The sequence below is a fragment of the uncultured Alsobacter sp. genome, from assembly GCF_945952055.1.
Lineage (GTDB): Bacteria > Pseudomonadota > Alphaproteobacteria > Rhizobiales > Beijerinckiaceae > Alsobacter.
Map to the genome: position 1 here is coordinate 1 of NZ_CAMFHB010000039.1, position 56,227 is coordinate 56,227.

Here is a 56,227-nt window from a genome sequence, read left to right on the forward strand (position 1 = left end):
AACAGGTGTCCACCATCTCCCCGGTCTAAACACTTGGCCCGGCCACCCACGACTGTCGCATGGCCCCGGCAAAGTCGTGGATGCCCGGGCCAAGCCCGGGCAAGACGAGCGGAGAGAATGGTGGAGGGTTGAAGGACCGCGAGAGGCCTCCTCACCCCTGCTCGGCCATGATCTCCCGCAGGGCGGCGATGACCAGCCGGTGGTCCTCCACGGCCGGGAGACCGCTCACCGTGGCCGTGCCGACGAAGCCCGAGCCGCGCACGAAGATCGGTACGCCCCCGCCGCTGGCCGCGTAGTCCTCCGCCGGAAGCGCATAGCGGGCGTTGAAGTCCGTGCCCTGCTGCTCGGCGCGCAACTGCGCGTGCAGGGACGAGCGCTGGAACATCTGCACCGTCGCGCGCTTGCGGCGGGCCCAGCGGGCGTTGTTGGCCGAGGCCCCGGGCAGCATGGCGAAGAAGACGACGTCCGGGCCCTTGGTGATCTCGACGGCGATCGGCAGGCTCTCCGCCAGGCCCCGGCGCTGGATGCGGCCGCCGAGATCGACTGCGACGGCGTTGTCGAAGCGGGCGAGCTGGACCTCGGTTTCCTCGGCGATCAGGTCGTCGAGCGAGGGCATCGGAGTGGCAGGAGAAGACATCGGCATTCCCGGGTTGGTTGCGCCGGCAAGGTCGGCCATGGCGCGTCGGGCGTCAATCAGGCGGCATGCCCGGCAACCCACTCCGACAGTCCGTCCGCCAGCGCGTCGAACACCGCCCGGACCGGGGGCGCGTTGCGCTGGTCCTCGTGCATGGCCAGCCAGCAATCGAGCGCGACCGCCACCTCCTCAGCGAGGACGGGCACGAGCATCGGGTCCTGCCGGGCCAGCGCCTTCTGGATCATGCCGATGCCCAGCCCGGCACGCACGGCCATCACCTGGGCCACGTCGTTGTCGACCCGGACCGAGAACAGCGTGCGGTCGATCGGCAGTGTCCCGGCCACCACCGCCCGGGCGGAGTGATCGTCGCGGTCGAACCCGACGACGTGGTGCTCGCGCAAGGCGGCGACCGTGCCGGGCAGGCCGAAACGCTGCACGTAGTCACGGTGCGCGTAGAGGCCGAGCGGCACGGTGCCGATCCAGCGGGCCACGAGGCTGTCCTGCTTCGGCCGCGCCATCCGCACGGCGATGTCGGCATCGCGCCGGAGCAGGTCGTCGGTCCGGTTGCTGAGCGCCAGCTCCAGGACGATGCCGGGGTGCCGGTGGCGTAGCGGGGCCAGGACGTCGGGAAGCACGAAGGTCCCCACGATCTCGCTGGCGGTGATCCGGACGGTGCCGCGCGGCCCCGCCGCGTCGCCGCCCGCCGAGGCCGCGCGGACCAGGGCCGCGAAGGCCGCCTCCATCGCCTCGGCATGAGTCACGAGGCCGCGCGCCGCCTCGGTCGGGACGAGCCCGCCGGGAGACCGCGTGAACAAGGCGAGCCCCAGCCCCTGCTCCAGCTCGTCGATGTGGCGACCGAGGGTCGGCTGGGTCAGCCCCGTGGCGCGGGCCGCCGCCGACAGGCTCCCGCGCCGCCAGACGGCGAGAAAGGAGCGCAGCAGGGTCCAGTCGTTGATCTCGGCCATACGGAAAAGAATAGCGACTCTACAGAGAACCGCAATTTTCGTTTGCTCTCCGTGTCCCCATTCTCCGTCCAGACAGACGGAGGACTTCCCCATGACCAACGCATCGACCCCCGCCCCCGGCACTGCACTGGTGCTCGGCATCACGGGCGGCATCGGGGCGGCGATCGCCTCGCGGCTCGCGGCCCGCGGCTGGACAATCCGAGCGCTGACGCGGCGGCCGCCCGACCAGCGCCCTCGGATGGACTACCCGGTCGAGTGGCGCCTCGGGGACTCGCTGGATCAACGCTCGGTTCGCGAAGCCGCCCGCGGTGCCGGCCTCATCGTGCACGGGGTCAATCCGCCCGGCTACGCCCGCTGGCGTGAGGACGGCCTGCCCATGCTGGCCAACACCATTGCGGCGGCTCGGGACGCCGGTGCCACGATCCTGTTTCCGGCCAATGTCTACGTCTTCTCCGCAACGTCGCCCGCAACGGTGGATGAGACGACACCGCGCCACCCGACGACCCGGAAGGGCAAGGTCCGCCTCGAGATGGAAACGATGCTGGCCCTGGCCGCGCAGGAGCACGGGGTCAGGGTCATCGCGGTCCGGGCCGGCGACTTCTTCGGTCCGGGAGTGGCGAGTTCCTGGTTTTCCCAGGCCCTGGCCAAGGGCGGGTTGGCGGCAAGGTCCGCCGCGACGCTGGCCAGGCCCGGGACCGGGCATGCCTGGGCCTTCGTGCCGGACCTCGCCGAGACGTTTGCCCGCCTCGTCGACCGCCGGTCCGCGCTGCCGGCGTTCACCCTGGTCCACTTCGCCGGGCACCACGACGCATCGGGGCGCGACCTGGCTGAGGCCGTGCGCCGGGTGATCGGCCGCAAGGACCTGCCGATCCGGCCGTTCCCCTGGATCGTCGTCTGGCTCGGCGCGCCCTTCGTGCGCTTCCTGCGCGAAGCCCTCGAGATGCGCTGGCTCTGGACGACAAGCCTCGCGCTCGACAACGGCCGGCTGCGCAGCCTGATCGGCGAGGAGCCTCACACGCCTCTCGACGATGCGGTCCGCACCGCGCTCGCCGGCTGAACCACGCCTCTCCCTCACCCTCAAATCGGAAGACAAGCCATGACACCGTCGACCGCGGCGCCGCAGGAGCGCGCGCATACCCTCCCGCTCGTCCTGCTCGTCCTCGCGCAGGTCGTCCTGTTCATGATCCCGCTCATCGTGCTGGGATCGGCCATCGGCTGGCCCGCCAGCCTCCGCCTGCCGGCCGCCGAGGCCCTGCCCCTGATCGCGGCGAAGGCCGAAGCCGTCCAACTCGGCTACTGGGGCTACCTGGTCACGGCCGTCGCCATGGTGCCGCTGGCGGTGGCGCTGCGGCGTCACTTCGCCAGCCGCGGCGCCAACGGGATGATCAACGACACGATGGTCGCTTTCGGCGTCGCGGCGGCCATCCTCAAGACGCTCGGGATCGTTCGCTGGCTGACCGCCATGCCGATGCTGGCCCTGGCCCACGGCAACGCGGCAGACCCGGGCCGGCGCGCAGCGGTGGAGACGGCCTACGCTGCCCTCAATGGCTATGCCGGCAGCGTCGGCGAACTCCTGGGCGTGCAGCTGGTCTCGGGCCTGTGGATGATCCTGGTCGGCGTCCTGCTGGCCCGGACGGACCGGCGGGCCGTCGGGATCGCAGGCGCGGTCGTCGGCGCCGGCTTCGCGGCGAATGCCCTGCGCAGCGCGGTGCCGGCCCTCGAGGTGCTCTCGGCCGTCATGCCGCCGGTCGGGCTTGCCTGGCTGCTCTGGCTGGCGGTGGCCCTGTGGCGGTCGCGCTGAGCGCGCGACCGCGTCCTGCCCGAGGGCTTACTTGCCCCGGTACTTGTTCGTGGGCGTGAACCCCGACGGCGTGGCCGGCCGGGGCTCGCGCACCCAGACCTCGCGGTTGGGATGCAGGCCGCCGCCCCGCGTCGCGGGAACCGCCGTGTGGCGGGCGCGGTGCAGGAGCCGGGTGTCGGCGATGCCGCAGTTCGGGTGCACGCCGCCATGGGAGGCCACGACCTTGTCCCACGCCGCCTTGCGGGCGGAGAAGACGGCCGGGTCGGAGAGCGCGGTGCAATCGAGGGTGTTGCTGTTGAGGTCGACGACGATTTCGTCGCCCATCTCGATCAGCGCGATGGGCCCGCCGAGCGCGGCTTCCGGCCCCACATGACCGATGACGAGGCCGACCGAGCCGCCCGAGAAACGGGCGTCGGTCATCAGGGCCACCACGATGCCGCGCTCGCGGCACAGCGTCGTGATGCGCGAGGTCGGATCGAGCATCTCCGGCATGCCGGGGGCGCCGCTCGGGCCCTCGTAGCGCACGATGATCATGTCGTGGTGCTGGAACTGGTCCGGATCGCTGTCGAGCGCGGACAGGAGATCCTGCTCGCCCTCGAACACCCGGGCCCGGCCCTTGAACACGTTGTTCTCGAGGCCGCCCTCGACGCCGGCGAGCTTGAGGATCGCCGAGAAGTCGGGCGACAGGTTGCCGCCGAGCACCCGCAGGCCGCCCGTCGGCTTGTAGGGCTTGGACACCGGATAGATGACGACGCCGTCCGCCTTCGGCGGATTGAGCCGCGCGATCTGCTGCGAGAGCGTCTCGCCCGTGCAGGTCATGACGTCGCCGTTGAGCAGGCCCGCGTCGAGCAGCTCCTTCACGATGACCTGGATGCCGCCCACGCGGTCGATGTCCACCATCGAGTACTTGCCGTAGGGTCGTGCGTCGGTGAGCACCGGCACGACGTTCTTGGAGAGATGGTTGAACTCCTCCGGCGTCATGACCTCTTTCCAGAAGTCGGCGTAGCCGGCGGCGCGCGCGATCTCGGGCGCGTGCAGCGTGACGTTGGTGGAGCCGCCGACCGCCATGGCGACGATCATGGCGTTGCGCAGGCTGTCGCGCACGACGATGTCGCGCGGCTTCAGGTTGCGCTCGATCTGCATGGCGAGCAGCTCGACGAGCTCGTCGGCGAAGACTCCCGTGCGACGTGGGTCGTCGGACGCCGGCGCCACCATGTGGAGCGGCTGCAGGCCCACCACGCCGATGAAGGTCTGCATGGTGTTGTAGGTGAACATGCCGCCGCAGCTGCCGATGCCCGGGCAGGCGTGGCAGGCGATGTGGTGGCGATGCGCCTCGTCAGGATGGCCAGCCACCTGGTAGGCGCTGACGATGTCGAGCGCCTCGCCCGTCTGCGGGTCCTTGCCGGGATGGATCGGCCCATCCGACATGATGATGGCCGGCTGATTGTGCTCCAGGAACGCCGCGAGCGTGCCGACCGGCGGCTTGTCGCAGGCCACCACGGCGATGGTGCCGGCGAGGCCGGTCGCCTCGAGATGCTCGCACAACGCGTCGTGCGTCACTTCGCGACCGATGAGCGAGTAACGCATCTCCCGCGTGCCGTTGCGGATGCCGTCCGAGGTGGCGATCGTGTATTCGGGCTGCACCAGGCGCAGCCGGAGCTTGCCGGGCTCGTTGCCGATCCGGGCCTTCAGGCGCGCGTGGATGGCATCGACCTTGTCCAGCACGCCCAGATAGCACTGGCTGTCGCCCTTGGTGCCCACCACGCCGACCGAGGGCTCGTGGATGAGCGCGGGATCGGTCCCGATCACGCGGGCCATGCCGATCGTCTGGCTGTTGCGGCCAGGGTGGTGGTCGATCAAGACGATCTTGGAATTGCTCACGGACGTCTTACTCCCTCAGGCGGTTTTCGGCCAGGCGCTGCTCGGGGCGGACTATGCCCCAGGAGGCCCTGCCGCGCCAACGGGCAATCAGGCCGCGGCGGGAATGACACCGATCCGGGCCAGTTCCGCAAGTGTCTTCTCGTCCACCCCCCAGCTTCGCAGGGCCCCGTACGTATCCGTCCGGGGGTCCAGCGGCCCGTGGCGAACCGCGCCCGGGGTCCGCGTGAAGCGCGGCGCGGGCGCCGGCCCGACGACATCGTCGGTCTCCGCGGCCATGGCCCGGGCGCGCGCCATGGGGCTCGCCAGGCTTTCCTCCATGGTGAGCACCGGCGATACGCAGGCGTCCCGCCCCTCGAAATGGGCGGCCCAGTCGTCCCGCGTGCGCGTGGCGAACGTTGCTGCGAAAACCTGCCGCAGGTCCGCCCAGCGCGAGCGGTCGTCCTGCGCCGGCAGTGCGGCGGCCTCCAGCCCCAGGCCCTCCAGCAGGGCGGCGTAGAAGCGCTTCTCGATGGCCCCGACCGCCACGTATCGGCCGTCGCTGGTGCGGTAGGTCGCATAGTAGGGCGCGCCGCCATCCAGCACGTTGGCCCCGCGCCCGGCCTGCCAGAGTCCCGCCTGGCGAAAGCCGTGGAACATCGCCATCAGGCTCGCCGCGCCGTCCACCATGGCCGCGTCGACGACCTGCCCCTGCCCGGAGCCGCGCGCCTCGATGATCCCTGCCAGCAGCCCCATCGCGAGATAGAGGGCGCCACCGCCGAAATCGCCCACGAGGTTCAGCGGCGGCAGCGGCCCGCCCTCGGCCGGTCCGATCGCGTCCAGGGCCCCCGCCATGGCAATGTAGTTGATGTCGTGGCCGACCCGCTGGCTGAGCGGTCCCTCCTGGCCCCAGCCCGTCATCCGGCCGTAGACGAGGCGCGGGTTGGCCGCGAGGCAGGGCTCCGGTCCGAGCCCCAGGCGCTCCATGACGCCGGGACGGAAGCCTTCGATCAGCGCGTCGGCCGATCCGACGAGCCTGCTGACGAGCGCCACGCCCTCGGGCCGCTTCAGATCGACCGCGATGGCCCGCTTGCTGCGGTTGGGAAGGTCGAAGCGCCGCTCCACGTCGATGCCGAGGTCAGCAGCGGCCGTCAGCCGGTCGACGCGCAGCACCTCGGCGCCGAGTTCGGCCAGCAGCATGCCGCAGAACGGCGCCGGCCCGATCCCCGCCATCTCGACGATCCGCACGCCTGCCAACGGCCCCATGAACGCCCCCGTTCCCTCGCTGGACGGGACACTCGCACGGGCCGAACCGCGCCGGAAGCCCGTGCGGCCGGTCAGGGCGCGACCCTGATCTGGAGCTTGATGTCCTCAGGCCGCCCCTGCGCGGCGCGCTGGAAGGCGGCCACGCTGTCCTCGAAGGCAAAGGTCGCCGACACCAGCGGCTTCAGGTCGACCTTGCCCGACGCGATCAACGCGAGCGCACGATCGAAGACGTTGGCATAGCGGAACACGGTCTCGACGCGGGCCTCCCGTGAAATGGCGGCGTTCACGTCGAACTGGATGGGCTCCACGGGCAGTCCGACCAGCACGACGGCCCCGCCCGGCCTGAGCACCGGGAACAGGTCGGCATAGGCCCGCGGACTGCCGCTGGCCTCGAAGACGATGTCGGCACCCCACCCGGTCGTCTCGGCGGCCACGCGGTCGCGAAGGCTCTCGCGCGTCACGTCGATGGGCACCAGCCCGTCGTAGCCGGCGGCGACGGCGAGCTTCGGGGCGCTGACGTCGCTGATCAGCACGCGCGAGCAGCCGCCCGCCAGCGCAGCCAGCGCCACCATGATCCCGATGGGCCCGCAGCCGATCACCACCGCCACGTCGCCCGGCGTGATGCGGGCGCGGGCGGCGGCCTGCATGCCGACGGCGAAGGGCTCGACCATGGCGGCCTCCGCGAAGCTCACCGCGTCGGGCAGCTTGAAGGTGAAGGATGCCGGATGCACCGTCTCGGCCGTCAGCACGCCATGCACCGGCGGCGTGGCCCAGAAGCGGACGGCGGGATCGACGTTGTAGAGCCCGAGCTTGGAGGCCCGCGAAGCGAGGTCGGGAATGCCCGGCTCCATGCACACGCGGTCGCCCACGGCCAGGTGCCGGACGCGCGAGCCGACCGCGATCACCGTTCCGGAGGCTTCATGGCCCAGCACCATCGGCGCCTCGACCACGAAGGAGCCGATGCGCCCGTGCGTGTAGTAGTGCACGTCGCTGCCGCAGATGCCCACGGTGTGGAGCGCGATCCGGACGTCGTCGGCCCCCATCTCCGATGGCAAGTCGATGTCACGAAGCGCGAGTTCGCCCCGCCGTTCCAGCACCAGCGCACGCATGTTCCCGATCCACTCCGCAGACAAACCCGATCCGTCGAAGCTAGCACAGGACACGGCCGCAGTTCGGCCGTCTGGCGTCAGCGGGATTGCAGGGTCGGGTCCAGGCGGTCGCGCAGCCAGTCGCCGAGAATGGAGATCGACATCGTCGTCAGGAAGATGGCGGTGCCAGGGAGCACGGCGATCCACCAGGCCGTCGTGAGGTAGGCGCGTCCCGCGCCCAGCATCTGGCCGAGGCTGGTGAGCGGCGGACGGATGCCCAGGCCCAGGAAGCTGAGCGACGTCTCGAGCAGGATCACCTGCGGAAAGTTCAGGGTGAACTGCACGATCAGCACGCTGAGGATGTTGGGCAGCACGTGGCGCCAGTAGACGTGGCGCGCCGGGGCGCCCAGCGCGACCACCGCCGTCGCGTAGCCCTGGGTGTTGGCCGCGATGACGACGCCGCGCGTGAGGCGCGCGAAGACCTCCCAGCCGTAGAAGCCCATCAGCGCCACGAAGAGCATGAAGCCGCCGCCGAACATGGCGATCATGGCGAGCGCGATGACCATGAACGGCAAGGACGCCTGCACGTCCGCCATCATCATGATCACCTCCTCGACCATGCCGCGGAAATGCGCGGCGAGGAAGCCGAGAGCCGTCCCGATGAGCGCCCCGATGAGCGTGCCGCCGAGCGCGACCAGGACGCTGAAGCGGATGGCGTAGATCAGCCGGCTGAGGACGTCGCGGCCGAGTTCGTCCGTGCCGAACAGGTGCTCGGGTGGCCCGCCGAGGAAGGACGGGGGCTTGAGCCGCTTGAGCAGCGACTGGGCGCGGTAGTCGTAGGGCGCGAGCCAGTCGGCGAACAGGAAGATCGCGACGATGACCGCGAGGATGGCGAGGGCGACGAGGACGAGCACGGGATAGCGCGCCTCGGCCCGCACCGGGGCGTCGTCCGCGCGACGAATGGGCCAGCCGATCCCCATGTCAGCGCTCCGCCGCCCTGGCGCGCATGCGCGGGTCGATCAGGACGTAGACGGCGTCCACCGCGAGGTTGGCGCCGACCATGGTGATCGACACCATGATCAGGATCGCCTGCACCAGGGCGAAGTCGCGCGAGGTCACGGCGTTGACCAGGAGGCGCCCGACCCCGGGCACGGCGAAGACCGTCTCGACGATGATCGAACCCGCCACCAGGTCGCCGAGCTTCAGGCCGACGATGGTGATCAGCGGGATGGAGGCGTTGGGCAAGGCGTGCCACAGCACCCGGCGCGGGCGCGGCACCCCCTTGGCGCGGGCCGCCACGACATACTGCTTGTTCAGCACGTCGAGCATCGTCGAGCGGGTGAAGCGGGCGAAGGTGCCAGCGAAATGCGTGCCCAGCGTCACCGCGGGCAGGATCAGGTGCCAGGCCGTCGCGTCGCCCGAACTGGGCAGCAGGCGCCAGTGCAGCGCGAAGAGCAGGATGAGGAGAATGCCGAGGAAGAAGTTGGGCAGGCTGAACCCCAGCACCGCGAAGCTCATGACCAGCCGATCGACCGCCTTGTTGCGGTTCAGCGCCGCGACGATCCCGAGCGACACGCCGAGCAGCAGCCCGACGACGAAGGCGGTGAGCCCCAGACGCAGCGTGTGGGGCAAGGCGCCGGCGATGAGTTCGACCGCCGGCCGCTGGTCGGACAGCGAGAGGCCGAAGTCGCCCTGTGCGATGCCGGCAAGATAGGACAGGTATTGCTGCCAGAGGGGTCGGTCGAGACCGAACTTCTCGCGGTAGTGCGCGATCACCTCGGGCGAGGCCTGGTCGCCCACGAGGGCATCGATCGAATCGCCGGACAGGTTGAGGGCGACGAAGGTGAAGGTGACGATCAGCCAGACCGTCAGCACGCCCCGCCCGAGCTTGGTGAGGATCCGCCGCATCAGGAGGCCTTCGTGCCGGTGAGGCCGACCATCAGGTCGGGATCGTTGAGCAGGACGGCCCCGGGACCCCTGGCGAGAATCCCGCGCAGTTCGCTGGCCCCGACGTCACCGACCTTGCGGCCCGTCCCCTTGCCTCCCGTCGTGACCCACACCGGGCGGCTGGCGAAGAGGTGGCCGGCGGCGGGACCGTCGAGCGCGCCCTCCCAGATCCGGAAGGCCGCCGCGCCTGCGTCCGCGAAGCGCTGGGGATCCTCGCCGTCGGGCAGGAAGGCCAGCACGCGCACGGTCGGCAGGTGGCCGCGGGCATGGGCGGCCTGCCCTGCGTCGCGCACGCCGAGCCACACCCGATCCGTCACGTCGAGGCGCCGCAGCACCGCCACGATGGCATCGATGATGGCGAGATCGGCCGTCTTGACGTCGATCAGCGCGTCCCGTGCCGGGCAGATCGCGGACAGGGCTTCCTCGAGCGTCGGAACCTCGACGCCCCGCGCCCGGGCCATCGCCTTGAGGTCGGCACAGGCGGTGCCCGCGACGGTGGCCTGCGTGCCGGCGACGCGAACGAGGTCCGCGTCGTGGACCGCGACCGGGATGCCATCCGCGGTCAGGCGCGCGTCGGTCTCGACGAGGTCCGCGCCGGCGGCGATCGCGCCGCGATAGGCCACGACGGTGTTTTCGGGAAAGCGGGCGGAGTGTCCGCGATGGGCGACGACGAGTGGCCGGCTCATGCCTGGGCTCCGAGATCTTCGGCGAAATGGCAGCGCACCGTGCGGCCCGGGCCCAACGCCCGCAGCGCCGGCTTCTCTGCGGCGCAGCGCGGCCGGGCATACGGGCAGCGGGTGTGGAAATGACAACCGGGCGGGGGCGCCGCCGGGGACGGCGGGTCGCCGGTCAGGCGCGACCGGCGCGCGCCCCGCGGCGCCGCGATGTCGGGGATCGCGGCCAGGAGCGCCATCGTGTAGGGGTGCAGGGGCGACCCGTAGACGGGCTCGGTCGGCCCCTCCTCCACGATCTCGCCGAGATACATCACCGCGATGCGGTGCGAGAGCTTCTTCACCACGCGCAGGTCGTGGGAGATGAAGAGATAGGCGATGTCGAACCGCTCCTGCAGGTCCTGCAGGAGGTCCGTGACGGTCGCCTGGACCGACACGTCGAGGGCCGAGACCGGCTCGTCGCAGACGATGAGGCTGGGCCGCAGCGCGAGCGCCCGGGCGATGACCACGCGTTGCGCCTGCCCGCCGCTGATCTGGTGCGGGTAGCGCCCGGAAAGCTCCGCGGACAGGGCCACCGCCGCCATCAGGCGCGCCACCTCGGCGTCGCGGCCGGAGGCCTCGCCGATCCCGTGCAGGTCCAGCGGCTCCCGGATCTGGCGGGCGATGGGCAGGCGCGGATCGAGCGCGGCCTGCGGGTTCTGGAAGATAATCTGGATGTCGCGGCGCTGCCGCTGCCAGCCGGCCGGCGTGAGCGCGGTGAGATCCTGGCCCTTGAACAGGATGGCACCGCTCGTCGGCGTTTCCAGGCCGACGACCATGCGGCCCGTGGTCGACTTGCCGCAGCCCGACTCGCCAACGAGGCCCAGGGTCTCGCCGACGCGCACCGTCAGCGAGACGTCCTCGACCGCGCGGATCGTACGGCTCGTGCGCAAGAACGAACGGCCACCGCCGAAATGACGGCGCAGGCTCGTGACGCTGAGGAGCGGCGTTTCGCTCACGAAAGCACCCTTTCGCGGTAAACGGGAGCGGGAACGTCGAGGCGCGGCATGGCGGCGAGGAGCTCCCGCGTGTAGGGCGCCTGCGGGCTCGCCAGGATGCGGTCGGCAGGCCCAGCCTCCACGACGCGGCCGTGCCGCATGACCACGATGTCGTCGGCCATTTCGGCCACCACGCCGAGGTCGTGCGTGACGAACAGGATCGCCATGCCGGTCTCGGCCTTGAGACGGTTCAGGAGGTCGAGGATCTGGGCCTGGATGGTCACGTCGAGCGCGGTGGTCGGCTCGTCGGCGATGAGCAGCGCGGGCTCGCAGGCCAGGGCCATGGCGATCATCACGCGCTGCGCCATGCCGCCGGAGAATTCATGAACGTGGGAGGCGAGCCTCTGCTCCGGCTCGGGGATGCCGACCATGCGCATCAGGTCGACGGCCCTCGTCCGCCGCTGCGCCTCGGCCATGGACGTGTGCAGGCGCAGCGTCTCGCGGATCTGCGCGCCGACCGTGTGGAGAGGATTGAGGGAGCCGAGCGGATCCTGGAACACCATGCCGATGCGCCGCCCGCGGATCCCTTCGAGCTCCCGCTCGCTCGCGGCGGCGAGATCGGTGCCCTCGAACAGGATGCGCCCGCCCGTGCGCCGCCCGTTGCCCGGCAAGAGGCCCAGCACGGCCTGGCAGGACACGCTCTTGCCGCTGCCGCTCTCGCCCACGATGCAGGTGGTGGCGCCGCGGCGCACGGCGAAGGAGACGCCATGCACCGTGTCCGCATAGCCCGACGCCGTGCGGAAGCCGACGGTCAGCCCCTCGACGGCGAGGAGCGCGCCGTTGCCGGGGCCGCCCGGCCCGGAACCGTCCGCCCTCACTTCCCGGCCAGGGAGAAGTTCGAGGGGCGGAAGTCCATGTAGTACTGGCTGTAGGGCGTCCAGTTCACGCCCTTCCGCAGGGCGTAGCCGGTGACCGGGTTGTAGAGCATGGTCATCGGCATGTCGTCCTCGAAGGCCGCCAGCAGCCGTGCGAACGCCTCGCGGCGGACCGCAGTGTCGGCGCTCGCCTGCAGGTCGGCTGCCGCCGTGTTGAAGGCTTCGCTGGCGCCGTAGAACTTGTAGGTCTTCTGGTTGTCGGTGTCGGGGCCCCAGAGCACCAGGATCGAGCCCACCGGATCGGGGACGCGGTAGGTGTTGGACCAGGCGAACACCTGGGCGCCGGGCTTGCGCACCTCCTTGAAGCTGTCGACGTAGTCGATGCGGGCGTTGATGCCCACCGCGCGCCACATCTCCTGGATCACCTGCGCCGCCTCGACGTTGTAGAGATAGTAGTTCGGGATCAGGCGATAGGAGATCTCCTGTCCCTTGTACTTGCTCTCGGCGAGCAGCTTCTTGGCCAGTGCCGGGTCGTACGGGTAGCCCTTGTCGTCCTTGATGTAGAGCGGACCGAAGCTCGGCAGCTGGTGGCCGTTGGGCGCGTAGGTCTGGCCTTTCCACAGCGCGTCGATCAGCGCCTTGCGATCGATCGCCAGGCTCATGGCATGGCGCAGCTTCTTGTCGGACAGGACGGGGTCGTTGGTGTTGAACTGCAGGACGTGGCTGTTCTCGATCGGCTCGGTCTTGAGCACGACGTCCTTGTACCGCTTCAGCGCATCCCACTGGTCCGGCGGAATGTCGACGGCGATGTCGAAGTCGCCGGCGACGAGGCCTGCCACGCGCGCCGCCACCTCGGGCACGGAGCGGAACGTCACCGTCTGGGCGGCCGGCGCACCCTCGTAGTACTTGTCGAACGCGGCCAGCGCGATGCGTTCGTTCTTCTGGTAGTCCACGAACTTGTACGGGCCAGTCCCGACGGGCTTCCAGCGCAGGGCCTTGGCGGCCTGGTCCATCCAGGTCGCGGCCGGCACGCCCTCCTTGCGAAAGGCCGTCCAGGCCTCGTCGCAGACGATGAAGGACATATAGCTCGACAGCCGGTGCTCCATGATGGGATCGGGCTGGGCCGTGGTGATCCGCACCGTGAAGTCGTCCACCTTCTCGACGTTGGTGAAACTGCCGAAATAGAGGCGCCCGTCCGGGTAGTACGCCTTCGGTCCCCAGAGACGGTCGGGAGAGAAGGTCGCCATCACGTCGTTGGCGTCGAACGGAGAACCGTCGTGGCACACGACGTTGCGCCGCAGCTTGAGCTCGAAGGTGGTGGGGCTGGTCCATGACCAGCTCTCGGCGAGCCCGGGGACGAGATTGGCGCCGCCGCCCTCCTTGGGATGGGCGAAATCGCGCCGGATGAGGGTGTCGAAGATCGAGTAGTACACGCGCACGTCGACGTTGCCGGTGTTCTCACCGGGGTCGAGCGAGCGGGCGAGTTCGTTCACGGCGACGGTGACGGCGGGGCGATCGGCCGCGACGGCACCGGTCGCGAGACAGGCGGCCAGGCCCGTTCCAGCCAAGGCCGCCAAAGCTGCTGCGTGCGTCATCGACTTCATGGCGTTCTCCCGTGGATTGAGCCCCTGCGCGGGGTCTTCTTGGGTGATTTCGACTTCAGTTTTGCGACAGGGGCTCACCCGGCGCGGGCGCGGAACATGCGCTGCAGGGTCTCCACCTTGGCCAGCGTCTTGAGCGAGCGGCCGCGATCGGAGCGCGACAGCTCGAGGATGAGCGTGTTGCACACCGCCATCGGCACGGTGAGCGAATGGAACTCGCCCTTCTCCCCGCGCTCGGCGACGAGGGCGACGTCGCAGGCGGGCACGCCCGCGTGCCGGTCGGTGATCAGGAGGGTTCCCGCGCCAACCGAGCGCGCATAGGCGACCACCTTGTCCACCGGCGGGCTCTCGTGGCGGAAGATGAGCGCCACGACCACGTCGCCGGCGGCGAGCCCCAGCAGCTGGTCGGCGGCCTGCCAGTCCGCATGCGCGACGACGGCCGCGCGGTATCCGGACCGGACGAGGCGGCGCACGAAGATGTCGGCGAGACTGCTGGCATGCCCTTCGCCGACCACGAGGATGCGGCCGGCTTCGCGCAGCAATCCCGCGGCAGTCACGATGTCCTCGTCGGAAATCTGCCCGGCCAGCGCGTTGAGCGCGCGGATCTCACCCTCCACGACGGAGCCCAGGAGGGAGCTTCCCTTGACGCGGCTGAGCCGCCTGCGCACCCGCACGGACGCGTCGAGCTCCGCGACGACGCTGTCCTGCAAGGCACCACGCATGTCGCGGTAGGTTGCGAAGCCGAGCTTGCGGGCCAGGCGGCCGGCGGTGGAGGCGTGCACGCCGGCCTGGTGCGCGACCTTGTGGGCGGGCAGGAAGCTGCCGGCCGCGCGATCGGCGAGCAGGATGTCGACGAGCCGGCGGTCGGCGTCGGTGAGTTCGTCGCGCCGCGCCGCGACCATGTCCGCGAGAGTGATGCGATCGGCCATGGCGGCACGGTAGAGGACGGCCCGCGCTCCGTGCAAGAAAAATTGCAAATCCTCAACTTGGCAATTTATGTTGCATGCCGTCGAACACGCCGGGAGGACGCGCCATGACCGACATTGCCTCGCACCGCGGAGGCGCCATGCTGTGGCCCGAGAACAGCCGCCTCGCCTTCCGCAACTCGACCGCCCTGCCCGTGGAGTTCATCGAGTTCGACGTCCACCGCAGCCGCGACGGCGTTCTCCTCGTCCATCACGATTCGCAGTTGGGCCGCACCGCGCGCGGCAGCGGCGCCATCGCCGAGATGGACTGGGAGCAGCTCTCGGCCGTCCCGTTGCTCGGCACCGACGGCGAGACCATTCCGACCTTCGAGGAGGTCCTGGACATCATCGGACCCAGCGGTATCGGACTGCGCATCGAGATCAAGACCCGCCACGACGGCGGGCGCTATGCGGGGATCGAGCAGGCGGTGGTCGACGTGCTGGCGCGCCGAGGCCTCCTGGCGCGGACGACCTTCACGTCCTTCGACCTGCCGACGCTCGCGACGCTCGCCGGAATCGCGCCCGGCGCGCCCGCGATCTGGCTCGTCGCGGACCGTCACCTCGCACCGGCGCGGGACATCGCCTCCCTGTGCCGCAAGGCCAAGGACGCCGGCGCGGGCGAGATCGCCCTGCGCGCCTCGAAGGTCGAGGACGCAGACGCGGCGGCCTGCCATGCGGCGGGCATTCGCTTCGGCGTCTACGGCGCGCACGACGAGGCCACGATCCGCTGGGCCTTCGCGACCGGCGTGACCGTCTTCACCACGGACCGGCCGGACCTGGCGATCGCCCTGCGGCCGACTGCGGGGTGAGGAACGGCCACCGGACGCGCAGCGCGACGGGCGTCTTGCGCCCCGTGCCGCGATCGGCGCAGATTGCCCCCGGCCTGCGGGACGGCCCGCAGCCGACAAGGACACTCCCCATGAAGGGCAGCCAGGATTTCGCGCCGGACGGCCGGAACGCCGACGTACTCGTCTACCTCAACGGCGCCCTGGTCCCCCGCTCGCAGGCCGTGGTCTCGGTCTTCGACGCCGGTTTCGTGCTGGGGGACGGCGTCTGGGAGGGACTGCGCCTGCACCGCGGCGCACTGATGTTCCTCGACCAGCATCTCGACCGGCTCTTCGACGGCGCGCGGGCCATCGACCTGGACATCGGGCTCGACCGCGCGGCGCTCGTCGAGGCGCTTCACCGGACGCTGGCGGCGAACGGGATGCAGGACGGCGTCCACATCCGCCTGATGGTCACCCGCGGCCTGAAGAAGACGCCGAACCAGGATCCGCGGCAGACGGTCGGTCCCGCCACCGTCGTGATCGTCGCGGAGTACAAGGTGCCCAGTCCCGCGATCATGACGCGCGGCCTCAACCTCTTCACGTCGTCGATCCGCTGCACGCCGGCGGACATGTTCGACATGCGCCTGAACTCCCACAGCCGCCTGAATCTCATCACCGCGCTGCTCCAGGCCATCAAGGCCGGTGCCGACGAGGCCCTGATGCTGGATCCCCACGGCTTCGTGTCGAGCTGCAACGCCACGAACTTCTTCTTCGTGCGCAACGGCGAGGTATGCACGTCCACCGGGGACTACTGCTTCCACGGCGTGACGCGGGCCAACGTGATCGCGCTGTGCCGCGCCAACGCCATTCCGGTGAGGCTCGCGAACTTCGCGCTGATGGACGTCTATGGCGCGCAAGAGGCCTTCGTGACCGGAACCTTCGGCGGCGTCACGCCGGTGGCCTCGATCGACGGCCGACCGCTGCCCAGCGCGCTTCCGGGTCCCGTCACCCGGCGCCTGAGCGAGCTGTACATCGCGTGGAAAGACGAACTGGCCCGGACCGGCAGCGCGCCGGCCGGCACGGAGGACTGATGCCATGGAGGAAACGAGGCTGGCCGATGTCGTGCCGGTGATGCGGCAGGAGGGCCTGGATGCCGTGGCTTTGGTGCCGGGCGCGAATTTCAGGCGCATCTTCGGCAAGGACTTTCACCAGAACGAGCGTCCGCTGGTCGTCCTGGTGACGAAGGCCGGCAAAGCGGTGGCCGTCGTGCCCCACCTGGAGTTTGCCTCCTTCGCCAAGCTCGATTTCAAGGGCGAGGTCTTTCCCTGGCGTGACGAACAGGGTTTCGACGCGGCGTTCATGGCCGCGGGCCAGGCGATCGGTCCGCTCGATCGCCTGGGTGTCGAAGGCCAGCGGATGAGGGTGTTCGAGTATCTCGCGCTCGCCCGGGCCTTTCCCGGCGCGAACCTGTGCGACATGCACCGCCCGATCTCTCAGTTGCGGGTCGTCAAGAGGCCGGGCGAGGTCGAACTCCTGCGCCGCGCCATCCGGGTCTCGGAAGCCGCGCTGGAGGCGACCCTCGCCCAGGTGCGGGTGGGGCAGACCGAGACGCAGATCGAGGGCATCCTCCTGAACGAGCTCTTCGCGGCCGGCGCGGAGGGCCTCTCCTTCGCCCCGATCGTGGCGGCGGGATCGAATTGCGCGCAGCCGCACGCCAAGGCACGGCCCGACTACAAGGTCCAGCCGGGCGACGCCCTGCTGTTCGACTTCGGAGGCACCGTCCAGGGCTACTGCGCCGACATCACGCGCACCGTCTTCATCGAGCGGGTCAGCGACGAGGACAGGGCCTTCTACGAGACCGTGCTCGCGGCCAACGAGCGGGGGCGCAACGCGGCCCGGCCGGGCCTGGCGGCCGGCGACCTCGACGACCTCGTGCTGAAGGTCCTGGAAACCTCCCCCTATGGCGCCTTCACCCGGCACAAGACGGGGCACGGGCTCGGGCTCGACGTCCACGAGGATCCCTACATCATGCGCGGCAACACGACGCCGCTGCAGCCGGGCATGGTCTTCACCATCGAGCCGGGGCTCTACCAGCTGGGCAAGGTCGGCGTCCGGATCGAGGACGACGTCGTCGTCACGCAGGACGGCGTGGACGTACTGACCACGTTCCCCAGGGACCTGCGGATCGTCGCCGCAGCGCCGCGTTGACGCGGTTCGCCCTGGGGCTCCATAGTTAGACAATTAGTCAATCGCGGTCTGTGGGGAGACGAAGCATGCGCATGATGTCGGGTTGGACGAAGGCGGTCGCACTCGGGTGCACGACGGCCCTGGCGACGCTGTTGGCATCCGCGGCATCGGCCCAGACGCTCCGGTGGTCGGCCCCCACCGACATCGCCACGCTCGACCCGTACGCGCACACGGAGAGCTTCACCACGAGCATGCTGCACCACGTGTTCGATCCGCTGGTGCGCCGCAGCCGGAAGCTCGAGCTCGAGCCCGCGCTGGCCACGAGCTGGAAGCTGACCGCGCCGGACACCTGGCGCTTCGAACTGCGCAAGGGTGTGAAGTTCCACAACGGCAACGCCTTCACGGCCGACGACGTGGTGGCCTCGATCACCCGCCTGCTCGATCCCGGCGCACGCGCCCGCGGCAACCTCTCCACGGTGGAATCCGCCACGAAGGTCGACGACTTCACGGTCGACATCAAGACGAAGGGGCCCTACCCGCTCCTCCTGAACGACCTTGCCGGCATCTACATCATGGACAAGGAGTGGATGGAGCAAACCGGCTCGCTCAAGCCCGGCAACATCGCCACGGGCGTGACGACGGCGGCCTCCACCAACGCGATCGGCACCGGGCCGTTCAAGGTCGAATCCTACAAGCCGGACATCGGCACCAATCTCGTGGTCAATCCGGACTGGTGGGACAAGCCCGAGCACAACCTGAAGCGCATCGAGTTCAAGCCGGTGAAGTCGGACGCGACCCGCGTGGCCGCGCTGCTGTCGGGCGAACTCGACATGATCGCGCCGGCGCCCCTGCAGGACCTCGCGCGCATCGGCTCGGCCTCGGGTTTCAAGGTGATCGAGGAGCCCTCGCTGCGCCTGATCTTCCTGGGGCTGAACCACCGGCCCGAGCTCAAGGCCACGCCGGGTCAGAAGAACCCGATGCTGGACGTGAAGGTTCGCCAGGCGATGTGGCACGCCATCGATCTCGACACGATCCAGAAGCGCGTCATGCGCGGCAAGTCGCGCAACACCGCCACGCTGGTGGCGCCGCCGGTGCCCGGCTTCTCGGCGGAGAACGACAAGCTCGTCGCCTACGACCCCGAACTGTCGAAGAAGCTGCTCACCGAGGCGGGCTTCCCCAACGGCTTCAAGACGAACTTCAACTGCTCCAACGACCGCTACATCAACGACGAGCAGATCTGCGTCGCCATCGCCGCCATGTGGAGCAAGGTGGGCATCCAGGCCGACCTGAAGACGGAGTCCCGCGCCACCTATTTCCCGCGCATGGATAAGGGCGAGTTCGACGTCTACATCATCGGCTGGGCGACGCTGCCGCCGATGGACGGCTTCAGCGTGCTGTCGGCGCTCCTGACCGAGCCGAAGGACGCCTTCGGCGGGTCGAACCCGATGGGCTACGTCAATGCCCAGATCGAGAAGCTGACGCGCGACAGCGCGGTCGAGCTCGACGAACCCAAGCGCCGGGCGATGCTCGCCGAGGCGATGAAGATCGCCAAGGACACGGTCGCCTACATCCCGCTGCACACCCAGCCGGTGGCGTGGGCGGTGCGCTCCGGCGTCGAGGTTCCGCAGTTCCCGGACGAGTACGTCCGCCTGTGGTTCGCGCAGGTGAAGTGATGAAAGACGCCTGCCCCCGCGCCGGATCGCTCGGCCCGGGGGCAGCGGCCATCGTCCCATGATCCGCGTCGTTCTCGAACGGCTGGCGCAGGCCGTGCTCGTCCTGCTCGCCGTCTCGGCCGTCTCCTTCGCCATGTTCCGCTACGTCGGCGATCCGGTCGCCGCCATGTCGCGCGAGGGCGCCTCCCTGCAGGAGAAGGCCGAGCTGCGCCAATCGCTCGGCCTCGACCGCCCCGTGCTCGTGCAGTATGGCGCGTTCCTGCAGCGCACCCTCAAGGGCGACTGGGGCATCAGCTACCGCAACCAGCAGCCCGTGACGAAGCTTCTGGCCGACCGCCTTCCGGCGACGCTCGAACTCGTCCTCATGGCGACGCTGCTGTCACTCTCGCTCGGAATCCCGCTCGGCGTCGTCTGCGCCCTGCGGCCCGACGGGATCGTCGCGCGGCTGATCCAGGCCGTGTCGCTGATCGGGATCTCGACGCCCACCTTCGTCACCGGGATCGTGCTCATCCTGGTCTTCGCCGTGACGCTCGGCTGGCTGCCCTCCTTCGGCCGTGGTCCCACCGTCGACCTCGGCTGGTGGACGACGGGCCTGCTGACGCTCGGCGGGCTGAAGGCGCTGGTGCTGCCGGCCATCACGCTCGCGCTCTACCAGCTCACCCTGATCATGCGGCTGGTCCGCTCCGAACTGATCGACGTGCTGTCGACCGACTACATCCGCTTCGCCAAGGCGCGCGGGCTGCCGTCGCGCTACATCCACTACCGCCTGGCCCTGCGCAACGCGCTGATGCCGGTCATCACCGTCACGGGCCTGCAGGTCGGGTCGCTCATCGCCTTCGCGATCGTGACGGAGACGGTGTTCCAGTGGCCGGGGATGGGCCTGCTCTTCATCCAGGCAGTCAGCTTCGCGGACGTGCCCGTGATGGCCGCCTACCTGCTGTTCGTGGGGCTGATCTTCGTCATCATCAACAGCGTCGTCGACCTGCTCTATGCCGTGGTCGACCCGCGCCTGCGCGTGAGGGCGGGATGAAGCGCCCCGGACGCATGCCCGTCTCCGTCGCCCTGGCCTGCCTCGCGGCACTGGTCATCATCGGCGTCGCGGCCTTCGCGCCGCTGCTGGCGCCCTACGACCCGACCAACCTCAAGAGCTTCAACCTGATCGACGCCGAGCTGCCGCCGCGGTTTTCAGCAGACGGCGACCCACGGTTCATCCTCGGCACGGACAACCAGGGCCGCGACCTGTTCTCGACCATGCTCTACGGCGCGCGGGTCTCCATCGCCATCGGGGGCGGCGCCGTGCTGGTGGCCTCGACCATCGGCGTCCTGCTGGGCCTGCTCGCCGGCTATCTCGGCGGCTGGGTCGACGCCCTCATCATGCGCGTCGGTGACGTGATCCTGAGCCTGCCGACGATCCTGCTCGCCCTGCTCGTCGCGGGCATCGCGCGGGTGCTCTTCCCCGCGGCAAGCGGCGCGGAGTGGGCGCCCGTCATCCTCATCGCGGCGATCGCCATTCACGAGTGGGTGCAGTATGCCCGCACCGTGCGAGCCGCGACGATGGTGGAGAGCGAGCGCGACTATGTCCGCGCCGTCAAGGTGATCGGCCTGCCGGCCCACCGCATCATGCTGCGCCACATCCTGCCGAACGTGATGGGGCCGGTGCTCGTCATCGCCACCATCAACCTGGCGGCCGCCGTGCTCACCGAGGCGACGCTGTCCTTCCTCGGCGTGGGGATGCCGCCCACCTACCCCTCGCTGGGCACGCTGATCCGGATCGGCAACGAGTTCGTGTTCTCCGGCATCTGGTGGATCGCGCTGTTCCCGGCCCTGCTGCTCGTGGTGCTGGTGCTCGCCGTAAACGTGGTGGGCGATTGGCTGCGCGACCGCTTCAATCCGAAGCTGCGGGGCCGGTGATGGGCGACGCCGCTCCCGTTCTCGCCATCCGCGACCTGCGCATCGAGTACCCGCTCGCCGACGGCGGCGCCTTCGTCGCGGTCGAGGGCGCCTCGCTGGCCATCCAGCCAGGCGAGATCCACGCGCTGGTGGGCGAGTCCGGCGCGGGAAAGACCACCATCGGCAACGCGGTGCTGGGCCTCATCGAGAAGCCGGGCCGGATCGCGGCCGGATCGATCCTCATCGACGGCAAGCCCTTCGTGTCGGGCGATCCGAATGGCGAGGTCCGGCTCGGCAGGGACATCGGGGCGGTGTTCCAGGATCCGATGACGAGCCTCAACCCGCTGTTCACGGTGGAAAGCCAGCTCGTCGAGACCATCCTGGCCCACAGGCCCATGGGCCGCCGCGCGGCGCGCGACAGGGCGCTGGAGCTGCTGCGGTCGGTCGGCATCCCCGAGCCGGAGCGCCGCCTCGGCGCCTACCCGCACCAGCTCTCGGGCGGCCAGCGCCAGCGCGTCGTCATCGCCGCGGCGCTCGCCTGCCAGCCGCGCCTGCTGGTCGCCGACGAGCCGACGACGGCGCTCGACGTCTCCATCCAGGCCCAGATCCTCGATCTGCTGCGAGACCTCGCCGACACGCAGGGCATCGGCATCCTGCTGGTCACCCACAACATGGGCGTCGTGGCGCAGATCGCCGACCGCGTCACGATCATGCACCGCGGCGCCATCGTGGAGAGCGGGCCCACCGCGCAGGTCCTGCGCCAGCCCCAGGCCGACTATGCCCGGGCGCTCATCGCGGCCGTGCCGCGCATCGACGTGCGCCTGGACCGCTTTCCGATGCTGGACGGCGTGAACCACCAGAAGGCGGCACGGGCCCGCGGGGCATTCCGCGGCAAGCTCCCGGGCACCGTCGGGGAGAGCGCACCGGCGGGAGAGCCCGGCGCGCCGTTGCTGGAGGTCCGCAACCTGACCGTCGACTACCAGGCGGCGGGCTGGCTGCCGGGGGTCGCGCGCAAGGGCTTCCGGGCCGTGGACGACGTGAGCTTCTCGATCATGCCCGGCGAGGTCTTCGGGCTGGTGGGCGAGTCGGGTTGCGGCAAGACGACGATCGCCAACGTGGTGGCGGGCCTGCGCCGCCCCACCGGCGGAACGGTGCGGTTCCGGGGCGCGGCCATCGCTGGCGAGGGCTCGGCCGGCTGGACCGTGCGGTCGCGCCGGGCGATCCAGATGATCTTCCAGGATCCCTACTCGTCGCTCAACGCGCGCATGCGCGTGGGCTCGATCCTGTCGGAGCCGATCCTCTTCTACCGGCTCGCCGCCACGCGCGACGAGGCCCGGCGTGACGTGGAGACGCTGATCGAGGCCGTGGGCATGGATGCCGATGCGGCCGGGCGCTTCCCCCACGCCTTCTCGGGAGGCCAGCGGCAGCGCCTGTCGATCGCCCGGGCGCTCGGTGCCCGTCCCACCCTGATCGTCTGCGACGAGCCGACCTCCTCGCTCGACGTGTCGATCCAGGCCCAGATCCTGAACCTGCTGAAGGACCTGCGGGACGCGACCGGCCTCACCCTGCTCCTGATCAGCCACGACCTCGCGGTCGTGCGCCAGATGTGCGACCGCGTGGCCGTGATGAAGAGCGGCAAGCTCGTGGAGACCGCGGCTGCCGAGACGCTCTTCACCGCGCCGGAGCATCCCTACACGCGCGACCTGCTCGCGCTGGTGCCCACGCTCGACCACGTCCGCGGCGAGCCGCGCTGACCCCTTTGCAATGACCATCGACAGGAGACGCCCCATGGCCGACATCCTCATCGTCAACGCCATCGTCGTGACGCTCGACGAAGAGCGTCGCGTGATCGAGGACGGCGCCATCGCCATCAGCGCGGACCGGATCACCGCCATCGGCACCACCGCGGAGGTCACGGCCGCCCACAAGGCGCCGACCGTGATCGACGCCAAGGGCAAGCTGGCCATGCCGGGCCTCATCGACGGCCATGCCCATGCCGGGCACGGCCTCATCAAGACGCTCGGCGGCGGGCGAAGCGACATCTGGTACAAGGCCTGCGAGATCGCCTACACGGTCGCATCCACGCCCGCATTCTGGCGCGCCGAGGCGCGGCTGGCCGCGCTGGAACGCCTGCGCTTCGGCGTCACCACCGGTGTCTCGCTGCTGGGCGGCGGCGACACGATCCTGCGCACCGACGAGCCGATCTACGGCGATGCCCACGCGGAGGGCGTGCGCGAGGTGGGCACGCGCTCGGTGGTCGCCGTCGGCACGACGCGCCCACCCTTCCCCCGCACCTATGCCCGCATCGAGAACGGCGAGGCGAACGAGCGGCCGGTGAGCTTCGACGAGCAGTTCGAGACCTGCCGGACGCTGGTGAAGCGCTGGCACGGCAGCCATAGCGGCCGGCTCAACATCGCCATGATCACACCCACGCTCCGCGACGAGCACACCAAGGGGCTCTCGGCCTCCGACATGGCCGACGCCCGCGCCCAGGCCCAGAAGGTCGCGGCCTTCGCCCGCGAGGCGGGCCTGGTGTTCACCCAGGACGGCCACACCCGCGGCAGCGTCGCCTATGCGAACGCGCTCGGCATCCTCGGCCCCAATGCGCTGCTGTCCCACTCCACGGCGCTGACCGACGAGGAGATCCGGATCGTCGCCGACACCGGCACCCACATCGCCCACAATCCCAGCGCCGTCGCGTCCATCCTGGCGCGCTGCCCCGTGACCGAACTGCTCGAGGCCGGCGCCAACGTGTGCCTGGGCTCCGACGCGACCGCGCCGGACCGCTCCGGCGACATGTTCCGGCACATGCAGCAGTGCATGCACTACCACCGGACCTTCCACCACGATCCGTCGTGGCTGCCGCCCGGCCGCGTGCTCGAGATGTGCACCATCGACGGGGCCCGCGCGCTCGGCATGGAGAAGGACATCGGTTCGCTGGAGGTCGGCAAGAAGGCCGACGTGGTGCTGCTCGACATGCGCCGGCCGCACATCTACCCGCTGAACATGCCCGTCTTCCGCCTCGTCTACTTCGCCAACGGCAACGACGTGGACATCGTGATCGTCGACGGCCGCATCGCGCTCCAGGGGCGCAAGGCGATGTTCGTGGACGAGGACGAGGTGCTCGACGACGCCCAGCGCGAGACCGAGGCGTTCCTCGATCGCGTGGGCATGCGCAGCGCGCTGGAGACGCCGGACACCTTCTGGCGGCACGTGCGCGCGACCGACCAGATCGAGGGCCACTGAGGCCGCAGCGCCCTGCCGGCCGGCGTTTCACCGGCCGGCGTGGCGCGCTCCGACGAAGGCCGCGGCGATCAGGCTCAGGGCCAGGATCGAGGTCATGGTCGCGATGCCGTAGAGCGACGCGAGGGCGCCGGACACGAACGGAGCCACGAGCTGCAGGGCATTGGCCGAGATCGAGGCCATTGAAATGGCCTCGTTGACCCTGCGGGGCGGCGCCGTCTCGTAGACCATCGCCATCGACACGGGCTGGCCGAGCCCCGTCGCCGCACCGACGCACACCGAGACGGCCGCCAGCAGCGACCAGTCTTGGAGCAGCGGCGTGATGGCGTAGGCGGCGGCGGACACGACGAGGGCTGTGCTGACCAGAAGGCGCCGGCTGACGGCGGACTGGATGAGCGAGATGGTCCCGCGGGAGGCGATCTGGCCGACGGCCTGGGCGGCGAACAGTCCGCTGATCACGGCCCCGCTCATCCCCAGCTTGGATCCATGCATGGCCAGGACGATGGGATAGAGGCCCAGACCGGCCTGGAACACCGCGTAGATGAGCGCCCAGCCCCGCAACCGGGCGTCGGCGAGGAGGCCCAGGCGGCCTCCCGGAGCCACCGGTTCCGAGGCGTGCGAAACGGTCGGCACGTAGAAATGCCGGCCGACGAGCAGGACGACCATGCCCAGCAGCGGCGTCGTGCTCAAGGCCAGGAACGCCGCCCGCGGGCCCGAGTGATCATAGGCGTAGCCGATCACCAGCGGCGAGACGAACTGCATCACGGAATAGGCCATGGCCAGGAGCCCGAGGGTCCGCACGCGGGTGTTGCGGTCCCCCGCCCCGCCGACCGCCTTGATCGAGGCCACGTGGCAGAGCATGGCCCCTGCCCCGGCGAGCGCCGACGTCAACGCCAGAGACACCAGGCCGGGCTGCACCACGCTGACGAGGCCCGCCAGGATCGCGAGTGCCGTCGCGATCTTCATCGGCTTCAGCGCGCCGACCCGGTCCATCCAGCGCCCGTAGGGCACGGTGGTCACCAGCGGAACGATCATCAGCAGCGCCGAGAGGACCCCGACCGTGAAGTCGCTGGCCCCGAACCCCAGCGCGACCACGGGCACGGCGAAGCGGCTCGCGGAGAGGACGCTGTTGGACGTGACCGCGACGAAGATCGTCGTCGCGAGACGCCGCCCGTCGATCCGATCCCCGTCCATCGCACCCCGCCAGCCGACAGGCATCCCCTCATGGGGCGCCGGTCCGTTTCGATCTCCTGCGATCTAGACAGTCTCGGGCGGGATGCACCAGTGCCCGTGACGCGCACCGGACCTGTCGGGCCGCGCGATGCGGCCGCCAGGCCGCAAATCGCCGAATACAGAGGATTTAAAGAATAAGCTGGAACGCACTTTTAAGAAGATGCTCTCAGAAATCGTCTCTCGAATACAGAGACCCCAGCGTTGTGGCGAAATTGAAATTCGTCAAAAACGCAGTAATCATTCGACTTACAATCGTGTCGCATTCGAAAACAAAGGGCCGGTGTCCTGGCGAACTGCACGGTGTGCCGTGCAGGTGGCGCCGCGCTTGGCCCTCGTCCGCTGCCCCTCGCTGACCTGAGCCGAAATCCGGAGTTGACCATGCGTTTCACCGTTCGTGCCAAGATGGGCGTCGCCTTCGCGGCGATCATCGGCCTCTCCGCGGCCGGCCTCGGCGTCGGATACGTCAAGATGTCGGGCCTGAACGACAGCCTGGATTTCGCCGTCCACAGCGTCGCCAAGCGCATGGAACATGCCGGCGAGCTGCGCACGGAACTGCTCGAGGATCTCAGGGCCGAGAAGAACCTGCTCATCGCTCCCACCGAGAGCGACATGCAGAATTACTATGCGAGCCTCAAGCAGAAGCGCGAACTCTTCCTCAAGGCGCGTGAATCCCTCGCCGGCCTGACGACGGGCGAGGACGGCAAGGCCGTGATCGCCGACATCAAGACGCTGTACCAGCGCCACGGCGAGATCCAGGACAGGATCTACCAGCTGGCGCGCTTGAACTCGGGCCGGCGGACCGAAGCCCTCGTGACGGGTGACGGCAAGGTGGCCCTGGAGGCCGTGAGCCATGCCAGCGCCACGGCCGCGGGCGCCCTGACCGGGCCCAAGGCCCCGGTGGCCGAAGCGGTCACCGCGCTGGTCGACGGCGCCCAGGAGGCCATGATCGACCTGCAGAGCATTTCCGGTGCCGCCACCAGCGCCCAGCTCGAAGAGCGGCTCAAGCTCGCGACCGAGGAGGTCGGACGGCTCAGGCAGGCCCGCGAGGCCCTCGTCGCGACCGCGCAGCGCAACGACGCCACCGCCGACGTGGCCCCCACGCTGAAGACCGTGGACGCCTGGACGGCGATCGCGGAGCGCGCGCTGGCCATCGCCGGCGAGGGCGGCACCGTGAAGGCGACCGAGCTCTCCAACGGCGAGGGGCGGACCCTCGTGAACGAACTCTCGGCGCGCATGGAGCGCTACATGGCCCTGCTCGACGGGGTGATGAACCAGACGGGCGAGGAAGCGGCCGCGCAGTTCCGCTTCGCGCAGATCGTGCTGGCCTCGGCGCTAGGCATCATCCTCCTCGTCAGCATCGGCATGGCGATCTGGCTGGCGATGACGGTCAACAAGGGAATTTCCCAGTCCATGACGCTGGCGCAGGCGATCGCCGACGGCGACCTCACCGCGCGCGCAAAGGCCCGGGCCAACGACGAGTTCGGGGATCTCGCGGGCGCGCTGGACACCATGGCGGAGCGGCTGCGCTCCGTGGTGGGGGACGTGGCGACCGCCGTTCGCAACGTCTCCGCGGGCAGCCAGGAACTGGCCTCCAGCGCCGAGCAGCTGTCGCAGGGCGCCACGGAGCAGGCCTCGTCCACCGAGGAAGCCTCCGCCTCGATGGAGGAGATGGCCGCCAACGTGAAGCAGAACGCCGACAATGCCAGCCAGACCGAGAAGATCGCCCACCAGTCCGCCAAGGACGCGGAAGCGAGCGGCGTCGCGGTGTCCTCGGCCGTCGACGCGATCCAGACGATCGCCGAGAAGATCATGATCGTGCAGGAGATCGCCCGGCAGACGGATCTCCTCGCCCTGAACGCCGCGGTCGAGGCCGCCCGTGCCGGCGAGCATGGCAAGGGCTTCGCCGTCGTGGCCTCCGAGGTCCGCAAGCTCGCCGAGCGCAGCCAGGCGGCCGCCGCCGAGATCGGCACGCTGTCGTCGAACACCGTCAAGGCGGCCCGCGACGCCGGCAGCATGCTGACCAAGCTGGTGCCCGACATCCGCCGCACGGCCGACCTCGTCGGCGAGATCACCGCGGCCTGCCGCGAGCAGGACATCGGCGCGGCGCAGATCAACACGGCCCTGCAGCAGCTCGACAAGGTGACCCAGCAGAACGCCGCCGCCTCCGAGGAAGTGTCCGCGACGTCGGAGGAGCTGTCGGCGCAGGCCGAGCAGCTGCGCGACGCGATCGCCTTCTTCCGGATGGACGAGACGGAGCAGGACGCGCCCGGCCAGGCCAAGGCCGCCACCCCGGTCCACGCGATGCGCCAGCGCATCCAGTCCTCGGGTCTGCAGGCACCGGCCGCCAAGGCCGACCGCAAGCCGAAGACGTCGCGCCAGGCCGCGCCCGCCCCCCAGCGGGACGCCGCCCAGGTGCGCGCCGTGGCCAATGGCGGCTTCGCCTATGACCTCGGCGCCGCCCAGGACGCCGAGGACGCGGAGTTCAAACGCTTCTGATCCGCGCCATCCGGGGCAGCATGCCCTAGAGGTCGATCCTCACCGGTTCGTCGAACTCCTGCGTCGGCGCAAGCGCCGACGCAGCCGCCTGCAGGGCGGTGAGATACTGGTCGAAGTTGGAGCGGATGCGCTGGGCCACCCCGCCCACCGCCAGCACGGCCGGCTGCCCCTGGATTTTCACCGGCAGCAACACCGCCAGCGTCCCGCCCCCGAGGAAGGGGACGTTCTCCGCGTGGGCATATCCCCTGGCGCGGATCTCGCGCAGGCGATCCATGATCTCACGGACGGGGACGCGCTCGGCCGCATCCGGGGTCGCGATGTTGGCGCGGCGCACGATGTTGTCGACCTGTTCGTCCGACATGTCGGTGAGCAGCATCCAGCCGGCGGCGGAGCGGGTGATCGGCCGGATCGTGCCTTCGTCGATGTGGAACCGCAACGCGTGGATGGACGGGATCGTCGTCACGTATTGCAGGTAGACGTCGTTGCGCGTCCCCAGGAAGACGCCCTCCCCGGTCGCGGCATGCAGGTCCTTCATGGCCTCCAGGATCTTGCCGGACCCGAACAGGACCCGCGGGATCCAGTCGCCCAGCGCGGTCACCTTGGGGGTCGGGAAGTAGACCCGGCTGCGGCGGTCGAAATTGAGATAGCCGAGCTTCACGAGCGTCTTGAGAAGGACGGTCATGCTGGAGTGCGGATAGCCGAGCGCGCTCGCCAGTTCGCTCATGGAGCGCGGCTGCTGCCCGAGCTTGAAGGATTCGAGCACCTCGATGGCCCGGGTCGCCGATTTGACCAGCAATGAGCCCATGTCGTTCCCCCGTCAGCGCGGCGAGGTTCACATCCGTGAAACTCGTCCGGCCACCCCGCTGGGGGGTGGTTGTCCAAGAGACCGCATGACATGCTTTTCAATGTCAAGGCGATGGTGACGACCACCGAGCGGGCCAAAACGACGGTCCGGAGACGTAAATCGGCCTCGCCGCAACGGGTAGGAGACGCGATGACCGGGAGGCTTGCCGGGCGCGTAGCGCTTGTCACGGGTGGCGGACGCGGGATCGGACGGGCGATCAGCGAGGCCTATGCGCGTGAAGGCGCCAGGGTCGGCGTTCTCGATCTGAAGGCGGAAGTCGCGGCCGAGGCCGCCGACGCGATCCGCGCGGCCGGGGGCGAGGCGCTGCCCCTCACCGGCAACGTCGCCAACCGCGCCGACGTCTTCGCCGCCGCCGAGGCAGTGCGCCAGGCCTTCGGGCCGGTGACGATCCTTGTCAACAACGCCATGTGGAACCGCTACGGGCCGCTCGAGGAGCAGACCGAGGTGATGATCGGCCGCATGATCGACGTCGGCTTCAAGGGGGTCATCTGGGGATACCAGGCGGTCCTGCCGCAGATGCGCGACGCGGGCGGCGGCGTCATCGTCAACATCGCCTCCCCGTCGGCCGTGATCGCGATGAAGCACGGCATCATGTACAGCGCCATCAAGGCCGCCGTGGCCGCCGCGACGCGCTCGGGCGCCGCCGAGTTCGGCCCCGACAACGTCCGCGTCGTGGCCATCGCACCGGGCCCGACGCAGACCGACGGAGCCAATCTGGTCCTCACCGAGGAAGCCTGGGAACGCCGCCGCCAGCGGGTGCCGATCGGCCGCCTCGGCCAGCCGGTCGACATGGCCCACGCGGCCGTGTTCCTGGCCTCCGACGAGGCCTCCTTCATCACCGGCGACATGCTGTTCGTCGATGGTGGCATCACCTACGCCTTCTCATGACCTGACGTCGACCGACACGCGACACCGACCAAGATCTGGCACCGGCCGACAGAAGCCGGGGCCTCAACACCAGGAGGGACACCCATGACTTCGACGAGGAAGACCGCCGGCCGGATCGCCGCCCTGATGGCCGCCACCGCGATCGCGGCGACCCCGCTGGCCGCCCGGGCCGCCGGCGACACGATCCGCATCGGCGTGATGAACGACATGTCCGGCCCCTATGCCGACAACTGCGGCCAGGGCTCCGTGACCGCGGCCAAGCTGGCCGTCGAGGACTTCGGCGGCGCCATCAACGGCAAGAAGATCGAGATCGTCACCGCCGACGACCAGAACAAGCCCGACATCGGGCTCGCCACGGCCCGCCGCTGGGTCGAGAAGGACGGCGTCGACGCCATCGTCGGCTGCTCGATCTCGCCGATCGCGCTCGCGGTCTCCGACATCATGCGCGAGTTCAACAAGCCCTACATGCTGGCCGGCACGGCCTCGTCCGACACGACGAACTCCAAGTGCTCGCCCATGACCACCAACTGGGCCTACGACACCTACACGCTCTCGAAGGGCGCGGTGAAGGCGCAGATCGACCAGGGCATGGACAGCTGGTACTTCATCACCGTCGACTACGCCTTCGGCAAGCAGTGGCAGGAAGACGCGACCAAGTTCATCACCGCCGCCGGCGGCAAGGTCCTCGGCACGTCGCTGCACCCGCTGAACTCGAACGACTTCTCCTCGCAGCTGCTTCAGGCGCAGGCCAGCGGCGCCAAGGTGATCGTGCTCGCCAACTCCGGCTCCGACCTCGCCAACGCCCTCAAGCAGGCCAAGGAATTCGGCATCCTCGGCAGCAAGCAGCGCATCGCGCCGCTGGGCATCCTGATCAATGCCGTGCACGGCATCGGCCTCGACGCCACGCAGGGCCTCGTCATCTCGGCCGCCGCCTACTGGAACGCCAACGACGAGTCGCGCGCCTTCACCAAGCGCTACAACGCCGCCTTCGGCAACCGGATGCCCAACGAGTCCCAGCTCGTCACCTACTCGGCCGTGAACCACTACCTCAAGGCCGTGAAGGCCGCGAACTCGCTCGACGGCCAGGCGGTGATGGGCAAGATGCGCGAACTGCCGGTCGACGACATGACCGTGAAGGGCGCCAAGATCCGCGAGGACGGCGTGGTCGCCCGCCCGATGATCGCCGCCCGCATCAAGAAGCCCGGCGAGCCCAAGGCCACCTGGGACTACTACGAGGTGATCGGTTCGATCTCGGCCGACGACGCCTGGCGTCCGCTCTCCGAGAGCGCCTGCCCGCTCGTCAAGAAGTAAGCCGCAGTCCCGCGGCGGAGGCTCGCCTCCGCCGCGCCCACATGGGTCCCGCCGATGGCACAGTCCTCCCGCCTCACCACCGCCACCAGGATCTCGCCCTCGCAGGACATGCTGGGCGAGAGCCCGATCTGGGACCCGGACAGCCAGTGTCTCTTCTGGGTCGACGGGGTGTCCCGCCTGATCCGCAGCCACGACCCGTCGACGGGCATCTGCCGCTCGATCCCGGTGCCCTCCATGATCGGATCGATCGGCCTGGCCACCGGCGGCAAGCTGGTCGCGGGCCTCGTCGACGGGATCTACCTCGTCGACCTCGAGACCGGCCAGTGCGACCCGGTGTTCAAGCCGGCGACGCCCGATGCCCGCGCCCGCTTCAACGACGGCAAGGTCGACCGCCAGGGCCGCTATGTCTGCGGCACCATGGGCATCTACGCCGAGCCGCGCGGGGAGCTCTACCGCGTCGACAGCCAGGGCCGGCACGACGTGCTCGCCAACGGCATCCGGATCGCGAACTCGCTGTGCTTCAGCCCCGACGGCGGCACCATGTATTTCGCCGACAGCCTGGACCGGGCGATCCGCGCCTACCGCTACAGCCCCGGCGACGAACCGCTGGAGCACCCGCGCATCTTCGTCGACACCTCCGCCTTCAACTCGGGCCCCGACGGGGCCACGGTGGATGCGGAAGGCTATGTCTGGGCCTCGCTCGTCACGGTCGGCAAGATCGCGCGCTTCACGCCGACGGGACAGCTCGACCGGCTCATCGAGGCGCCGACCGACATGCCCTCCTGCGTCACCTTCGGCGGCCCGGACCTGACCACCCTCTTCGTCACCTCCATCAAGGATTCGGGCTCCGGCCGCGCCATCTCGCGCCACCCCGCCGGCGGCCATCTCTTCGCCATCGACGGCCTGGGCGTGAAGGGACTGCCCGAACCGCGCTTCGGCGTGCGGCAGGCCGCGCCGTGAGCAGCGCGCTCGCGTCCCTGCTGTCGCCGCGCGCGATCGCCATCGTCGGTGCCTCGGACAGCCCCGCCCGCATCGGCGGCCGGCCTCTGCGCTACATGCTCGAAGCCGGCTTCGGCGGCACGATCTATCCCGTCAATCCGAGCCGCGAGACCGTGCAGGGGGTGAAGGCCTGGCCCTCGCTCGCCGCCCTCCCCGAAGCCCCCGACGTCGCCATCCTGGCCGTGCCGGCCGATGCGACCGAGAAGGCCGTCGCCGAATGCGCCGCCCGGGGCGTCAAGTCGGCCATCGTCTTCTCGGCGGGGTTCGCCGAGGCCGGCGACGACGGGGCTGCGCTGCAGAACCGCATGACCGCGACGGCCCGCGCGGCGGGCCTGCGCCTGCTCGGGCCCAACTGCCTCGGCGTGTTCAACCCGTCGCAGCGCTTCTACGGCACATTCTCGGTGGTCCTGGACAACGCGTTCATCGCGCCGGGCCCCGTCGGCATCGTGTCGCAGAGCGGGGCCTACGGCGCCCACGTGGCGCATCTCGCCCGCAACCGCGGGCTGGGCGTCAGCCAGTGGATCACCACCGGCAACGAGTGCGACATCGACCTCGCCGAGGCGCTGGCCCACGTCGTCGAGCAGGACGACACCCGCGTCGTCATGGCCTATGCGGAGGGCGTGCGGAACCGCGACGCCTTCATCGCCGCGCTGGAACGTGCGCGCGCGCTCGGCAAGGCGATCGTCTTCATGAAGACGGGCCGCTCAGCCGTGGGCGCCGAGGCCGCCGCGTCGCACACGGCCGCGCTCGCCGGCTCCGACGCCGTGTTCGACGCGGTGCTGCGCCAGTTCGGCGTCCACCGCGCCCGCACCACGGCCGAGCAGATCGACGTCGCCTATGCCTGTGCCTCCGGCCGCTACCCGGCCGGTGACCGCATCGGCATCTTCACCATGTCGGGCGGCTTCGGCATCCAGCTCGCCGACGATGCCGGCGAGGCGGGCCTCGACGTGGCCCCGATGCCCGAGAACGCCCAGGCGGAACTGAAGGCGCTGCTGCCCTATTGCTCGCCGCGCAATCCCGTCGACGCCACCGCGCAGGCGGTGACCGAACTCTCGATCCTGTCGAAGTCGGTCGACAGCATGCTGCGCCTCGGCGGCTACGACCTGTTCTCGATTATCCTGGGCACCGGGCCCGCGACCAAGACCTTCGCGCTACCGCTGCGCGAGGCGCTGGCCAAGGCGATGGCCGGGCACGACGACGTCATCCGCGCGGCGACCATGTCGGTGCCGCGCGAGGCGGCGGAGATCTACGAGAAGGACGGCTTCCTCGTCTACGAGGACGGCTCGGCGCTGGCCAACGCGCTGGGCGCCCTCGTCCGCTTCAGCCGGAGCTTCGAACGAGCCCGGACCGGGACGAAGCCGGCGCCCGGCGAAAGGCTCGCCCTCCCGGCGGGCCCCATCAGCGAACGCGCCGCCAAGGACATCCTGCGCCAGGCCGGCATCCCGTTCCCACGCGAGATCCTGGTGCCGCCGGGCGGCGATGCCGGCAAGACCGCGGCCGAGATCGGCTTCCCGGTCGTCCTCAAGGTGTCCTCGCCCGACATCGCCCACAAGACCGAGGTCGGCGGCGTCGTGGTCGGCGTGAAGGACGAGGCCGAGGCGCGCAGCGCCGCCGCCGCCATCCTCGCGCGCTGCGCCGAGAAGGCGCCGGGCGCCGGCATCGAGGGCATCCTCGTCGCGCCCATGGTCAAGGGCGGCGTGGAGACCATCGTCGGCGTCGTCGACGACCCCACCTTCGGTCCCGTGGTCATGTTCGGCCTCGGCGGCATCTTCGTGGAAGTGCTGAAGGACGTGACCTTCCGCGTGGCGCCCTTCGACGCCGGCGAAGCGCGCCGGATGATCGACGAGATCCGCGGCCGGGCCCTGCTCGACGGCGTGCGCGGCGCCACGCCCTGCGACGTCGACGCGCTCGCCGACCTCCTCTCCGCGCTCTCGCGCTTCGCCGCCACCCATGGCGACCGCATCGAGTCCATCGACCTCAACCCGGTGCTCGTCCTGCCGCAGGGCCAGGGCATCGCGCCGCTCGATGCGCTGATCGTGCTGAAGCCGGAGACATCGCCATGAGCGGCACGCCGGCAGCGGCAAGATATCCCCTTTTGGAGCTTGGTTTCCCCCATCTCCCTCATCCTGAGCCGGCCGCGCAGCGGCCGAGTCGAAGGACGCAGAACGGTTCAGCGGAGCCATGGTGCGTCCTTCGACTCACGGCCCTTCGGGCCGTGGCTCAGGATGACGGGCGTGGGGGCGGTTGGGGCAACAGGACCCAAGCTTTCACAAAGCGGACCACGGGTGGCGTGAGACGTTCGAAAGGCCTTTCGAGATGACTGAATCCCGGCTCACCGAGCTCATGGATCGCGAGGCGATCCGCGACTGCATCTACCGCTATTGCCGCGGCGTCGATCGGGGCGACGAGGCGGCGCTTCGCTCGTCCTACTGGCCGGGCGCGACGGACAGGCACGGGCCGTTCAACGGCACGGCCGAGGGCTTCATCGAGTGGGCCAGGAGCATCTGGAAGACCGGCCCCCGCAACGTCCACCACGCGACCAACATCCTGATCGAATTCCAGGGCCCGACGACCGCCGCCGTCGAGACCTACTTCATCGCCATGCAGCGTGGTGCCGGCGCCGACGGCGTCGTGCGGCAGGTGGTGATGTCCGGACGCTACTGCGACCTCTTCGAGAAACGCGGCGCCGAGTGGCGCGTGGCCAGGCGGACGGTCGTCTACGATTGGGTCGATCCGCAGGCGCCCCACGAGGGCAGCGACGCCGATCGCTTCGGCCCGCGCCAGCCCATCGGCGGCTTCTTCCCCGACGATCCGGTCTACGCGATCGGTCAGAACTGACGGCGCGACATGACGGTGCAGACGACCCGTGCAGGTGAGGGCGAACGGCCGGTCGTGGCGACCGACGCGTTCCGCAACGCCATGGGACACCTGGCGATGCCGGTGGCCGTGGTCGCGGCCGGCGACGGCGGCGAGCGCGATGCGGTGACGACCACCACGCTCTGCTCGGCCAGTGTCGATCCACCGACGCTCATCGTCAGCGTCAACCGCCACTCTCCGCTGAACGCGCTCGCCGAACGCAGCCGCGCCTTCTCCGTCAACGTGCTCACCGACGAACAGGCCACCATCGGGCGGGTCTTCTCCGACGCACGCCGCACGGGCGAGCGCCGGTTCGGCCAGGGCACCTGGACGACCGGCGCGACGGGATCGCCGCTGCTGGAGGACACGCTCGCCACCTTCGACTGCGAACTCGTCCAGACGCTCGACTACGGCCCGAACCGCATCCTCATCGGACGGGTGGTGGCGATCGGCTTCGGCGAGAAGCAGCCCCTGCTCTACCGCGACGGCTTCTTCCGCCGCCTCACCACGTCCTGACATCCGCCTCCCGGAGGAAAGCCATGCCGGTGTCCGCGCAGACCGTGATCGTGACCGGAGCGGCCGGCGGCATCGGCCGCGCCCTCGTGGAGGAGTTCGCCGCACGCGGCGCCCGCGTGATCGCGGTCGACCTCGCCTCGGCCAGGCCCGAGGATGCGATCGCGGGCCTCGGCGCCCGCCACCGGGCCTATGGCTGCGACCTCGGCAGCGAGGCGGAGATCGTCGCCCTGTTCGAGACGCTCGACCGGGAGGTCGGCACCGTCGACGTCCTGATGAACAACGCGGCCATCGGACCGATCATGTCCGATACGCGCAAGACGGACTTCGCGCATTTCCAGCTGACGGTGCGGGTGAACACGATCGGACCGTTCGTGATGGCGCGGGAAGTGGCGCGGCGCATGGCGCCAGGCGGCGTGATCGTCAACACGGCTTCCCTCGCGGGCGTGCTCGCGAACCCGCGCCGCAATGCCTACGCCGCCTCCAAGGCCGCCCTCATCTCGCTGACGAAGTCTCTGGCCTGCGAATGGGCCAGCCGCGGGATCCGGGTGAACGCCGTGGCGCCGGGCTACGTGCGCACGCCGATGGTCGCCGAGTTGGAGCGGACGGGGAAGGCCGACATCCCGCTGGTGCGCCGTCGCGTCCCCATGGGCCGCATGGGCCGGCCGGACGAGATCGCCTCGGCGGCCGTGTTCCTCGCCTCGCCAAAGGCCCGCTACGTCACAGGCTCGGTGCTCGCGGTCGACGGCGGCTGGATGTCCTTCAACCAGCCCGGCCACGCCCACCCCGCGGTCGAAGGCGTTCCGGCCGACGAGCTCGGCCGGCCGAAGGCCTCATCGGAACCACGGGTCGTGGTCGTCGTGGGCGGCGGACGCGGCATCGGCGCGGCGATCGCCGCCCGCTTCGCCGCCGGCGGGGACCGGGTGGTCGTGGCGGACAAGGACGGCGCTGGCGCCGTGACGGCGTCCCTCGGGCCGCAGCACCTGGGCGTGACCGTCGACATCACCGACGAGGCCCAGGTTCGCGATGCCTTCACGGTCATTCGCGAGTGCTTCGGCCATGTCGACGTGCTGGTCAACGACGCCGCCGTCGCCGACGTCTTCAAGCCGGCGCTGGAGCAGACCGGCGCGGACCTCGCGGCCACGCTCGACGTGAACCTCGCCGGCACCTTCCTGTGCACCCGCGAGGCGCTGGGGCTCATGGAGGGCCGCAAGGGCGTGATCCTGAACCTGGGCTCGATCAACACCTTCCTGCCCTTCGCCCCACGGCACGGCTACGGCGCCTCGAAGGCCGCGGTCGACGTGTTCACCCGGTGCCTCGCCGGCGAGCTCGGCCCGCAGGGCCACCGCACGGCGACGATCGCGCCGGGCTACATCCGCACGCCCGGCGTCGCGGAGCTCGAGACGTCGGGGCGCATCGACGCGGGCAAGATCCGCCGGCGCATTCCCATGGGCGACATGGGCCGGCCAGAGGACATCGCCGACGCCGCCTGGTTCCTCGCCTCCCCGGCCGCCAGCTACGTCAACGGCGGCATCCTCTACGTCGATGGCGGCTGGACGTCGTTCGGCAACGCCGGGGATGCGAGCACGGGCGAGGATTGAGCACGGCGGGATTCTGCGTCCTTCGACTCGGCCGCGCTGCGGCCGGCTCAGGATGAGGGACTTTTTGCAATTTCAATAAGTTACAATGGCCCTCATCCTGAGCCGTGGCCAAAGGCCACGAGTCGAAGGACGCACCACGGTTCAACCGCTCACCGCGCGGGAGCCACCTTCTTGCGCCTCAGAAAGGCGTCGATCTCGCCCACCACGCCGCGGCGCAGGAAGATGATCACGACCAGCATGATCACGCCCTGGGAGATCAGCGACCACTCGCCGAACTGCGAGAGGAAGTCGTTGAGTCCGATGATGATCACCGCGCCGACCATGGGGCCCGCCAGCGTGCCGAGGCCGCCGAGCAGCGTCATCAGGATCACCTCGCCCGACACCGTCCAGGACACGTCCGTGAGGGTGGCGATCTGGAAGGCCACGGCCTTCAGGCCGCCGGCGACGCCGGCCATGCCGGCCGAGATGACGAAGGCGATGAGCTTGAAGCGCTCCGGGCGGAAGCCCAGCGATTCCACGCGGGCCTCGTTGTCGCGGATGGCCTTCAGGATCTCGCCGAAGGGCGAGTGCACCACACGGTAGAAGAACAGCACCGCCAGCACCGTGAAGCCGAGCACCACGTAGTACAGCGAGCCGCTCTTCGACACGTCGACGACACCGAGGAGCGCCGTGCGCGGAATGCGCTGCAGGCCATCCTCGCCGCCCGTGAAGGGCGCCTGCAGGAGCACGAAATAGACGAACTGCGAGATCGCGAAGGTGATCATCGCGAACTGGATGCCGCTGCGCTTCACCGCGACGAGGCCGACGAGCAGCCCCAGAGCGGCGGCCGAGAGCCCGCCCACGAGAATGCCGATCTCGATGGAGGCGCCCGTCGTCTTCAGGAACCAGCCGGTGACGTAGGCCGCCCCGCCGAAGAACATTGCGTGGCCGAAGCACAGCAGGCCGGCATAGCCCAGCAGCAGGTTGAACGAGCAGGCGAAGACGATGAAGCTCAGCACCGTCATCAGCAGCACGGGATAGACGACGGTGGGCGCCACCAGCGCCACGGCCAGCAGCGCCAGGAGCATGGGCCAGCGGGTCATCGCGCCGCCTCCGACGAGGTGAAGATGCCGCGCGGACGCAGCACCAGCGCGAGGATCATGACCACGAAGATCACCATGTTGGCGCCCTGCGGATAGAAGACCTTGGTGAGCGCCTCGGCGAGGCCGAGCAGGTATCCCGTCGCCACCGCCCCGATGATCGAGCCCATGCCACCGATCACCACGACCGCGAAGATGACGATCATGATGCTCGAGCCCATGGACGGCGAGACCTGGTAGATCGGCGCCGCGAGCACGCCCGAGAGCGCCGCGAGCCCGACCCCGAAGGCGTAGGTCAGCGTCACCATGCGCGGCACGTTGATGCCGAAGGACTCGACGATGGCCGGGTTCTCGTTGGCGGCGCGCAGGTAGGCGCCCAGCTTGGTGTGCTCGATGAGGAGCCAGGTGCCCAGGCACGTCACCAGCGAGAACACCACCACCCACAGCCGGTACCACGGCATGAACATGAAGCCGAGATTGATGCCGCCCGAGATCGGCAGCTGGTAGGGCAGTCCGGTCGAGCCGTATTGCTGGCGCACGATGCCCTCGACGATCAGCGCCACCGAGTAGGTGGCGAGCAGGCTGTAGAGGTGGTCGAGGTTCTGCAGCGGCTTCAGGACGAGCCGCTCCATCACCAGGCCGAGGCACGCCACGACGATCGGCGCGATGACCAGCGCGCCCCAGTAGTTGATGCCGAGCATGTTGAGGAGCAGCCAGGCGACGAAGGCACCCAGCATGTACTGCACGCCGTGGGCGAAGTTCACGACGTTCATCAGCCCGAAGATGATGGCCAGCCCCATGCTGAGCATGGCGTAGAACGAGCCGTTGATGAGCCCGATCAGCATCTGGCCGAAGAACAGCTGGGGGGTGAGGTTGGACAACATCCGTCAGACCCCCAGGTAGGACTTGACCCGCGCCATGTCGGCGTCGAGCTGTGCGGCCGTGAGGACGTCCACCACCCGGCCGTTCTCGACCACCACGTGGCGGTCGGCAACCGAGCGCGCGAAGCGCAGGTTCTGCTCCACGAGCAGGATGGTGAAGCCCTGCGCCTTGAGGCGCTGGATGAGCTCGCCGATCTCCTTGACGATGACCGGCGCGAGCCCCTCGCTGGGCTCGTCGAGCAGCAGGAAACGCGAGCCGGTGCGCAGGATGCGGGCGATGGCGAGCATCTGCTGCTCGCCGCCGGAGAGCTTGGTGCCGCCGCTGCCGGCGCGCCGGCGCAGGTTCGGGAAGGCGTCCATGAGCGCCTCGTCGTCCATGCCGCCGGGCTGGAGGACGGGCGGCAGCGTCAGGTTCTCCCGGACGGTGAGGCTCCCGAAGATGGCGCGCTCCTCCGGGCAGTAGGCGATGCCCTTGCGCGCGATCTCATAGGTCCGCCGGCCGACGAGCTCCTCGCCCTTGAAGCGGATGGACCCGGTGCGCTTGCGGACGATGCCCATGATCGACCGCAGAGTCGTCGTCTTGCCGGCGCCGTTGCGCCCGATGAGCGTCAGCAGCTCGCCCTCGCGCACCTCGAACGACATGCCGTGCAACGCCTTGGACTCGGCGTACCAAGCCTGCAGGTTCTCCACCTTCAGGAGCGGCGTCGCACCCTCAGGACTCATCGACGCCTCCCATGTAGGCGGTGACGACGTCGGGATTGGTCGAGACCTCGGCATAGGTGCCCTCGGTCAGCACCTCGCCGTGCTGCAGCACCGTGATGCGGTCGCACAGGCTGGAGACGACCGACAGGTTGTGCTCGACGATGACGACCGTGCGCCCCTGCGCAGCTCGCCGGATCAGGTCGGTGATCGGCTCCACGTCCTCGTGGCCCATGCCGGCGGTCGGCTCGTCGAGGAGCATCACGCGCGGCTCCAGCGCCAGCGTCGTGGCGATCTCCATCGCCCGCTTCTTGCCGTAGGAGAGCTCGGTCGCAGTCAGGTGGGCGGAGCCCGCGAGCCCGACCTCCTCCAGCAGCTGCATCGCCCGCTTGTTGAGGGGCTCCACGGCCTTCAGCGAGCGCCAGAACTGGTAGGCCCTGCCGTAATCGGACTGGAGCGCCACGCGCACGTTCTCCAGCACGGTCAAATGCGGAAACGTCGCCGAGATCTGGAAGGAGCGCACCAGCCCGCGCCGGGCGACGTCCGCCGTGCGCAGGGCCGAGATGTCCTCGCCCTCAAACAGGATCGTGCCGGCGGTCGGCTGCAGCGTCTTGGTGAGCAGGTTGAAGCAGGTGGTCTTGCCGGCACCGTTGGGCCCGATGAGGGCATGGATCGCCCCCCGCCGCACCGCGAGGTTCACGTCCTTCACGGCCGCGAAGCCGCCGAAGACCTTCGTCAGGCCCCGCGCCTCCAGCGCGAAGTCGCCGGCTCCCGCCGGAGCGTTCGTCGTGCCCATCCCCCCTCCCCGCGGCGTCATCCAGGCAGGCCCAGCACGGCCTTGGCCAGGATGTTGCGCTGGATCTCGTTCGACCCGCCGAAGATCGCAGGCGCGCGCGCGTCGAGATAGAGGTTCATCGCGTCGACCTCCGATCCGTTCGCGTCGAGGTCGTCGGCGAAGCGGGCTTCCTCGCCGGCGATCTCCAGCATCTCCTCGGTGATGCGCTGGTAGAGCTCCGTGCAGAAGAGCTTCAGCACTGACACGTCGCCGCCGAGTTCCCCACCGGTGCGCAGCACCTTGGCGAAGCGGTCGAAGGCCGAGCACAGGTCGTAGAGGTCGAGGCGCAGCCTGGCGTAGCGCGAGCGGAAGGCCGGGTCGTCGAAGGCGCCGCGCGCCTCCGCCAGCATGATCAGCCGCGACAGGGCGTATTCGGGCCGCGACGGCGCGCCGAGGAAGATGCGCTCATGCCCGAGCACCGCCTTGGCGAGGTTCCAGCCTTCGTCCACCACGCCGACCACGTTGGCGGCCGGCACCCGGACGTTGTCGAAGAAGACCTCGCAGAAGTCGGCCTCCTCGCGCAGGTTCGGGATCGGCCGCACGGTGACGCCGGGCGAAGTCAGGTCGATGAGCAGGACCGTGATGCCCTTCTGGCGCACCTTCTCGTCGCGGCTGGTGCGCACCAGCGCGAAGATCCAGTTGGCGCAGTGGGCGAGCGTGGTCCAGATCTTCTGGCCGTTGACAACGAAGTGGTCGCCGTCGCGCACGGCCGCGGTCTTCAGGCTCGCGAGGTCGGAGCCGGAATTGGGCTCGGAATAGCCCTGGCACCACACGTGCTCGCCGGAGAGGATCTTCGGCAGGTAGTGGTCCTTCTGCTCCTGCGTGCCGTAGCGAATGAGCAGCGGGCCGACGAGGCCGATGCCATGGTCGGGGATGCGGGGGCAGCCGAGGCGTGCCCACTCCTCGACATAGATGATGTGCTTGGCGGCGCTGAGCCCCATGCCGCCATGCTCGCGCGGCCATACCGGCGACAGCCAGCCCTTGGCGGCCAGCGCGTGATACCACTCCGCCACCTCGTCGAAGACGGGCCGCTGCTTGCGCATGAAGCGCAGGTGCCGCGGGCAGTTTTCGTCCACCCAGGTGCGGAAGACGTGCCGGAAGTCCTCGTCCGGCAAGGCGTTCCAGTCGGTCTGCATCACGCCTCGTCCTTGAACACGGGCTTGCGCTTCTCGATGAAGGCGCGCATCGCCTCCTTGCTGTCCTCGTGGCGGCTCATCTCCACCGTGAGGTTCTGCTCGAAGCGATAGCCGTCCTTGAGACCCATGGTCTCGACGGTGTTGATGGCGCGCTTGGCGAGCCGGATGGCGGCCGGGCTCTTGCTGGCGATCTCGGTGGCGATCTTCATCGCCTCGGGCAGCAGCTGGTCGCGCGGCACGCAGCCTTCGATGAGGCCGCGGCGATAGAGCTCCGCGGCCGGCACGCGCCAGCCGGTCAGCACCATGCGCTTGGTCAGCGACAGCGGGAACACGCGCATCGTGTGGCGCACGCCGCCCATCAGCCCGATGTCGATTTCCGGCAGGCCGAACACCGCGTCCTCGGACGCGACGATCATGTCGGCGCAGATGGCGAGCCCCATGCCGGCGCCCAGCGCGGCGCCGTTGACGGCCGAGATCACCGGCTTGTTGGATTCGATGATGACGAAGCCGAGCTCACGCGCCCGGCGCAGGTGCCGGTAGGTGTCTCCGGGCGCCCACTCGGAGGCCCGTGCCCGCGCCTTGATGTCGGCGCCGGCGGAGAAGACCTTGCAGTTGCTGGCCAGCACGATGACGCGCACGGCGGGCGTCTCGTTGAGTTCGTCGAAGACGGCGATCAGCTCTTCCATGAACTCGCGCGACTGCGCGTTCACCGGCTGGTTGTCCATCATTACCAGCGCGACGTTGTTCTCGATGGTGGTCTTGATGAGGTTGTTGTCCATGGCGGGTCCAATCAGGCCGAGCGCTCGAGGTCGACGAAGGCGAGACGCAGCTCCTCGGGCTGGCCGAGGGTGGCGTTGAGGTTGACGGCGCGCTTCATGTAGAGGCCGATGTCGCACTCGTCGGTGAAGCCCATGGCGCCGTGCAGGTGGATGGCCCGGCGCGTGATGCCGACGGCCGCGTCGCCGGCCCGCGCCTTGGCGGCCAGCGTGGCGAGCCGGCCGTCCCTGCCGCCGGCCCCGAGCGTCCGCTCGACCGCGTTCACCACCGCGCAGCAGGCGAACTCCGCGTCGCCCCACATGTCGACGAGGCGATGCTGGATGGCCTGGAAGCTCGCGATCGGCTTGCCGAACTGCACCCGCTGCTTGGTGTAGTCGACCGTGATCTCGAGCGCCCGCGAGGCGACGCCGGCGAGCTCTGCGGCGAGCGCCAGCCGCGTGACCTCGATGGCGGAGGCCAGCAGGCCGTCCACCTCGGCGCCCGCGGCGATGACCCGCCCGGACTCGACCGGCGTTCCGGCGAAGGCCACGGCACCGAGCACCGCCCCGTCGAGCGTCGGACGCGTCGTCACGGACAGGCCGCCAGCACCGGCGGGAACGCTCACCAGGAGCCGGCCCCGATCACCCTCCGCCAGGACGAGCACGTCCGTCGCCGAGACGGGGGCCGCCACGAAGTGGCAGGTGCCCGTCAGCGTCAGCGCCGGGTGAGCACCGCTCGCCTTCACGGGGGCGGCCTTGCCGCCGGCGCCCTGCCAGGCGGCCGTGACCAGCAGCGAGCCGTCGGCGATGCCGCGCAGCAGGCGGTCGCGCTCCTCGCCGGCCGGCGCGTCGCGCAGGAGGGCGCCGGAGAAGATGGCGAGCTGGGCCACGGGTTCGGTGAGCAGGGCCCGTCCGAGCGCCTCGCTCAGCACCGCCTGCTCGCGGATGGAGAGGTCCGCGCCGCCCAGATTCGCCGGCAGCATCAGGCCGAGCCAGCCGGCCTCGGCCATAGCGGACCAGAGGCCGCGGTCGAGGTCGCCGCCGGCCTTGCGGCGGGCCCGCAGCGCCTTGGCGCCGGGATGGGCCTCGGCAAAGCCGCCGACGCTGTCGCGCAGCATCGCCAGCGTGCCGTCCTCGTCGTCGAACATCGTCTTTGGCATGGCTCGATCGTCCTGCCGGGGCCAACGCCGCCCCGGGTCATGAAAGGGCTTGCCCGGCTCAGGCGCCGGGCAGCACGTGGTTGCGGAACTGCTCGCGCAGCTTCACCTTCTGCAGCTTGCCAGTGGCGGTGTGCGGCAGCTCCTCGACGAACACGACCTCGTCAGGCAGCCACCACTTGGCGACGCGCTCGGCGAGCGCGGCGAGGATGTCTTCGGGCCGCGGATCGGTGCCGGGCTTGCGCACCACGAGCAGCAGCGGCCGCTCCTGCCACTTGGGATGGGCGACGCCGATGACGGCCGCCTCCTGCACCGCCGGGTGCGCCATGGCCGCGTTCTCGAGGTCGATGGAGCTGATCCACTCGCCGCCGGACTTGATGACGTCCTTCGAGCGGTCGGTGAGCTGCAGGAAACCGTCCGGAAAGACCTTGGCCACGTCGCCGGTGGAGAACCACCCGTCCGGCCCGACCACCGCACCGCCCTCCGAGCGGAAATAGCCCGCCGTGACCCAGGGCCCACGCACCTGCAGGTCGCCCGCGACCGTGCCGTCGTGCGGCAATTCGTTGCCCTGGTCGTCGACGATGCGCAGCTCCACCCCGAAGATGGCCCGGCCCTGCTTGACCTGCACGTCGACCTGCTCGGTCGGCGACAGGCCCGCATGCCGGGGCAGCAGGTTGCCGACCGTCGCGAGCGGGCTCGTCTCGCTCATGCCCCAGGCGTGGATGACGAAGACGCCCTGCTTCTGGAAGCGCTCGATGACATAGCGGGGCGCCGCCGAGCCGCCTATGACGACGCGGTTGAGCTTCAGCGCCGCGAGGTCGAGACCGGCAGTCTCGTCCAGGTACTTGAACCAGCCGAGCCAGACCGTCGGCACGCCGAGCGAGAAGGTGCAGCCCTCGGCTACCGCGAGGTCGAACAGGGTCTTCGGGTCGGGCGCGGGGCCCGGCAGGACGAGCTTGGCGCCGCACATCGCCGAGGCGTAGGGCACGCCCCAGGCGTTGACGTGGAAGAGCGGCACGACGAGGAGCGTGCTGTCCTTGCTGGAAAGCTGCAGTCCGTCGGCCTGGCACACCACGAAGGAGTGCAGCACGGTCGAGCGGTGGGTGTAGAGCACGCCCTTCGGATTGCCCGTGGTACCGGACGTGTAGCAGAGCGAGGAGGCGCTGCGCTCGTCGAACTGCGGCCAGGCGAAGCGGCCATCCTCGGCCGCCACCAGCGCGTCGTAGCAGAGCGCGCCCTCGACGGACGCCGGCATGTGGTCGGCGTCGGTCATGGCCACGAATGTCGTGACCTGGGGCAGCCGCGGGCGGAGCCCGGCGACGAGGTCGGCGAAGGAGATGTCGAAGAGCAGGACGTTGCAGCCGCCGTGATCGACGATGTAGGCGATCTGGTCCTGGAACAGCCGCGGGTTCACCGTGTGCAGCACGGCACCGAGGCCGGACACGGCGAAGTAGAGCTCCATGTGCCGGTGGGTGTTCCAGGCGAGCGTCGCCACCCGGTCGCCGGCCTTCACGCCGAGGCGCTGCAGGGCCTGCGCCATGCGCCGTGCGCGGTCGGCAAGCATGCGGTAGTTGCCGCGCAGCACCGTGCCCTCGCAGGTGCGGCTGACGATCTCGGCGTCGCCGTGGTAGCGCTCGGCATAGTCGAGAAGGCCCGAGATCAGCAGCGGGCGATCCTGCATCAGGCCCATCATGGCGCCACGTCCTCCCCCTCGTCTGGTCGCATGCCTTTCGCGAAAAGCCGGATCCCGCCTTTTCGCAGCATGCTCTGGCACGCCCTTTCCGGGCGTTGGCATGGCCGGAGGGTCACCGCGACGGGTCCCCGCTGTCAAAGGAAACCGGGAGCGCCCGGGGACTTTCTCATCTGTGAAAATCCGCGGCACGCGTCACAGATGTGAAAGTGGGCCGCGGGCTCGCTTTTGCTTTGACCCCCGCCCGGAGCCCTCTCCATCATCCGGCCAAACAGCAAGCATGCGAGGGCGGAGATGAACGACAAGGCTGGGACCACCGGGGCCGTGAAGCGGCTCGACGCGGTCATCGTCGGTGCCGGATTCGGCGGCATGTACGCGGTCTACAAGTTCCGCGAGATGGGTCTCTCCTTCGTCGGCATCGAGGCGGGCGGAGACGTGGGCGGCGTCTGGTACTGGAACCGCTATCCCGGCGCGCGCTGCGACCTCATGAGCGTCGACTACAGCTACTCATTTTCCAGGGAGATCGAACAGGAGTGGACCTGGTCCGAGCGGTTCGCCGGACAGCCCGAGATCCTGGCCTACGCCAACTTCGTCGCCGACCGCCTGGACCTTCGCAAGCACATCCAGTTCAACACCCGCGTCACCGGCGCCGTGTGGGACGAGCGCCGCCAACTCTGGGTCGTGAAGACCGACAAGGGCGAGACGATCGAGGCGACCTATTGCGTCATGGCGACGGGCCCGATCTCGACGCCCAAGGACCCCGACATCCCCGGCATCGCGAGCTACGAGGGCGAGCTGCTGCGGGCCCAGAAGTGGCCGCACCACCCCGTGTCCTTCGCCGGCAAGCGGGTCGGCGTCATCGGCGTCGGCTCCACCGGCATCCAGGTCATCCAGGAGGTCGGCAAGGAGGCAGGCGAGCTCTACGTCTTCCAACGCACGCCGAGCTACTCGATGCCAATGCGCAACCAGGCGCTCGAGGCCGACTACGTCGCGGAGATGAAGAAGCACTACCCCGCCTTGCGCGCGGCGATGCGGATGAGCCCGAACGGCGGCGTGCGCCCCTCCAGCACGCGGCCCTTCTTCAGCCTGCCTCCGTCGATGCGGCGCCAGGTGCTCGAGCATGCCTGGGAGGAAGGCGGCCACAGCGTGCTCGGCGCCTTCTCCGACGTGATGGTCAACCAGGAGGCCAACGACCAGGTGGCCGACTTCCTGCGCGAGAAGATCGGCCAGATCGTGAAGGACCCGAAGACCGCCGAGCTCCTCAAGCCGCGCGGCTATCCGGTCTTCGCCCGCCGCCCGTGCCTCGACAGCGGCTATTACGAGACCTACAACAAGCCCAACGTCCACCTCGTCGACTGCAACAGCGAGCCGATCGAGGCCATGACGGCAAAGGGCGTGCGCACCTCCGCCCGCGAGATCGAGCTCGACATGGTGATCTTCGCGACGGGCTACGACGGCCTCACCGGCGCGCTGCTCGCCTTCGAGGTGACCGGGCGCGGCGGTCTGAAGATGAGCGAGAAGTGGTCGGGCGGCGCCCGCTCGTTCCTCGGGCTGATGATGGAGGGCTTCCCGAACCTCTTCACCACCGCCGGCCCGAACGGTCCGGCCGCGCTCGCCAACCTCATCAACATCAACGAGCACGACGTCGACTGGATCGCCGCCGCCATCACCTACATGGCCGACAACAAGCTCACGGCCATGGAGCCCACGAAGCAGGCCGAGGACGACTGGATGGAGCTCGTGGCGACGCTCGCGCCGCGCACCCTGCTGTCGAAGGCCTCGACCTGGTACACGGGCACCAACGTGAAGGGCAAGCCGACGGGGCTGACCATGTTCGTCGGCGGCTTCCCCAAATACGTGGAGCACTGCGCCAACGCCACCAAGGACGGCTACCACGCCTTCAGCTTCAAGACGCGCGAGGCCACGGCGGCGGCGTGAGGGGTGAGATCCAGCCCTTCTCCACCTCTCAGTCGTCCTGGCCGGGCTTGGCCCGGCCATCCACGACTTTGCCGGGGCCGCGCGTAAGTCGTGGGTGCCCGGGCCAAGCCCGGGCATGACGCGCGGAGGGGTAGAGCCCGACCGAGTGAGGCCTTGATCCTTGGGGTATGAGGGCCTAGCGAGGCAACGCGCCAAAGAGCAACAACTCGCCCCACCTGCCCCTGATCGGACCTCCCCCTTGCCTGCACTGTCCCTTGATGACCTGCGCTCCATTGTCGGCTCCGAGATCGGCGCCTCGCCGTGGATCCTGCTCGACCAGGAGCGCATCAGCGCCTTCGCGGTCCTGACGCAGGACGAGCAGTACATCCACGTCGATCCCGGGAAGGCCGCCGCGACGCCCTTCGGCGGCACCATCGCCCACGGCTTTCTGCTGCTGTCGATGCTGAGCCGGATGTCCTACGACACGCTGCCCGCGATCGCGGGCGCCACCATGAGCGTCAACTACGGCTTTGACCGCATCCGCTTCCTGTCGCCGGTGCGCGCCGGCAGCCGCATCCGCGGCCGCTTCACCCTCGCCGACGTGCAGGCGAAGGGCGAGCGCGACGTGATGCTGCGGGTGGCGGTGGCCGTCGAGACCGAGGGCGGCACGAAGCCGGCCGTCGTGGCCGACTGGCTGATCCTGTTCATCCTGGGGGCGGGCGAGCCGTCCTGACGTCCATCGGAGAGTTTGCGACATGAGCATCAGGTTCGACGGCCGCGTGGCCATCGTCACCGGGGCGGGCAACGGGCTGGGGCGCTGCCATGCGCTGGGGCTCGGCGAGCGTGGGGCCAGGGTCGTCGTCAACGACATGGGCCCGGGCGCCGATGCGGTGGCCGAGGAGATCCGCGCCGCCGGAGGCGAGGCCATCGCGATACACGCCGACGTGTCGGATTTCGCCGCGACGCAGGCCATGGTGGCCGAGACGCTGGCGCGCTGGGGCCGCATCGACATCCTGGTCAACAATGCCGGGATCCTGCGTGACCGGAGTTTCGCGAAGCTCGAGCCGGCGGACTTCGCCAAGGTGCTCGACGTGCATCTCACGGGCTCGTTCAACTGCACCAAGGCCGCGTGGGAGACGATGCGCAGCCAGGCCTATGGCCGCATCGTGTTCACCTCGTCTGGGTCCGGCCTCTTCGGCAACTTCGGCCAGGCCAACTACGGCGCCGCCAAGACCGGCATGGTCGGCCTGATGAACGTGCTCCACATCGAGGGCCAGAAATACGGGATCCGCGTCAACGCCCTCGCCCCCACGGCGCAGACGGCCATGACCAACGGCCTGTTCTCGCAGGAGCACGCCGCCCTGCTCGGCCCCGAGACGATCACGCCGGGCCTGCTCTACCTCGTCAGCGAGGACGCGCCGTCGCGCGTCATCATGGGCGCGGGCGGCGGCTGCTTCACGCGCATCGTCATCCGCGAGACGCAGGGCGTGTGCTTCGACCCGCAGGCGCTCACGCCCGAGGCCGTCGCCGACCAGTGGGGCGCCATCGCCGACGAGACCGGTGCCCTCGACATTCCCGACGCCTTCTCGCAGCCTGTCCGCTTCGCGACGATGGCGGCCGCCAGGACCAAGTGACGCCCGACGCCCGAAACCGCCCGCGCCCGGAGATCGATGCGATGTCAGCCCTTTTCTCGCCCCTCCCGCTCGGCGGCATCACGGTCCCGAACCGCGTCGCGGTCTCGCCGATGTGCCAGTACAGCGCCGTCGAGGGCCTGGCGCAGCCCTGGCACCTCGTGCATGTCGGCAACCTCATGATGTCCGGCGCGGGGCTCGTCATCATGGAGGCGACGGGCGTGGAGGCCGCCGGGCGCATCACCCACGGCTGCCTCGGCCTGTGGAACGACGCCCAGGAAGAGGCCCTGGCCGACCTGGTGCGCGAGGCGAAGAAGCTCTCGGGCGCGGCGCTCGGCATCCAGCTGGCGCATGCCGGGCGCAAGGCCTCCAGCCGCTCGATCGCCGACCGCTGGAAGGGCGAGGTGCTGCCGCCGGAGGAAGGCGCCTGGCAAACCTGCGGGCCCTCCGCCCTGCCCTTCGACACGGGCTGGCACGTGCCGCAGGCGATGGACGACGCCGCTCTGGCCCGCGTGCGCGACGCCTTCGCGGACTCCGCCCGCCGCGCCGACCGCGCCGGCTTCGACGCCGTCGAGGTTCACGGCGCCCACGGTTACCTGCTGCACACCTTCCTGTCGCCGATCTCCAACACCCGCACGGACCGCTACGGCGGCAGCCGCGAGAACCGTATGCGCTATCCCCTCGAGGTGGCGGCAGCGGTGCGCGAGGCCTGGCCACGCGGCAAGGCGCTGGGCTTTCGCATCAACAGCACCGACTGGCATCCCGACGGGGCCACGCTGGACGACGCCGTGGCGCTTGCCGCAGGACTGAAGGCGATAGGTTTCGACTATGCCGTCATGTCGGCGGGCAACGTCGCGGCCGGCGCGCAGATCCCCACCGCCACGCCAGGCCACCAGGTCGAGTTCGCCGCGCGCGTGAAGCGCGAGACCGGACTCACGGCCATGGCGGTCGGCTTCATCGTCGAGGCGCGGCAGGCCGAGGCCGTGGTGGCCGACGGCCTGGCGGACATGGTCGCACTCGGCCGCGCGATGCTCGACGATCCGCGATGGGGCCTCCACGCGGCGGCCGCCCTCGGCGTCGACGTCGACTACCCGCCCCAATACCTGCGTGCGCGTCCCAACAACTGGATCGGCTACCGGGTCGCCCACCCTGACACCGGCGCCATCGCGGCCACCCGCCAGGCGGACCGGCCGGCCTCGCAGAGCTGGGACCGGCCGAAGGCGGGGTGACGCACCGGCTCAGCGCCGGTAGGCCGCGTTCCCGGACCCGGCCAGCATGGCCGGGGTATCGGAATAGCCCGGCTCCGCCGATGGCCCGAACGCGGCCATGACGGCGTCGACACGCTCGCGGACCAGCGGCTCGTATTCGGGATGCGTGAACACGTGCAGCTCGTTGGCGCGGACGGCCTGCACCACCCGTTCACCGACGTTGCGGGCCTGCATCTTCATCGGCTGGACCGGAGGCGTGAAGGGCCGACCGGCCGCGAGCGCGGAGCGCTCGGCCGACCGCTCGACGAAGTCGGACCGGACGCCGCCCGGGCAGAGGATGCTGACGCCAATGCCCACCGGCAGCAGTTCCGCGGCCAGCGATTCCGACAGGGCCACGACGCCGAACTTGGAAGCCGAGTAGCCCGCCAGACCGGCCGGCGCGAGGAAGCCGGCCATGGAGGCCGTGTTGACGACGTGGCCGCCCCGCCCCCGGGCAATCATCCCGGGCACGACGGAGCGCACCCCGAGAAAGACGCCCGTGAGATTGACGTCGAGGAGCAGTTGCCAGTGCTCGAGAGGGATATCGGCGAAGCCGGTCGGCCCTGAAGCGGCAGAGCGCCCCATGCCCACGCCGGCGTTGTTGCACAGGATGTCGATCCCGCCGTGCACCTCCTCGATGCCGGCGACGACCCGCGACCAATCCGCCGGCGAACGCACGTCGAGGCCGAAGGTCAGCGTTCCCAGCGGCAGCGAGCGTGCGGCCTCCTCGAGCGCCACCCCGTCGATGTCGGTGAGCGCGAGGTGAGCCCCGGCCGCGGCGAAGGCCTGCGCCAACCCCAGGCCGATGCCCCGCGCGGCACCCGTGACCAGTACGACCTTGCCGGCGATGTCGTCCATGGCTGCTCTCCGGTTCATGAGCGCGAGCTGCCCGCGAACCATTCGGTCACGGAGCCGATCTGGTATTTCTCGACGCGGGCGGAGGTCTTCGCGGCGTGGGCGGCCGTAGCCTGGCCGGCGGCGGAGTCGCGCAGGGCGGACAGGACGTCGGGGCTCTCGTACCAGAGCTCCACCGCGCCATCGAACGGGAACGCCGTGTCGTCGACCGCCTCCGACCAGTTGCGCCAGCGCCCCGTGACGAGGTGCTGTCGGTACCCCCTGATGGGCTTCACCGCCTGGACGAGCGGCACGTGCACGACGCGCCACTCGTACAGGAACGCCTCGTGGGAATAGCCGTCGGCCCGCCGGATGATCGACATGGTCTTCACGGCACGCGGAAGGTCGCGGGGCGGTGAGATGACGACCCGTTGCTCGACCTCCAGCACCATGGTCATCGCCGTGACCTTCGCCTCCGCCGCGCGCAAACCCTGCCCGGCGGGCGACGCCCCGAGCTCCGCGACCCCCGGTCCAGGATCGAGGATGCATTGGACGAAACCGGCGACCGGCAGCGCCGGGTGCTTTGGGTCGGTGTCTCGGGCGAAGCGATCCGCGGCCCGGTTCCACGCGCAGTAGCGTAGTCCCGGAAGCCGTCGGACCTCGGGCAGGCAGGTCTGCGTCCACGCATCGCGCACTGCGTCCGGATCGTCCCCGTCGCGACACAGCACCACCCCGATCAGGTTCAGCATCGCACGTCCTCCCTTTTCGAGGTTTCGATCACTTCCAGCTCGCCAAGTAGAAGCGTGCCCAGCTGTCGGACGAAGGCTTGAAGTCGAGGGACTTCGTCATGCCGTAGGTCTTGACGTAGGTGAACAGCGGCAGCTGGTAGACCCGATCGCTGACGAGTGCGAACGCCTTCTCGTAGGCGGCCTTGCGCTGATCCGCGTTGCTGTTGCTGACCGCAGCCTTCACCAGCGCGGTGACCTCTTCGTCGCGCGCCTGGTCCAGCGCCGTGCCGCCGAAGAAATACTGGAGGTAATAGGATGGGTCTCCGATGTCGCCGCCGCCCCAGCGACCGAGGTTCAAGGGCAGCTCGCCGCGCTGGAACATGGGAAAGAGGGCGCTGATCTGCATCTGCTCGATCTGCGCCTTGATGCCGACCGCACCGAGGTAGTTCTGCACGGCCGCGACCCAGGAGGGTGCCAGGTAGTTGTAGAGCTTGATCGAGAAGCCGTCCTTGTAGCCCGCCTCCTCCAAGAGGGCCTTGGCCTTGGCCGGATCATAGGCGAAGGCCCGTGCCTTGCCCTGGTCGCAGGCGAACTGCTGCTCGTAGCAGGCAATGTTCAGGACCTTCGAGCCGCCGGGCTGGAACTGCCGTGCCATGGCCTGGCGGTCGATCGCATAGGCGATGGCCTGGCGGACCTTGACGTTCTTGAGCGGGCTCTGGGGATTGTCGCGGCCCGCGCCGTTGAGGGTCAGGTAGACCAGGGAGTTCACCGGCGTAGCCAGCGTCTGCACGTTCGGCATCCGCGACAGGCTCTGCAACTGGTCGGCGGCGACGTCCTCGATCCAGTCGGCTTTGCCGCCGATGAGCTCGGCCATCTGCGCGGTCGGATCGGCGACAGCGCGGAAGATCACGGTGCGGATGGCGGGCTTGGGCTTCGGCCCGGCGAAGTAGCCGTCGAAACGCTCGGTGACGATCTCGCCGACGCCATCGAGCTTGACGATCTTGTAGGGGCCCGTTCCGACCGGCTTCTTCGCATACTCGTCGGCGCCCACCTTCTCGCGATAGGCCTTCGGCCAGATCGGCGTGGTGGCGGCCAGGAACTCCAGCGCCGCAGGGAACGGCGTCTTCAGCTTCAGGCGCACGGAAAGATCGCCGGTCTTCTCGGCGGAGGCGATGTGGGTGAAGTTGCTCGGGTTGGCGACTTTGCTCCCCGGCGCGATCACGGTCTGGATCGTGTAGACGACGTCGTCGGCGGTGAAGGGGTCCCCGTTGTGGAAGGTGACGCCGGGCCGCAGCTCGAAGTCGATGGTGAGATCATCGACCTGCGTCCACTTGACGGCAAGAAGCGGCTGCATGGCGCCGGACTCGGGATCGCGGTGCACGAGCGTGTCCCAGGCGTGCTTCTGCAGCATCACACCCGATCCCTGACCGTTGTAGTAGGGGTCGATGTTGGCCAGCGCGTCGCGGATCGTGACCCGGAGGGTGTCGTCCGCCTTGCCGGCCCAGGCCGGCGACAGGGATGCCAGCAGGATGGCCGTCGTGGTCATTGTCAGTCCAAGGCGCTTCATGGGGGCTTTCCTCCTGTCAGGGGCCAAGGCCTGCATGGACCTGGCTCGTTGCTTCTCGGGATGCGGTCTCGGGAGCGAGGATGCATTCGACCAGGTGCCCGGCGTCGACCCGCAGCGGCGGCGAAGCGTCGGCGCAGGCGGGCAGCGCGCTGGGGCAGCGCGGGTGGAACCGGCATCCCGGCGGAATGGCGGCGGGGTCCGGGAAACCCTCGCCGAGCGGGATGCGAGGAATGCCTTTGCCGGGCTCGGGCGTCAGGACCGACTGCAGGAGTGCGGCGGTGTAGGGGTGGCGAGGGGAGCCGAAGAGTTCGGCCGTCGGCGCGGCCTCGACGATGCGGCCGAGATACATCACCGCCACGTGGGTCGCGATGTGCTCGACCACCGCGAGATTGTGGCTGATGAAGACCAGCGTCAGATTGAGCTCGCGCCGGAGCGCCTGCAGCAAGTTCAGGATCTGCGCCTGGACGGACACGTCGAGCGCGCTCGTGGGCTCGTCGCAGACGACGATACGGGGCTTGAGGACGAGAGCCCGCGCGATGGCGACGCGCTGGCGCTGCCCACCCGACATTTGCCCCGGGTAGCGCTCGCCGACGGCGGGGTCCAGCCCCACGAGCGCAAGCATCTCCGAGACGCGCCGCGCGCGTTCCTCGCGCGGTACGTCCCCCTGCGCCACCAGCGGGAGAGCCACGATGTCGCGCACGCGCTGGGTCGGGTTCAGCGACGAGTACGGATCCTGGAAGACCTGCTGGATGAGCCGGGCGCGTTGCCTGCGGTCCGCTTCGGCCAGGCTGCGGCCGGCGATGCGGACGTCCCCGGCCGTAGGCCGCAGCAGGCCGGTGATCAAGCGGGCCAGGGTGGACTTGCCCGACCCGGACTCGCCCACGATGCCAAGCACCTCGCCATGGCTCACGTCGAAGGATACGCCGTCCACCGCGCGCACCGTTGCATGCGTCGAGAGAAGCCCCCCGCCCCGGACGAAATCGCGGCGCAGGCCGCGCACCGAGACGGCCGGACCGGCCTCGTCGATCAGCGCTGTCACGACGCCTGCCCCTGCAGCTCGGACGACAGCCGGCACAGGTAGCGATGCTGTGGCCCCTCCTCCCGCGGCATGATCGTGTCCTCGCATCCGCGGTCGGCCAGGCCGCAGCGGTCGCGAAACCCGCAGCCGCGGAACGCCGCGGTGATCCTGGGGACCGTCCCGGGGATGGCCTTCAGCTGATCGCCCGGTCGCAGCTTCCCCGGCACGGGAATGCTGTCGAGGAGGCCGCGGGTGTAGGGATGCATGGGTCGGCCGAACAGGGCCTCGGCCGTCCCGCTCTCCACGATCTCGCCCGCGTACATCACCGAAACCCGGTCAGCCATGCGTGCGACGACGCCAAGATCGTGGGTGATGAGGAGGATCGCGAGCCCCGTCTCCTTTTGCAGATCCTGCAGAAGGCGCAGGATCTGGGCCTGCACCGTGACGTCGAGCGCCGTGGTCGGCTCGTCCGCGATGAGCACGTCCGGCTCGCACATGAGTGCCATCGCGATCATCACGCGCTGGCGCAGGCCGCCGGAGAGCTCGTGGGGGTACTGCGCCAGCCGCAGCCCTGGATTGGCGATACCGACCCGGGCGAGGAGGTCTGCAGCGCGGTCGCGTGCCTGCAACCGGCCCGCGCCTCGGTGCCGACGATACACCTCGGACAATTGGTCGCCGACCGTGTAGGCGGGATTGAGGCTGGTCATCGGCTCCTGGAAGATCATGGCGATGCGGTCGCCCCGCAGCTGCGCCATCCGGCGCTCCGAGGCGCGCGCGATGTCCTCGCCGGCGAGCCTGATCCCGGCCGCCGTGCGCGCTGCGCCGCGCGCCAGCAAGCCCATCACCGCGAGCGAGGTGACCGACTTGCCGCACCCGGATTCGCCCACCAGTCCGAGGGTCTCGCCATGGCCGAGGTCGAGGGAGATGCCGCGCACGGCAAGCGTGCCGTCGCGAAAACCGACCCTGAGATCCTGGACGGCGAGCACGCTCATCGAGCATGCCCTCCCGCCACGAGGTCGCGCAGCCCGTCGCCGAGGATATTGATCGCCAGCACCAGGGTGAAGAGCGCCACGCCGGGGATCGTGATGACCCAGGGCATGAAGAACATCTGGTCGCGCGCCTCGGCGATCATCAGCCCCCACGACGGCAGCGGCGGAGGAACGCCGAGCCCCAGGAACGACAGCGCGGCTTCCAGCAGGATGGCGATCGCAAGCTCGAGCGTCATGACGACGACGAGGTGCGGGAGAATGTTGGGCAGGACCTCGCGCAGGAGGATGTGCGGCAGCGACGCTCCGCACAGCCGCGCCGCCTCGATGAACTCGCGGTGGCGGACCTGCATGGTGGTCGTGCGCGCGACCACGGCGAAGCGCTCCCACAAAAGGAGCCCGAGGGTGAGCATCACGACCACGAGCGACGTGCCGGTCAGTGCCACCACCGTGAGCGCCACCAGGATGAGGGGGATCGACAGCCGACAGGTCACGACGATCATGACCGCATCGTCGAGCCAGCCGCCGGCATAGCCACCCGCCATGCCCAGCCCGACCCCGATCATCCCCGAGAGGATGACCGTCACGGCTCCGATCAGCAGCGAGATCCTCGCGCCGTAGAGGAGGCGCGAGAGATAGTCCCGGCCCAGTTGGTCCGTCCCGAGCGGATGTCCCGACAGGGACCCCTCGGCCCAGAATGGCGGGGCGAGGCGCTGGTCGAGGTTCTGCAGGAAGGGATCGTGGGGCGCGATCCAGGGGGCGAGCAAGGCAAGGAGCACTGTCGCGCCGAGCACCGATCCACCGATGACCAGGGCCGCTTTCGCCGAAGGAGTGAGGCGCCCGCTCATGCGATCCTCAGCCTCGGGTCGATGAGCGCGTTCAGGAGGTCCGCGATCAG

General features: G+C 69.7%; 51 protein-coding genes (1 of these 51 cut by a window edge). 22 read left to right on the plus strand and 29 right to left on the minus strand.

The genetic code is table 11. The features are described from left to right. Positions 1–151: 151 nt before the first annotated feature. Both Q0Q47_RS23165 and Q0Q47_RS23170 read right to left on the minus strand, forming a co-directional pair. A complete protein-coding gene (locus Q0Q47_RS23165; RefSeq protein ID WP_293865475.1) occupies positions 152–637 on the minus strand; it encodes a heme-degrading domain-containing protein in 486 nt (161 codons plus the stop codon). 56 nt (positions 638–693) lie between these two features. Then, positions 694–1,599, minus strand: coding sequence for a LysR family transcriptional regulator (locus Q0Q47_RS23170; protein WP_293865478.1), 906 nt, complete (start codon positions 1,597–1,599; stop codon positions 694–696). Between the two features lie 91 nt (positions 1,600–1,690). Here Q0Q47_RS23170 and Q0Q47_RS23175 point away from each other — a divergent pair, with 91 nt between their 5' ends. Next, entirely contained in the window at positions 1,691–2,656 is a 966-nt protein-coding gene (locus Q0Q47_RS23175) for an NAD-dependent epimerase/dehydratase family protein (RefSeq protein WP_293865481.1), read from the plus strand. Between the two features lie 39 nt (positions 2,657–2,695). Continuing rightward, complete coding sequence (locus Q0Q47_RS23180) at positions 2,696–3,400, plus strand: DUF4386 domain-containing protein (RefSeq protein WP_293865484.1); 705 nt, start codon at positions 2,696–2,698, stop codon at positions 3,398–3,400. Between the two features lie 27 nt (positions 3,401–3,427). Here the strand turns inward: Q0Q47_RS23180 and Q0Q47_RS23185 are convergent, their stop codons facing one another. From Q0Q47_RS23185 to Q0Q47_RS23230, 10 genes are all read right to left on the minus strand, one after another. Further along, positions 3,428–5,281 carry a dihydroxy-acid dehydratase gene (locus Q0Q47_RS23185; RefSeq protein ID WP_293865487.1) on the minus strand — a complete coding sequence of 618 codons (1,854 nt, stop codon included), beginning with the start codon at positions 5,279–5,281 and terminating at the stop codon, positions 3,428–3,430. An 87-nt stretch (positions 5,282–5,368) separates the two neighbouring features. After that, a complete protein-coding gene (locus tag Q0Q47_RS23190) occupies positions 5,369–6,523 on the minus strand; it encodes a CaiB/BaiF CoA-transferase family protein (RefSeq protein WP_293865491.1) in 1,155 nt (384 codons plus the stop codon). A gap of 71 nt (positions 6,524–6,594) precedes the next feature. Next, positions 6,595–7,632: an NAD(P)-dependent alcohol dehydrogenase gene (locus Q0Q47_RS23195; RefSeq protein WP_293865494.1), complete on the minus strand. Its 1,038-nt coding sequence runs from the start codon at positions 7,630–7,632 to the stop codon at positions 6,595–6,597. Positions 7,633–7,709: 77 nt separating this feature from the next. Next, positions 7,710–8,591, minus strand: coding sequence for an ABC transporter permease (locus Q0Q47_RS23200; protein WP_293865497.1), 882 nt, complete (start codon positions 8,589–8,591; stop codon positions 7,710–7,712). A gap of 1 nt (position 8,592) precedes the next feature. Then, complete coding sequence (locus Q0Q47_RS23205; RefSeq protein ID WP_293865500.1) at positions 8,593–9,519, minus strand: ABC transporter permease; 927 nt, start codon at positions 9,517–9,519, stop codon at positions 8,593–8,595. Further along, complete coding sequence (locus Q0Q47_RS23210; RefSeq protein WP_293865503.1) at positions 9,519–10,244, minus strand: glycerophosphodiester phosphodiesterase family protein; 726 nt, start codon at positions 10,242–10,244, stop codon at positions 9,519–9,521. Before Q0Q47_RS23210 ends, Q0Q47_RS23205 begins: the two co-directional genes overlap by 1 nt. Further along, positions 10,241–11,227: an ABC transporter ATP-binding protein gene (locus Q0Q47_RS23215; protein ID WP_293865506.1), complete on the minus strand. Its 987-nt coding sequence runs from the start codon at positions 11,225–11,227 to the stop codon at positions 10,241–10,243. The genes Q0Q47_RS23210 and Q0Q47_RS23215 overlap by 4 nt, the downstream gene beginning before the upstream one ends. Then, positions 11,224–12,084 carry an ABC transporter ATP-binding protein gene (locus Q0Q47_RS23220; RefSeq protein ID WP_293865509.1) on the minus strand — a complete coding sequence of 287 codons (861 nt, stop codon included), beginning with the start codon at positions 12,082–12,084 and terminating at the stop codon, positions 11,224–11,226. Before Q0Q47_RS23220 ends, Q0Q47_RS23215 begins: the two co-directional genes overlap by 4 nt. Further along, positions 12,081–13,685 carry an ABC transporter substrate-binding protein gene (locus tag Q0Q47_RS23225; protein WP_293865512.1) on the minus strand — a complete coding sequence of 535 codons (1,605 nt, stop codon included), beginning with the start codon at positions 13,683–13,685 and terminating at the stop codon, positions 12,081–12,083. The genes Q0Q47_RS23220 and Q0Q47_RS23225 overlap by 4 nt, the downstream gene beginning before the upstream one ends. A gap of 74 nt (positions 13,686–13,759) precedes the next feature. Next, complete coding sequence (locus Q0Q47_RS23230) at positions 13,760–14,611, minus strand: MurR/RpiR family transcriptional regulator (protein ID WP_293865515.1); 852 nt, start codon at positions 14,609–14,611, stop codon at positions 13,760–13,762. A 104-nt stretch (positions 14,612–14,715) separates the two neighbouring features. Between Q0Q47_RS23230 and Q0Q47_RS23235 the strand changes: the two genes are divergently transcribed. From Q0Q47_RS23235 to Q0Q47_RS23270, 8 genes are all read left to right on the plus strand, one after another. Next, the gene (locus Q0Q47_RS23235; RefSeq protein WP_293865518.1) at positions 14,716–15,456 is read left to right on the plus strand and encodes a glycerophosphodiester phosphodiesterase family protein; all 741 of its coding nucleotides are present in this window, start codon (positions 14,716–14,718) and stop codon (positions 15,454–15,456) included. Between the two features lie 110 nt (positions 15,457–15,566). Continuing rightward, positions 15,567–16,505, plus strand: coding sequence for an aminotransferase class IV (locus Q0Q47_RS23240; RefSeq protein ID WP_293865523.1), 939 nt, complete (start codon positions 15,567–15,569; stop codon positions 16,503–16,505). A gap of 4 nt (positions 16,506–16,509) precedes the next feature. Then, positions 16,510–17,622 carry a Xaa-Pro peptidase family protein gene (locus tag Q0Q47_RS23245; protein ID WP_293865526.1) on the plus strand — a complete coding sequence of 371 codons (1,113 nt, stop codon included), beginning with the start codon at positions 16,510–16,512 and terminating at the stop codon, positions 17,620–17,622. 65 nt (positions 17,623–17,687) lie between these two features. After that, entirely contained in the window at positions 17,688–19,274 is a 1,587-nt protein-coding gene (locus tag Q0Q47_RS23250) for an ABC transporter substrate-binding protein (RefSeq protein WP_293865529.1), read from the plus strand. 58 nt (positions 19,275–19,332) lie between these two features. Continuing rightward, a complete protein-coding gene (locus Q0Q47_RS23255) occupies positions 19,333–20,304 on the plus strand; it encodes an ABC transporter permease (RefSeq protein ID WP_293865532.1) in 972 nt (323 codons plus the stop codon). Further along, positions 20,301–21,185, plus strand: a complete 885-nt coding sequence (locus tag Q0Q47_RS23260) for an ABC transporter permease (protein WP_293865535.1) — start codon at positions 20,301–20,303, stop codon at positions 21,183–21,185. The genes Q0Q47_RS23255 and Q0Q47_RS23260 overlap by 4 nt, the downstream gene beginning before the upstream one ends. Further along, entirely contained in the window at positions 21,185–22,918 is a 1,734-nt protein-coding gene (locus Q0Q47_RS23265) for an ABC transporter ATP-binding protein (protein WP_293865538.1), read from the plus strand. The genes Q0Q47_RS23260 and Q0Q47_RS23265 overlap by 1 nt, the downstream gene beginning before the upstream one ends. A gap of 34 nt (positions 22,919–22,952) precedes the next feature. Beyond that, entirely contained in the window at positions 22,953–24,410 is a 1,458-nt protein-coding gene (locus Q0Q47_RS23270; protein ID WP_293865541.1) for an amidohydrolase family protein, read from the plus strand. A gap of 27 nt (positions 24,411–24,437) precedes the next feature. On the opposite strand, the gene Q0Q47_RS23275 is transcribed toward Q0Q47_RS23270, so the two are convergent. Further along, entirely contained in the window at positions 24,438–25,601 is a 1,164-nt protein-coding gene (locus tag Q0Q47_RS23275; protein WP_293865544.1) for an MFS transporter, read from the minus strand. A 417-nt stretch (positions 25,602–26,018) separates the two neighbouring features. Here Q0Q47_RS23275 and Q0Q47_RS23280 point away from each other — a divergent pair, with 417 nt between their 5' ends. Beyond that, on the plus strand, positions 26,019–28,136 hold the full coding sequence (locus Q0Q47_RS23280) for a methyl-accepting chemotaxis protein (RefSeq protein ID WP_293865547.1): 2,118 nt from the start codon (positions 26,019–26,021) through the stop codon (positions 28,134–28,136). Positions 28,137–28,161: 25 nt separating this feature from the next. Here Q0Q47_RS23280 and Q0Q47_RS23285 read toward each other — a convergent pair whose 3' ends face one another. After that, positions 28,162–28,941, minus strand: a complete 780-nt coding sequence (locus Q0Q47_RS23285) for a helix-turn-helix domain-containing protein (RefSeq protein WP_293865550.1) — start codon at positions 28,939–28,941, stop codon at positions 28,162–28,164. 189 nt (positions 28,942–29,130) lie between these two features. On the opposite strand from Q0Q47_RS23285, the gene Q0Q47_RS23290 reads away from it, so the two are divergent. From Q0Q47_RS23290 to Q0Q47_RS23320, 7 genes are all read left to right on the plus strand, one after another. Further along, the gene (locus Q0Q47_RS23290; RefSeq protein ID WP_293865553.1) at positions 29,131–29,889 is read left to right on the plus strand and encodes an SDR family NAD(P)-dependent oxidoreductase; all 759 of its coding nucleotides are present in this window, start codon (positions 29,131–29,133) and stop codon (positions 29,887–29,889) included. An 84-nt stretch (positions 29,890–29,973) separates the two neighbouring features. Beyond that, on the plus strand, positions 29,974–31,200 hold the full coding sequence (locus Q0Q47_RS23295; protein WP_293865556.1) for an ABC transporter substrate-binding protein: 1,227 nt from the start codon (positions 29,974–29,976) through the stop codon (positions 31,198–31,200). Positions 31,201–31,254: 54 nt separating this feature from the next. Beyond that, positions 31,255–32,160 carry an SMP-30/gluconolactonase/LRE family protein gene (locus tag Q0Q47_RS23300; protein WP_293865559.1) on the plus strand — a complete coding sequence of 302 codons (906 nt, stop codon included), beginning with the start codon at positions 31,255–31,257 and terminating at the stop codon, positions 32,158–32,160. Next, positions 32,157–34,262 (plus strand): acetate--CoA ligase family protein, encoded by a 2,106-nt coding sequence (locus Q0Q47_RS23305; protein WP_293865562.1) that lies wholly within the window; start codon positions 32,157–32,159, stop codon positions 34,260–34,262. Before Q0Q47_RS23300 ends, Q0Q47_RS23305 begins: the two co-directional genes overlap by 4 nt. 253 nt (positions 34,263–34,515) lie before the next feature. Next, complete coding sequence (locus Q0Q47_RS23310; protein WP_293865565.1) at positions 34,516–35,037, plus strand: nuclear transport factor 2 family protein; 522 nt, start codon at positions 34,516–34,518, stop codon at positions 35,035–35,037. Between the two features lie 9 nt (positions 35,038–35,046). Next, positions 35,047–35,571 carry a flavin reductase family protein gene (locus Q0Q47_RS23315; RefSeq protein WP_293865568.1) on the plus strand — a complete coding sequence of 175 codons (525 nt, stop codon included), beginning with the start codon at positions 35,047–35,049 and terminating at the stop codon, positions 35,569–35,571. A 23-nt stretch (positions 35,572–35,594) separates the two neighbouring features. Further along, positions 35,595–37,169: an SDR family oxidoreductase gene (locus tag Q0Q47_RS23320; protein ID WP_293865571.1), complete on the plus strand. Its 1,575-nt coding sequence runs from the start codon at positions 35,595–35,597 to the stop codon at positions 37,167–37,169. Between the two features lie 149 nt (positions 37,170–37,318). On the opposite strand, the gene Q0Q47_RS23325 is transcribed toward Q0Q47_RS23320, so the two are convergent. The 8 genes from Q0Q47_RS23325 to Q0Q47_RS23360 are packed head-to-tail and all read right to left on the minus strand — an operon-like array spanning position 37,319 to position 45,404. Then, the gene (locus Q0Q47_RS23325; RefSeq protein WP_293865574.1) at positions 37,319–38,251 is read right to left on the minus strand and encodes a branched-chain amino acid ABC transporter permease; all 933 of its coding nucleotides are present in this window, start codon (positions 38,249–38,251) and stop codon (positions 37,319–37,321) included. Next, positions 38,248–39,132, minus strand: a complete 885-nt coding sequence (locus Q0Q47_RS23330; protein WP_293865577.1) for a branched-chain amino acid ABC transporter permease — start codon at positions 39,130–39,132, stop codon at positions 38,248–38,250. The genes Q0Q47_RS23325 and Q0Q47_RS23330 overlap by 4 nt, the downstream gene beginning before the upstream one ends. A 3-nt stretch (positions 39,133–39,135) precedes the next feature. After that, positions 39,136–39,852: an ABC transporter ATP-binding protein gene (locus tag Q0Q47_RS23335; RefSeq protein ID WP_293865580.1), complete on the minus strand. Its 717-nt coding sequence runs from the start codon at positions 39,850–39,852 to the stop codon at positions 39,136–39,138. After that, positions 39,842–40,624 (minus strand): ABC transporter ATP-binding protein, encoded by a 783-nt coding sequence (locus Q0Q47_RS23340; protein WP_293865583.1) that lies wholly within the window; start codon positions 40,622–40,624, stop codon positions 39,842–39,844. The genes Q0Q47_RS23335 and Q0Q47_RS23340 overlap by 11 nt, the downstream gene beginning before the upstream one ends. 17 nt (positions 40,625–40,641) lie before the next feature. Further along, the gene (locus Q0Q47_RS23345; RefSeq protein ID WP_293865586.1) at positions 40,642–41,799 is read right to left on the minus strand and encodes an acyl-CoA dehydrogenase family protein; all 1,158 of its coding nucleotides are present in this window, start codon (positions 41,797–41,799) and stop codon (positions 40,642–40,644) included. Then, entirely contained in the window at positions 41,799–42,578 is a 780-nt protein-coding gene (locus Q0Q47_RS23350; protein ID WP_293865589.1) for an enoyl-CoA hydratase/isomerase family protein, read from the minus strand. The genes Q0Q47_RS23345 and Q0Q47_RS23350 overlap by 1 nt, the downstream gene beginning before the upstream one ends. Before the next feature lie 11 nt (positions 42,579–42,589). After that, complete coding sequence (locus Q0Q47_RS23355; RefSeq protein ID WP_293865592.1) at positions 42,590–43,714, minus strand: acyl-CoA dehydrogenase family protein; 1,125 nt, start codon at positions 43,712–43,714, stop codon at positions 42,590–42,592. Positions 43,715–43,772: 58 nt separating this feature from the next. Next, complete coding sequence (locus Q0Q47_RS23360) at positions 43,773–45,404, minus strand: long-chain-fatty-acid--CoA ligase (protein WP_293865595.1); 1,632 nt, start codon at positions 45,402–45,404, stop codon at positions 43,773–43,775. A gap of 291 nt (positions 45,405–45,695) precedes the next feature. Between Q0Q47_RS23360 and Q0Q47_RS23365 the strand changes: the two genes are divergently transcribed. The 4 genes from Q0Q47_RS23365 (at position 45,696) to Q0Q47_RS23380 (ending at position 50,178) form a co-directional block, all read left to right on the plus strand. Beyond that, a complete protein-coding gene (locus tag Q0Q47_RS23365; RefSeq protein WP_293865598.1) occupies positions 45,696–47,339 on the plus strand; it encodes an NAD(P)/FAD-dependent oxidoreductase in 1,644 nt (547 codons plus the stop codon). 238 nt (positions 47,340–47,577) lie between these two features. Next, positions 47,578–48,051, plus strand: coding sequence for a MaoC family dehydratase (locus Q0Q47_RS23370; RefSeq protein ID WP_293865601.1), 474 nt, complete (start codon positions 47,578–47,580; stop codon positions 48,049–48,051). A gap of 22 nt (positions 48,052–48,073) precedes the next feature. After that, positions 48,074–48,952 (plus strand): SDR family NAD(P)-dependent oxidoreductase, encoded by an 879-nt coding sequence (locus Q0Q47_RS23375; protein WP_293865604.1) that lies wholly within the window; start codon positions 48,074–48,076, stop codon positions 48,950–48,952. Positions 48,953–48,993: 41 nt separating this feature from the next. Next, entirely contained in the window at positions 48,994–50,178 is a 1,185-nt protein-coding gene (locus tag Q0Q47_RS23380; RefSeq protein WP_293865607.1) for an NADH:flavin oxidoreductase/NADH oxidase, read from the plus strand. A gap of 9 nt (positions 50,179–50,187) precedes the next feature. On the opposite strand, the gene Q0Q47_RS23385 is transcribed toward Q0Q47_RS23380, so the two are convergent. The 7 genes in view from Q0Q47_RS23385 to Q0Q47_RS23415 are tightly spaced (at most 28 nt apart) and all read right to left on the minus strand, a layout consistent with a single transcriptional unit that may run on beyond the window. Next, on the minus strand, positions 50,188–51,054 hold the full coding sequence (locus tag Q0Q47_RS23385) for an SDR family oxidoreductase (protein WP_293865610.1): 867 nt from the start codon (positions 51,052–51,054) through the stop codon (positions 50,188–50,190). A 14-nt stretch (positions 51,055–51,068) separates the two neighbouring features. Beyond that, a complete protein-coding gene (locus tag Q0Q47_RS23390; protein ID WP_293865613.1) occupies positions 51,069–51,779 on the minus strand; it encodes an EthD domain-containing protein in 711 nt (236 codons plus the stop codon). A gap of 28 nt (positions 51,780–51,807) precedes the next feature. Then, positions 51,808–53,325, minus strand: coding sequence for an ABC transporter substrate-binding protein (locus Q0Q47_RS23395; protein ID WP_293865616.1), 1,518 nt, complete (start codon positions 53,323–53,325; stop codon positions 51,808–51,810). Between the two features lie 16 nt (positions 53,326–53,341). Beyond that, a complete protein-coding gene (locus Q0Q47_RS23400; RefSeq protein WP_293865619.1) occupies positions 53,342–54,364 on the minus strand; it encodes an ABC transporter ATP-binding protein in 1,023 nt (340 codons plus the stop codon). Continuing rightward, positions 54,361–55,335: an ABC transporter ATP-binding protein gene (locus tag Q0Q47_RS23405; RefSeq protein ID WP_293865622.1), complete on the minus strand. Its 975-nt coding sequence runs from the start codon at positions 55,333–55,335 to the stop codon at positions 54,361–54,363. The genes Q0Q47_RS23400 and Q0Q47_RS23405 overlap by 4 nt, the downstream gene beginning before the upstream one ends. After that, the gene (locus tag Q0Q47_RS23410; protein WP_293865625.1) at positions 55,332–56,177 is read right to left on the minus strand and encodes an ABC transporter permease; all 846 of its coding nucleotides are present in this window, start codon (positions 56,175–56,177) and stop codon (positions 55,332–55,334) included. The genes Q0Q47_RS23405 and Q0Q47_RS23410 overlap by 4 nt, the downstream gene beginning before the upstream one ends. Then, a protein-coding gene (locus Q0Q47_RS23415) for an ABC transporter permease (RefSeq protein ID WP_293865628.1) crosses the window boundary here: on the minus strand, positions 56,174–56,227 show its 3' end. Its footprint extends 864 nt past the window's final position; 54 of the gene's 918 nt are visible here — the last part of the coding sequence; the start codon falls outside the window, past its right edge; the stop codon is at positions 56,174–56,176. Before Q0Q47_RS23415 ends, Q0Q47_RS23410 begins: the two co-directional genes overlap by 4 nt.

What these genes read in the sequence shown, in the direction of transcription:
- Q0Q47_RS23165 (WP_293865475.1), bottom strand. Translation starts at nt 637, where the DNA reads ATGTCTTCTCCTGCCACTCCGATGCCCTCGCTCGACGACCTGATCGCC.
- Q0Q47_RS23170 (WP_293865478.1), bottom strand. Translation starts at nt 1,599, where the DNA reads ATGGCCGAGATCAACGACTGGACCCTGCTGCGCTCCTTTCTCGCCGTC.
- Q0Q47_RS23175 (WP_293865481.1), top strand. Translation starts at nt 1,691, where the DNA reads ATGACCAACGCATCGACCCCCGCCCCCGGCACTGCACTGGTGCTCGGC.
- Q0Q47_RS23180 (WP_293865484.1), top strand. Translation starts at nt 2,696, where the DNA reads ATGACACCGTCGACCGCGGCGCCGCAGGAGCGCGCGCATACCCTCCCG.
- Q0Q47_RS23190 (WP_293865491.1), bottom strand. Translation starts at nt 6,523, where the DNA reads ATGGGGCCGTTGGCAGGCGTGCGGATCGTCGAGATGGCGGGGATCGGG.
- Q0Q47_RS23195 (WP_293865494.1), bottom strand. Translation starts at nt 7,632, where the DNA reads ATGCGTGCGCTGGTGCTGGAACGGCGGGGCGAACTCGCGCTTCGTGAC.
- Q0Q47_RS23200 (WP_293865497.1), bottom strand. Translation starts at nt 8,591, where the DNA reads ATGGGGATCGGCTGGCCCATTCGTCGCGCGGACGACGCCCCGGTGCGG.
- Q0Q47_RS23205 (WP_293865500.1), bottom strand. Translation starts at nt 9,519, where the DNA reads ATGCGGCGGATCCTCACCAAGCTCGGGCGGGGCGTGCTGACGGTCTGG.
- Q0Q47_RS23210 (WP_293865503.1), bottom strand. Translation starts at nt 10,244, where the DNA reads ATGAGCCGGCCACTCGTCGTCGCCCATCGCGGACACTCCGCCCGCTTT.
- Q0Q47_RS23225 (WP_293865512.1), bottom strand. Translation starts at nt 13,685, where the DNA reads ATGAAGTCGATGACGCACGCAGCAGCTTTGGCGGCCTTGGCTGGAACG.
- Q0Q47_RS23230 (WP_293865515.1), bottom strand. Translation starts at nt 14,611, where the DNA reads ATGGCCGATCGCATCACTCTCGCGGACATGGTCGCGGCGCGGCGCGAC.
- Q0Q47_RS23235 (WP_293865518.1), top strand. Translation starts at nt 14,716, where the DNA reads ATGACCGACATTGCCTCGCACCGCGGAGGCGCCATGCTGTGGCCCGAG.
- Q0Q47_RS23240 (WP_293865523.1), top strand. Translation starts at nt 15,567, where the DNA reads ATGAAGGGCAGCCAGGATTTCGCGCCGGACGGCCGGAACGCCGACGTA.
- Q0Q47_RS23245 (WP_293865526.1), top strand. Translation starts at nt 16,510, where the DNA reads ATGGAGGAAACGAGGCTGGCCGATGTCGTGCCGGTGATGCGGCAGGAG.
- Q0Q47_RS23250 (WP_293865529.1), top strand. Translation starts at nt 17,688, where the DNA reads ATGCGCATGATGTCGGGTTGGACGAAGGCGGTCGCACTCGGGTGCACG.
- Q0Q47_RS23255 (WP_293865532.1), top strand. Translation starts at nt 19,333, where the DNA reads ATGATCCGCGTCGTTCTCGAACGGCTGGCGCAGGCCGTGCTCGTCCTG.
- Q0Q47_RS23260 (WP_293865535.1), top strand. Translation starts at nt 20,301, where the DNA reads ATGAAGCGCCCCGGACGCATGCCCGTCTCCGTCGCCCTGGCCTGCCTC.
- Q0Q47_RS23265 (WP_293865538.1), top strand. Translation starts at nt 21,185, where the DNA reads ATGGGCGACGCCGCTCCCGTTCTCGCCATCCGCGACCTGCGCATCGAG.
- Q0Q47_RS23270 (WP_293865541.1), top strand. Translation starts at nt 22,953, where the DNA reads ATGGCCGACATCCTCATCGTCAACGCCATCGTCGTGACGCTCGACGAA.
- Q0Q47_RS23275 (WP_293865544.1), bottom strand. Translation starts at nt 25,601, where the DNA reads ATGGACGGGGATCGGATCGACGGGCGGCGTCTCGCGACGACGATCTTC.
- Q0Q47_RS23280 (WP_293865547.1), top strand. Translation starts at nt 26,019, where the DNA reads ATGCGTTTCACCGTTCGTGCCAAGATGGGCGTCGCCTTCGCGGCGATC.
- Q0Q47_RS23285 (WP_293865550.1), bottom strand. Translation starts at nt 28,941, where the DNA reads ATGGGCTCATTGCTGGTCAAATCGGCGACCCGGGCCATCGAGGTGCTC.
- Q0Q47_RS23290 (WP_293865553.1), top strand. Translation starts at nt 29,131, where the DNA reads ATGACCGGGAGGCTTGCCGGGCGCGTAGCGCTTGTCACGGGTGGCGGA.
- Q0Q47_RS23295 (WP_293865556.1), top strand. Translation starts at nt 29,974, where the DNA reads ATGACTTCGACGAGGAAGACCGCCGGCCGGATCGCCGCCCTGATGGCC.
- Q0Q47_RS23300 (WP_293865559.1), top strand. Translation starts at nt 31,255, where the DNA reads ATGGCACAGTCCTCCCGCCTCACCACCGCCACCAGGATCTCGCCCTCG.
- Q0Q47_RS23310 (WP_293865565.1), top strand. Translation starts at nt 34,516, where the DNA reads ATGACTGAATCCCGGCTCACCGAGCTCATGGATCGCGAGGCGATCCGC.
- Q0Q47_RS23315 (WP_293865568.1), top strand. Translation starts at nt 35,047, where the DNA reads ATGACGGTGCAGACGACCCGTGCAGGTGAGGGCGAACGGCCGGTCGTG.
- Q0Q47_RS23320 (WP_293865571.1), top strand. Translation starts at nt 35,595, where the DNA reads ATGCCGGTGTCCGCGCAGACCGTGATCGTGACCGGAGCGGCCGGCGGC.
- Q0Q47_RS23325 (WP_293865574.1), bottom strand. Translation starts at nt 38,251, where the DNA reads ATGACCCGCTGGCCCATGCTCCTGGCGCTGCTGGCCGTGGCGCTGGTG.
- Q0Q47_RS23330 (WP_293865577.1), bottom strand. Translation starts at nt 39,132, where the DNA reads ATGTTGTCCAACCTCACCCCCCAGCTGTTCTTCGGCCAGATGCTGATC.
- Q0Q47_RS23335 (WP_293865580.1), bottom strand. Translation starts at nt 39,852, where the DNA reads ATGAGTCCTGAGGGTGCGACGCCGCTCCTGAAGGTGGAGAACCTGCAG.
- Q0Q47_RS23340 (WP_293865583.1), bottom strand. Translation starts at nt 40,624, where the DNA reads ATGGGCACGACGAACGCTCCGGCGGGAGCCGGCGACTTCGCGCTGGAG.
- Q0Q47_RS23345 (WP_293865586.1), bottom strand. Translation starts at nt 41,799, where the DNA reads ATGCAGACCGACTGGAACGCCTTGCCGGACGAGGACTTCCGGCACGTC.
- Q0Q47_RS23350 (WP_293865589.1), bottom strand. Translation starts at nt 42,578, where the DNA reads ATGGACAACAACCTCATCAAGACCACCATCGAGAACAACGTCGCGCTG.
- Q0Q47_RS23355 (WP_293865592.1), bottom strand. Translation starts at nt 43,714, where the DNA reads ATGCCAAAGACGATGTTCGACGACGAGGACGGCACGCTGGCGATGCTG.
- Q0Q47_RS23360 (WP_293865595.1), bottom strand. Translation starts at nt 45,404, where the DNA reads ATGATGGGCCTGATGCAGGATCGCCCGCTGCTGATCTCGGGCCTTCTC.
- Q0Q47_RS23365 (WP_293865598.1), top strand. Translation starts at nt 45,696, where the DNA reads ATGAACGACAAGGCTGGGACCACCGGGGCCGTGAAGCGGCTCGACGCG.
- Q0Q47_RS23375 (WP_293865604.1), top strand. Translation starts at nt 48,074, where the DNA reads ATGAGCATCAGGTTCGACGGCCGCGTGGCCATCGTCACCGGGGCGGGC.
- Q0Q47_RS23380 (WP_293865607.1), top strand. Translation starts at nt 48,994, where the DNA reads ATGTCAGCCCTTTTCTCGCCCCTCCCGCTCGGCGGCATCACGGTCCCG.
- Q0Q47_RS23385 (WP_293865610.1), bottom strand. Translation starts at nt 51,054, where the DNA reads ATGGACGACATCGCCGGCAAGGTCGTACTGGTCACGGGTGCCGCGCGG.
- Q0Q47_RS23390 (WP_293865613.1), bottom strand. Translation starts at nt 51,779, where the DNA reads ATGCTGAACCTGATCGGGGTGGTGCTGTGTCGCGACGGGGACGATCCG.
- Q0Q47_RS23395 (WP_293865616.1), bottom strand. Translation starts at nt 53,325, where the DNA reads ATGAAGCGCCTTGGACTGACAATGACCACGACGGCCATCCTGCTGGCA.
- Q0Q47_RS23405 (WP_293865622.1), bottom strand. Translation starts at nt 55,335, where the DNA reads ATGAGCGTGCTCGCCGTCCAGGATCTCAGGGTCGGTTTTCGCGACGGC.
- Q0Q47_RS23410 (WP_293865625.1), bottom strand. Translation starts at nt 56,177, where the DNA reads ATGAGCGGGCGCCTCACTCCTTCGGCGAAAGCGGCCCTGGTCATCGGT.